Below are 55662 nucleotides of genomic sequence, written 5' to 3'. Positions count from 1 at the left end.
GGCGGCACCTCGTGGTACGGCAGGGAGCCGAGCAGGTGGGCCATCATGTTCAGCCGGGCCCGGCGCTTGTCGTCGCTCTCGACGACGAACCATGGCGCCTGCGAGACATCGGTGTGCACCAGCATCTCGTCCTTCGCCCGGGAGTACGCCTCCCAGCGTGTGATCGACTCCAGGTCCATGGGCGAGAGCTTCCAGCGCCGCGTCGGATCCTTCAGCCGGCGCCGGAACCGTTCCTGTTGCACCGCATCGCTCACCGAGAACCAGTACTTGCGCAGCAGGATGCCCTCCTCCACCAGCATCCGTTCGAAGATCGGGCACTGGCGCAGGAACAGTTGGTACTCCTCCTTGCTGCAGAAGCCCATCACGTGCTCGACACCGGCCCGGTTGTACCAGGACCGGTCGAACAGCACGATCTCTCCGGCCGCCGGCAGGTGCTCGATGTACCGCTGGAAGTACCACTGGGTGCGCTCGCGTTCCGTCGGCCTGGGCAGGGCCACGGTGCGCGCGACGCGCGGGTTCAGATGCTCCGAGACCCGTTTGATCGTGCCGCCTTTGCCCGCCGCGTCCCGGCCCTCGAACACCACGACAAGGCGGGCGCCCTCGGCCCGCACCCATTCCTGGACCTTCACCAGTTCCGTCTGCAGGCGCAGCAGCTCCCGCTCGTATGCCGCACGCGGCAACGTCGCCGACTTCTTTCCCGCCATGCCGCCCCCTCTGCTCGATGACGTGCCTCGATGACGTGCCTCGATGACTTACGGAGTCACCATGACCAAGGCCGAACACCAGGACAGCACGGTATTGACCGACAAGGAACTGCGCACCCTGGACGCCCACTGGCGAGCCGCCAACTACCTTGCCGTGGGCCAGATCTACCTCCTGGCCAATCCTCTGCTGACCGAACGTCTGACGCCCGCTCACATCAAGCCACGGCTGCTCGGCCACTGGGGGACCTCGCCCGGCCTCAACCTCGTGTACACCCACCTCAACCGGGTGATCAAAGCGCGGGGTCTGGACGCACTGTGCGTGTGGGGGCCCGGTCACGGCGGCCCCGCAGTGCTCGCGAACTCCTGGCTGGAGGGCAGCTACAGCGAGACGTACCCCGATGTCCCGCGCGACGCCGCCGGCATGGACCGGCTCTTCCGGCAGTTCTCGTTCCCCGGCGGAGTGCCCAGCCATGTCGCGCCGGAGACACCGGGTTCCATCCACGAGGGCGGTGAACTGGGCTACTCGCTCGCTCATGCCTACGGCGCCGCCTTCGACAACCCGGACCTGCTGGTCGCCTGTGTGATCGGTGACGGAGAGGCAGAGACCGGACCGCTCGCCGCTTCCTGGCACTCCAACAAGTTCCTCGACCCGGTGCACGACGGTGCGGTCCTGCCGATCCTCCATCTCAACGGCTACAAGATCGCCAACCCGACGGTGCTCTCCCGGCTCCCGGAGCCCGAACTCGATGCGCTGCTGCGCGGCTACGGCCACGAGCCCATCCACGTCACCAGCGACGACCCCAACGAGATCCACCGCGCCATGGCCGAAGCCTTCGACCAGGCCCTGGACCGAATCAAGGTGCTGCAGTCGACAGCCCGCGATGAAGGCGTGGCCGAACGGGTGCCCTGGCCCGTCATCGTGCTGCGCACCCCCAAGGGCTGGACCGGGCCCGCCGAGGTGGACGGCGTCCAGGTCGAGGGCACGTGGCGCGCCCACCAGGTCCCCTTGTCCGGTGTACGCGAAAACCCGGAACACCTGCGGCAGTTGGAGACATGGCTGCGCTCGTACCGCCCGGAGGAGCTCTTCGATGCCGCAGGGCGGCCTGCCGCCGATGTCCTGGCCTGTATCCCCGCCGGCGCCCGCCGGCTCGGTGCCACCCCGCACGCCAACGGGGGCCTGCTCGTACGGAACCTGCCCGTCCCGCCCCTCGACCGCTTTGCCGTCCCCGTCGACAAGCCCGGCGCCACCCAGCACGAACCCACCCGGGTTCTGGGCGACCTCCTCGAACAGGTCATGAAGGACACATCGGAGCGCCGCGACTTCCGTCTCGTCGGGCCGGACGAGACGGCCTCCAACCGGCTGGAAGCCGTCTTCAACGTCAGCGGCAAGGCCTGGCAGGCCCAGACCCTCCAGGTGGACGAGCACCTGGACCGCCACGGGCGGGTGCTGGAGATCCTCTCCGAACACACCTGCCAGGGCTGGCTGGAGGGCTACCTCCTCACCGGCAGGCATGGCCTGTTCTCCTGCTACGAGGCGTTCGTCCACATCGTCGACTCGATGGTCAACCAGCACATCAAGTGGCTCAAGACATCACGGGAGTTGCCCTGGCGGGCCCCCATCGCCTCTCTCAACTACCTCCTCACCTCGCACGTCTGGCGCCAGGACCACAACGGCTTCTCCCATCAGGACCCCGGCTTCGTCGACCATGTCCTGAACAAGAGTCCCGAGGTAGTCAGGGTCTATCTGCCGCCGGACGCCAACACGCTGCTGTCCGTGGCGGACCACGCCCTGCGCAGCCGCGACTACGTCAACGTGATCGTCGCCGGCAAGCAGCCGTGCTTCGACTGGCTCTCCATGGACCAGGCACGTGCCCACTGCGCCCGCGGTGCCGGAATCTGGGACTGGGCAGGCTCCGGCCACGGGGACCGCGAACCGGATGTCGTCCTCGCCTGCGCGGGCGACGTCCCCACCCTGGAGATCCTGGCCGCCACCGACCTGCTCCGCCGTCATCTGCCGGACCTGGCCGTGCGGGTCGTGAATGTCGTCGACATGACCCGGCTGCTGCCCCGCGAGGAACACCCCCACGGTATGAGCGACTTCGAGTACGACGGGCTCTTCACCACCGACAAGCCGGTGATCTTCGCGTACCACGGCTACCCGTGGCTGATCCACCGGCTCGCCTACCGCCGCGCCGGACACGCCCGCCTCCACGTCCGCGGCTACAAGGAGATGGGCACCACGACCACGCCGTTCGACATGGTCGTCCGCAATGACATGGATCGCTATCGCCTCGTCATGGACGTCATCGACCGGGTTCCCGGCCTCTCCGTGCGCGCCGCCGCCGTTCGCCAGGACATGGCCGATGCCCGCACCCGGCACCACGCCTGGATCAGGGGACACGGCACGGACATGCCCGAGGTCGCCGACTGGGCCTGGACCGCCTGAAACCCCCTACGTCGCAAAGGAGTTCACCGCCATGACCACACGTGTCGGCATCAACGGCTTCGGCCGCATCGGCCTCCGCGACCGCCAGTCCCGACTTCGCTGAGGAAGGAACGCTCATGAAGCACAACAAGGTCGGCTCCGTGATGACCACGGATGTCATACGCGCCGACTACGGCACCCCGTTCAAGGAAGTGGCGCGACTGCTCGCCGACCATCACATCAGCGGGCTGCCGGTGGTCGACGGCGACGAGAAGGTCGTCGGGGTGATCTCCGAGACCGACCTGATGGCCCGGCACGCCGCGGCCGCCCCCGACCCGTACCCGCCGAAGCGCCGCTTCCGGCTCCCCGCGCTGACCCGCAGCACCAAGGAGCAGGCGGCGAAGGCGAAGGCCCGCACCGCCGGCCAGCTCATGACCGACCCGCCCGTGACCGTGCACGCCGAAGACACCATCGTCGAAGCCGCCCGCACCATGGCGCAGCGGCACGTGGAGCGGTTGCCCGTCCTCGACGAGGAGGAGCGGCTCGTCGGCATCGTCACGCGGCACGACCTGCTGCAGGTCTTCCTGCGGCCCGACGCCGACATCCGTGCCGAGGTGATCAAGGAGGTTCTGGTGCGCACCCTGTGGCTGGCGCCTCAGATCATCGAGGTGTCCGTGGCCGAAGGTGTGGTCACACTCGCCGGACAGATGGAGCGCAAGAGCGAGACGGAGATCGCCGTCTCCATGACGCGCCAGGTCGACGGGGTCGTCGCGGTGGTCGCCAAACTCACCTACCGGCTGGACGACTCACACCTCAGGCCGGACGACCAGGCACTGCACGGCGTCACCGAAGACTGGCTGCGAAAACTGTGAGAGGAGGCGGACCGCCATGCCCAGCAGCGTGTTGGTCGCCTACGGAACGACGAACGGTTCAACTGCGCGGATCGCGCGGACCATTGCCGAGGTCCTGCGCAAGGCAGGCATGTCGGCGAAGGCGATGCCCGCCGGATCTGTGACGGATGTGGGTTCCTACGACGCAGTAGTGGTCGGAGGCGGGCTGTACGCCGGGCGCTGGCACAAGGACGCCCGGCGCTTCATCCGTCGCCATGACCGCGAACTGGCCGGTCGGCCCCTGTGGCTCTTCAGCAGTGGTCCGCTCGACGCGTCGGCCTCGGAGCGCGACATCCCGCCTGTACCCGGCGTGAAGCGGGCCATGGTCCGGCTCGACGCCAAGGAACACACCACCTTCGGAGGGTGCCTCGACGAGGGGGCGAAGGGATTCATCGCCCGGAAGATCGTCTCCTCCGGCAAGGGCGGGGATTTCCGCGACTTCGCAGAGATCGAGGCCTGGGCGGGCCGGATCGCGACCCGCCTCACGGGCGAGCCGAAAGCCGGCTGACCAGCGCAAGGAGGCAGTCATGAAGGCGCTGGGTGACGTCCCGGCCGTCGAGCCGGGCCGGGTCCTCGGCCACGAGGCCGTCGGCACCGTGCAGTAGGTCGGAGCCTCCGTCACCACGGTGCGTCCAGGAGACCTCCTGGAGGACCTCTGGATCCGCAATGTCAGGATCACCACTGGGCTCGTGGACACCTGCTCCACACCGACGCCGCTGCGCATGGTGGCAGCCAAGCAGTTGGACGTCGGCGGGTTCGTCACGCACCGCTTCGGCCTGTGGGAGATGCAGGAGGCGTACGACGTCTTCGCCAGGCCGGAGCAGAGCAGGGCACGCTAGAACAGCCGCTTCACGTTGTCGCCGAACGTCCAGCCCTTCGAGCCGTCCCAGTTGATGGACCACGTCATCAGGCCCTTCAGCGCGCCGTTGTAGTGGTTCCACGCCTGCGACACCAGGCTCGGCGCCATGTAGCCGCCGCCCGCGCCCGGTTGTGCGGGCAGGCCCGGGACCTGCTTGTCGTAGGGGACCTTGATCGTGGTGCCCTGGATGACGAGGCCCTTGTTCAGGCAGTCCGTCTGCGCCACGAAGCCCTGGACGGTTCCGGCGGAGTAGGAGTCGCCGGAGCAGCCGTACATGCTGCCGTTGTAGTACTGCATGTTCAGCCACCAGAGGCGGCCGTTGTCCGCGTACTTCTTCACGATGGGGAGGTACGCGCCCCAGATCGAGCCGTACACCACGCTCCCTCCGGTGACGTACGCCGTTTCGGGCGCCATCGTCAGGCCGAAGTTGGCAGGCATCCGGGCGAGGACACCGTCGATGATGCGGATGAGGTTGGCCTGCGAGGCGGAGAGCTGGTTGATGTTGCCGCTGCCCACTAGGCCGGTCTCGATGTCGATGTCTATGCCGTCGAAGTTGTACTTCTTCAGGATCGGCACCACGGTCTCGACGAAGCGGTCGGCGACCTTGCTCGAACTGAGGTCGATACCCGCCGTCGCGCCGCCGATCGACATCAGGATCGTGGCGCCGTTCGCCTTCGCCTGGCACATCTCGGCCGGAGTGGCGACCTTGACCGTCGAATCCATCCCGTCCTCCCACAGGACGGTACCGTCGGAACGGATGACGGGGAACGCCGCGTTGATCACGTTGTAGCCGTGGTCACGCATGCGGGTGTCGGTGATCGGGGTCCAACCGAACGGCGGGTGAACGCCGTTGGCGGCTCCGTCCCAGTTCTCCCAGTAGCCCTGGAGCACCTTCCCTGCGGGCTTCGACTTGACCGCGCACGTCTCGTCCTGGGCGCCCTTGACGCCCTGAGTTCCCTGAGTGCCCTGGGCGTTGGGGGCCGCTTGCGCGGCGGCCTGGGTGCTGTCCTGGGGGTCCTGCGACGGCGCGGCGCCCACGAGCACCGGCACGGCGAAGGCCATCGCCAGACCGATCGCCAGGAGGCGGGACGGCGCACGGCGCGGGGCGAAGGCGCGAGGAGAGGTTCGGGATGACACGCTTACCTCCTGGACTGTGGTGCCTGGAGACGTAAGTGGTGCGACGCGCCACACCGTAAAGAGGTCCAGACCTGCCGTCAATAGGTCTGGACCAGACCGATCGACGAGCAGGAGACCTCCCCCTCATGGACATCCTCGACTCCCAAGACCCACTGGCCGTCACGGTGACCGAGGCCATCCGGAAGGGCGACGTCCCCGCCCTGCGTCAGCTCCTGGCCGACCACCCCGCCCTGGCCGCCAGCGGCATCAGCCAGGACGGCCCCGCCGCGGGCCGGCGGAGCCTCCTGCACATCGCCACCGACTGGCCCGGCCACCGCCCCGACTCCGCGGCGGTCATCGGCACGCTCGCCGCGGCGGGCGCCGACCCCAACGCCCGCTTCGTCGGCGCCCACACCGAGACGCCACTGCACTGGGCGGCAAGCAACGACGACGTCACCGCACTGGACGCCCTCATCGACGCGGGCGCCGACATCGAGGCCCCCGGCGCCGTCATCGGCGGCGGCACCCCGCTCGCCGACGCGCGCGGCTTCGGCCAGTGGCGGGCGGCCCGCAGGCTCCTGGAGCACGGGGCCCGTGCGGATCTGCAGGACGCGGCCACCCTTGGCCTCCTCGACCAGGTCGAGGCCTTCCTCTCCGCCCCCGACTCCCCCACCGGGCCCGAGATCACCAGCGCCTTCTGGGGCGCCTGTCACGGCGGCCAACTCCCCACGGCACGGCGCCTCTTGAAGCAAGGCGCAGACGTGAACTGGATCGGCTACGACGACATGACGCCTCTGGACATCGCCCGCACGCAGGACGCCGCCGACGACGTAGTCCAGTGGCTGCTCACCCAGGGCGCGAAGGGACACGCGGAACTCGGGTGAGTCACCGAGCCCGGCTTCACGCGCCTGAGCCCCCGAGGGCGCCGTCGGCCGAGAAGGCGCCGTCGGCCGCGAAGGCCAGCTTGGCAAAGCGTTCGCCCATGCGGCGGTGGGTGGCCGCGTCCGGGTGGAGCTGGTCGGGCAGCGGCAGCTCGGCCGAGTCGTCGTCCCCGTACAGTTCGCGGCCGTCGAGGTAGTGCAGATTGGGATCCTCGGCCGACCGCTGCTCCACGATCCGGGCCAGCTCGTCACGGATGATCCCGAGGGTCAGCTTCCCGCTCGCCGTCTCCTCCGGTTCGCCCATGGCGACGAACCCGAGCCGCCCCTCCCCGAGGGCATTGAAGTCCGGCGCGCTGGGGCCGGGCGTGTCCTCGTGGATGGGGCACAGGATGGGCGACACGACCAACAGCGGTGCGGTGGGGTGACCTTCGCGGATGGTGTCGAGAAACCCGTGGACTGCGGGCCCGAAAGCACGCAGGCGCATGAGGTCGGCATTGACCAGATTGATGCCGATCTTGATGCTGATCAGGTCGGCAGGGGTGTCCCGCAGGGCGCGCGCGGTGAACGGGTCGAGCAGGGCGCTGCCGCCCAGACCGAGATTGATCAACTCCGTGCCACCGAGGGAGGCGGCGAGCGCGGGCCAGGTGGTGGTGGGACTCGCGGCGTCGGAGCCATGGCTGATCGAACTGCCGTGATGCAGCCACACCTTGCGGCCCCGGTCATGTGCGGGCTCGATGGGCGCGTCGGTGCGCAGCGCGACGAGTTCGGTGCTCTCGTTGTGCGGCAGCCAGATCTCGATGTCCTTGTCGCCGCCGGGCAGTTCGGTGAAGCGCAGGGTGCCGACGGGGCCCGACGTGCGCTCGGCGGATCCGGTGGTGAGGTCGATGGTCAGGGTGTTGCCGCCGTTCACGGTGGCCTGACCGGCCAGGCGGCCGTCGACGAGCAGGTCGTACAGACCCTCCGGGCGGGGCGGGGCGCCCACGTAGACACGCTTGGTGGGCAGCGCGTCCAGTTCGACGGCGGTGGCGCGGGTACGGAAGGCGAGGCGTACGCCGGAGGGCTGGGCCTCCGCCATGGCCAGTTGCCCGTCGGTGCACTGGGCGCGGGCCCGCGCGGGCAGCCGGTGCGGCAGGACGCCGTGCTCGGTGTGCTCCAGGTCGAGGGCACCGCGCAGGATGTCCGCGGTGATGGGCGTGCTGATCCAGTCGTGCTCGGTGTCCATCTCGGTGTCCGTCTCGGTGTCCATGTCTCCGCCTGCTGATCAAGGTGGTTGGGGGCGTGGGGCCCGGGTCAAGGCACGGGCCCCGATACGGGCACAAGGCCCGGGTCAGGGCGCGGGCCAGTTCCGCAACAGGGCGTCGAGGGCGTCCAGGACGCGTGACCACGTCTCCTGCGAGTCGGGCTCACTGTGGCTGAAGCCGCCCGCCAGCTCCAGGCTGACGTAGCCGTGGAAGACGCTGCCCAGCATCCTGACCGCGTGGGTCTGGTCGGGCTCCGTCAGGTCGTAGCCGCGCAGGATCGCCCGCGTCATCTGCGCGTGCCTGCCGCCGGCGCTGGCGGCGGCCGTCTCCGGGTCGAGCCTCAGCTGGGCCGCGGCGTAACGCCCGGGGTGCTCCCGGGCGTAGTCGCGGTAGACGTTGGCGAGCGCGGTCAGGGCGTCCTTCCCGGCCCGCCCGGCCAGGGCCGCCGCACCCCGGTCGGCGAGTTCCTCCAGGGAGAGGAGGGCGATCCGGGTCTTGAGGTCCTGGGAGCTCTTCAGGTGCGAGTACAGACTCGCGACCTTGACGTCGAACCGTCTGGCCAGAGCCGAGACGGTGACCTGCTCGAAGCCGACTTCGTCGGCCAGCTCCGCCCCGGCCAGGGCCAGGCGCTCCGTGGTCAGTCCTGCGCGAACCATGCCCTCACCTCTCCTTCGACTCCCCGACAGAACCGATTATGCAGCTGCCTAATACCTTTAGGCAAATCTGCTAGTCGCTTAGGGAGACGGCGGCACCATCAGACCGTCTTGACCGTGCCCCCGTCGATCACGTAGTCGGCACCGGTGACGTTGCCCGCAACGCCCGACAGCAGGAACGTGATCAGCGACGCCACCTCCTGGGGCTCGGTGATGCGCCCGCTCGTCACGCCGAACGCCTCCGGGATCTGCGCGAGGAACGCCCCGTGCTCGACCCCCGCACCGGCCGCGACCTTGCCGCCGAAGCCCTCGGGGTCCTCCCAGATGGCGGTGCGCACCACTCCGGGCGAGACGGTGTTGACCCGCACGCCCCGGGGCCCGAACTCCTCGGCGAGCGACTTGCTCAGCGAGGTGAGCGCCGACTTCGCCGCGCTGTAGGCGACGGGACCGGCCGCGGGCAGGCGGGAGTTGATGGACGAGACGTTCACGATCGCGCCGCGGCGCTCGATCAGACTGGGCAGCGCGGCACGGCTGACACGGACCGCGCTGAGCAGGTTGAGGTCGAAGACGCCCTGCCACTGCGCGTCGTCGGTGGCGAGGAAGCCGACCGGTTCCACGGCGTCACCGGCGCCGACGTTGTTGACCAGCAGGTCAATGCCGCCCAGCTCGGCGAAGGCGCCCTCCATGAGCGCGGCCACCCCCTCCGGAGTACCGAGGTCGGCCGACACGGCGAAGGCTCCCGCCTCCTTGAGCTCGGGGGTGATGGTGCGGGCCGCGCCCACGACGCGTACACCCTCGTCGATCAGGGTCCGGACGGTGGCCAGACCGATCCCCCGGCTCGCACCGGTGACGACGGCGGTCTTGCCATTGAGGTCGAGCTTCATGCTGTTCCAGCTCCTTCAAGCAACAGTTTTTGAACTACAAGTACAGAACACGGGTACACGTCAACAGCGCAGATCGACTGAAGATCGAGGACTGAACTACAGAACTACGAAACTCCGGAACCACCGAGCACCCAGCACCCAGCACCGGATGCGGCGGCACACCGAACCGACGAACTCAGCGCGGGAGAATCAGGGTCAGAGAGAGTCGACCGTCGCGTCGATCACCCGGGAAAGGCGCTCCGGCCCCTCCGCGACCCGCGCCATCAGCCGCAGGCCGACGACCGTGGTCAACAGGAGACTCCCGACGGCGCGCGCGTCCCGGCCGGAGTCGATCTCCCCCGCCCGCTGCCCCTTCTCCACCAGAGCGGAGAAGGCCTCCTCGGTGCGGTCGAACATACGCCGCACCAGGTCGGTCGCCACCTCGTCCGTCCCGGCCAGCTCCGCAGCGGTGTTCACCGCCATGCAGCCGCGCCGGTCCGGATCGGCGAGGTCCATCTCAACGAGCAGCCACAGCGCCGCGCGCAACCGCTCCTTCACGGGCCCCGACTCCTCGAGCATCTCGATGAGAGCCACGGCCTGACTGTCGCGGTAGCGGCGCAGCGCCCGCTCGAAGAGCGCGTGCTTGCTGCCGAAGGTGTTGTAGAGACTGCCCTTGCCGATACCGAGCGCGTCGACGAGGTCCTGGGGCGTGGTGGCGGCATAACCCTTGCGCCAGAACACGTCCATGGCCCGCTCGACGGCGGCGTCCGGATCGAACTGCTTCGGCCTTCCCATGATCAGGAGCCTAAGCCTTTCTTGACCCGAAGGTCAAGAACTCTGCTCAGGCTGCGCGACGCACCCGTGCGGCCTTGCGGGCCTCCGCCATCTCGCGGGATTCGGCGGTCCGGCGCGAGCCGCCGCCGGAGCGGCCGGGCTGCCCCGGACGCGTACCCATCCCCCGGAAGGGGGCGCCGCCGCGCTGCTTGGGGCGCTCCGTCGGCGTGCTGCCGGCGATCGGCACACCGGAGGGGGCCTTCGCGCCGGTGATGCGGCTCAACTCGGCCTCGCCGGAACGGACTTGGGTGATCTGCGGCCGGATACCGGCGGCGGACATCAGACGGCTCATGTCGCGACGCTGGTTGGGCGTCACCAGCGTGACGACACTGCCGGACTCACCGGCGCGGGCCGTACGCCCGCCACGGTGGAGGTAGTCCTTGTGGTCGCTGGGCGGGTCGACGTTCACGACCAGGTCGAGGTTGTCGACGTGGATCCCGCGCGCGGCGACATTCGTGGCGACCAGGACCGTCACGGCACCGGTCTTGAACTGGGCGAGGGTGCGGGTGCGCTGCGGCTGGGACTTGCCGCCGTGCAGCGCGGCGGCGCGCACACCGCTGCCCATCAGGTGCTTGGTGAACTGGTCCACGGCGTGCTTGGTGTCCAGGAACATGATGACCCGGCCCTCACGCGCCGCGATCTCCGTGGCGGTCGCCATCTTGTCGGCGCCGTGCACGTGCAGTTCGTGGTGCTCCATCGTGGTGACCGCGCCCTTGGAGGGGTCGACGGAGTGGACGACGGGGTCGTGGAGGTAACTGCGCACCAGCAGGTCGACATTGCGGTCGAGCGTGGCCGAGAACAGCATCCGCTGGCCGTCGGGGCGCACCTGGTCGAGCAGTTCGGTGACCTGGGGCATGAAGCCCATGTCGGCCATCTGGTCGGCCTCGTCCAGGACGGTGATGCTCACCCGGTCCAGACGGCAGTCCTTGCGCTCGATGAGGTCCTTGAGCCGACCGGGTGTCGCGACGAGCACCTCGGCCCCGGACCGCAGCGCACCGGCCTGCCGGCCGATGGACATGCCGCCGACCACCGTGGCGAGCTTGAGCTTCAGGGCACGGGCGTACGGCGTGAGTGCCTCGGTGACCTGCTGGGCGAGCTCCCGCGTGGGAACGAGGACCAGGGCGAGGGGCCGCTTCGACTCGGCGCGCTGTCCGGCGGTACGCACGAGGAGCGGGAGCCCGAAGGCGAGGGTCTTGCCGGAACCGGTACGGCCACGGCCCAGTACGTCCCGGCCCGCGAGGGCGTTCGGCAGCGTCGCCGCCTGGATCGGGAAGGGCTCGGTCACGCCGAGGTCGGTGAGCGTCTTCAACAGCGGGGCCGGCATGTCGAGTTCAGCGAAGGTCTCCGCCGCCGGGAGGCCCGGGGTGATGGTGACCGGGAGAGCGAACTCGCCCTGCGGGGCGGCGGGACGTCGTCCCTGGCCGCCGGAGCGATTGCCGGGTCGGAAGCCGCCCTGACGGCTGTTGGCGCCGCGGGGGCCGCCGCTGTTGCGGGGGGTGGAATAGCGGTCGTTCGTGCGAGCTGAACGGTTCATGGAGAACCTTCCTCGATATGGCACGCATCGAGGAATTCTCGGTGGATTTCAACCGAACGAATTGCAAGCACGAGCCGAATAAAAGACAAACTTCTGTAAACAGCAACGAGCTGGTGCCCGCACCGTGAGGTGCGGGCACCAGCCTCGTCTTACGCTTCAGCGTCAGGCAGGAACGATGTTCTCGGCCTGCGGGCCCTTCTGGCCCTGAGTGACATCGAAGTTCACCTTCTGGCCTTCCTGAAGCTCACGGAAGCCCTGGGTGGCGATGTTCGAGTAGTGGGCGAAGACGTCGGGGCCGCCACCCTCCTGCTCGATGAAGCCGAAGCCCTTTTCCGAGTTGAACCACTTCACGGTGCCAGTAGCCATACTAAATATCTCCTTCGGGGCAAGCCCGGGACCCGCACTGTGCGGACCCCGGCGTCGCCACGTTGATTGCCCCGTCCGGAAAACGTCTCCGGAAATACAAAAGTGCCCGGCGGAATAGATCCACCAAAGGCACTTGAAGTCTTATGGGAACCACAACTGCAACTACGATCAACAGTAGCACGAGATCGCCTTCACGGCACGGGCAACCTCTACATATTTCGCCCGACCGGCCGATGGCCCACCACACATTGCGGAAATTTGCGGACCTCTGGTCTCACCGGGGCCGAGAAATGGCCCGCTGGAGCACGGCCGCCCGCGGAGCGGTGAGCCCCAGGCTGACCGCGCGCCGGCGCAGGCGCTCCGCGCCCGCCTTCTCCCGGGCCGACTAGGCACCGAAGGTGCGGACCGCGGCGGACGGCCAGGAGGTCTTCCCTGGCGTACGGGTCCAGCTCGTCCTCGACCATCCGGGTTAGCCGGGCACCCGCACGCAGCGCAGCGGTGCGGACGTGCGCCCGGGGGTGCCGGTACGGGCGAAGGTGATCCAGGCGGTACGCAGCTTCGAGCCGAGCGTGTCCACCTCCTGCCAGGGGACGTTCCCGAGCATCGGCGACGCCCGCCAAGCCTCGCGCGAGCCGAAGAGGAGCGGGAGTTCGAGGCAGTGGGTGGCGCCGAAGGGTGATGCGGCCGGGCGCCAGTCAAGGCGGTACCGGTGCACCTGGGCGCCCGCCCGCGCCGCGCGCGTCCCGAAGAGGGACAGGGGTTCTTCGTAGACGCGGCGGGTCACGTCCGCCGTGTCGTCGCCCTCGCCGGGGAACGCGGTCATGTCGTCGAGGTTCCAGCCGTACAGGATGTCGAGGCCGCCTACGTTCTCCTCGAAGGAGTCGAAGGGCTCCGCGGAGGAGTGCGCGGAGGGGTGCGCGGCCTCGACAGGGGTGAACGCCGGTTCCATCGTGCTGCCGGAGCGGCTCACATTGGCCAGCGCGGTCTCGCGCTGGGCCGCCAGGATCGCGCGTATGTCAGCGGTGCGCGGGTCGGAGGCGACGAAGTCGGCGAAGAGGCGGCCCAGGACCTGGGCGCCATCCCGGGGGCGCGCCGCGAGTGCGAGCGGGGCGCTCTGCAGGATCGCCCGGCGGAACAGCCCCTTGGCCTCCGGCATGTCGAGGAGGATGCGGATGGACAGGCCGCCGGCCGACTGGCCCATCACCGTGACGTTGCCGGGGTCTCCCCCGTACGCGGCGATGTGCGCGTTGACCCAGCGCAGTGCTTCCAACTGGTCGTGCAGGCCGAGGTTGCCCTCGCTGATTCCGTCGAGGAAGAGGTAACCGAGCGCGCCGAGGCGGTAGTTGACACTGACGACCACCACATCGCCCTGGGCGGCCAGTGCGCCGCCGTCGTACCAGTCCATCAGCCCGGCGCCGCTGCTGAACCCGCCGCCATGCAACCACACGAGCACCGGGCGGGCCCCGGCGTCACGGGCCGGTGTCGTGATCGACAGGTTCAGGCAGTCCTCGCCCTGCGGGTGGCGGTCGAGGGGAGGGCCCATCACCGTGTCGAGCCTGGAGGGCAGCTGAGGACAGATCTCACCGCTCGACGGGCGGGTGTCCGGGTCCTGCACAGGCCTTGGACGTGCGAAGCGCTCCGCGATGGCATAGCGAATCGGTCCGGTCCTGACCATCGTCGATTCGGTCATCCTTCTACGCCCTCCGTGACGAGTACGACTGCACCGCGCGCAGTCTCCGTCACCGAATGGAACAGCGCCACCACCGGTGGAGGAGAGCCCGGAAACGCGGCCGACCGTCGAGGAGACGGGAAACCTCCACGTGGCGGGCTTGGCCGCGGCTTCTCTCGCTCGGACTGGCACGCTCCTGCATTGGCACGTGTCAATGCAGGACAGTTCAATACTGAAACGCACATTCCATTGCAATCTCGTTATGCATTGACTCCTTGACGCCGGGAACGCTCCGGGGTTGGCTTTCAGCCACCTCGGATCACAACGAAGCGGTCCGATCGAGGAAGTGGGCGAATGAGAACCCGTACGCGTGAAGCCACCGTCGCCGTATCAGTGAGCGCCTTGGCACTCTCGCTCGCCGCATGCGGCAGCCTGCTGGGCTCCGACGACGGAGAGTCGCAGACCGAGAGGAAGGGTGACGCGGTCACCATCGGTCTGCTCCTGCCCGAAGCGGAGACGGCGCGCTACGAGAAGTTCGACCACCCCATCATCGAGAAGCAGGTCAAGAAGCTCACGAACGGCAAGGGCAAGCTCGTCTACGCCAACGCCGACGAGGACGCCGCCAAGCAGAGCAGCCAGCTCGACCAGATGGTCGCCGACAAGGTCGACGCGATCCTGGTGAGCGCGGTGGACGCGAAGAAGATCGCTCCGTCGGTCAAGAAGGCGAAGGAAGCGAACATTCCCGTCATCGCCTACGACCGGCTCGCCGAGGGACCCGTCTCCGGGTACGTGGCCTTCGACAACGAACTGGTCGGCCAGGTCCAGGGCCAGGCGATCCTGAAGGCGCTCGGCAGCGGCAACCGTCAGAACAGCAAGATCGTCATGATCAACGGTTCGCCGACCGACCCGAACGCGGCCGTCTTCAAGGAAGGCGCGCTCTCCCAGCTCCAGAACCAGGTGGACATCGCCAAGTCGTACAACACCGTGGGCTGGAAGCCGAAGACGGCCGGCACCCACATGACCGAGGCGATCACCGAGCTGGGCAAGGACAACATCGCGGCCGTCTATTCCGCCAACGACGGCATGGCGGGCGGTGCCATCAAGGCCCTCAAGGCCGCGGGCCTCACGGACCTGCCGCCGGTCACCGGCCAGGACGCGGAGCTGCCTGCCGTGCAGCGCGTCGTCACGGGCGAGCAGTACATGAGCGTCTACAAGCCCTACCCCGAAGAGGCCGTCGGCGCCGCGCAGATGGCGGTCCGGATCGCCCAGGGCCGCATGGTCGAGTACGACGCGCTGGCCGGGGACAGGTCCGAGAACGCCAGCACGAAGAACATCCCCTCGCTCCTGGTCTCGGTCCGCCCCCTGACGCGGGACACCATCAAGTCCACGGTCATCAAGGACGGCATCTACACGACCAAGGAGATCTGCACGGCCGAGCTCAAGGCGGCGTGCGCGACGGTCGGCCTCAAGAGCTAGGGGCTGAGGCTGAGGGCTGGGGCTGGGAACTGGGGGCACGCGCATGAGTACGCCACCGACCCCATCGGGAGCGGGTGCGGGTGCGGGTGCGGGAACGGGAGCGGGACGAGCTGACGGTTCAGCCGTCCGGATCGGCGCTCTCGTTCCCCTGACTCGCCCTGGCTGGGTCGAGGCAGGCCGGCACTTGCTCGCAGGACTTGAGCTGGCCGTGCGTGAGGTCAACGACGCCGGCGGGATCACCGGAAGGCCGCTCGAGCTGGTGGTCCGGGACACCGCGGCTGATCCCGCGAGGGCCGCCGCGGCCGTGGAGGAATTGGCCGGTCTGGGTGTGGCTGCCGTGGCGGGCGAGTATCACAGCGTCGTCGCTCGCGCCGCTGCTGCCAGGGCCGACACCATCGGCCTGCCGTACCTCTGCTCGTCAGCGGTTCTCGACGCCCTCACCGAACAGCCGACGGAGTGGGTCGCGCGCCTCTGCCCGCCGCAGTCCCGCGGCTGGCGCGTCTACGCGGACTTTCTTCTCGACGCGGGCCACAGCCGCATCGCCGTGGCTGCCCAGCAGAGTGTCTACTGGGCAGCCGGGACCCGCGTTCTGCGGGACTGCCTCACCCCACGTGGCGGCGCCGTCGTCGAACTCGACATGAGCGCGCTCTCGCCCACGGCCCTGTGCGGCGAACTCGCCGACGAGCAGGCGACAGCCCTCCTTCTGCTGGTCGGCCACCCGGATCCCGCGGTGCCGATCGTCAAGTCCGTGCGCAGCGATCGGCGTCTCGCGGAAGTCATGATCGGTGCTCCGGCCGGGCAGCCGGAGTTCGCCGAGTGGGCGGCGCTGCTGGGCGACGACGGCGCCGCGATCCCGTTCTTGCGCTATCTGCCCGAGCGCCTCACCCCGCTCGGCGCACGCGTCGAGAAGGCCCTCAGGGAACGACTGGCCGAAACACCCTCCTTCGTCGCGTTTGAGGGCTACGACACGGTCACCGTCCTCGCCGATGTGCTGCGTTCGCACGGCGCGGACCGGGCGCGTACTGCCGCGGCCTGGCCGCGCGTCGATGTCGAAGGCACCCGCGGCCGGATCCAGTTCTCCCGCACGCCGGGCATCAGCGTGTGGCAGTGGGCTTCGACGCCCGTCCAAGTCGTCGACCGGGATCCGGCGGAACCCGATCGCATGCGGATCCTTCACTCCGGCTGAGGGTGGGGAGGAGGGGAGGCAAGGGAAGCGTCCGGAGGATCAACTGGGATTCGCCACCCCAGTCTTCGTATCAAGCTCTCAACAGCAAGGAAAATGCGGCCAGATGGGTCGCATCCACGATTCCCTTGGACAGCGGCCGGGTACGACTGGCGGCAGCCACGACTGGTGTCTGGAGGGGGAATCCGATGAGCCGAACCGGCATGCCCACGCGCACGATCCCCGTACGCACGGGTGTCCTCTCCCTGTGCGGGGACATCGACCGTCCCGTCACGCTGACCGTGGCGGACCTGCGGGAGGGTTGGGAGCAGCACAAGTCGGACGTGGTCTTCGACTGCGCCACCAACGGACCGCAGCGTCACACCTTCACCGGTCCCCTGCTCCGGGAGGTCGTCGGCGACGCACGGCCGGCGTTCGACGCACGGCGCCGCAAGGACCGTTCGCGCTTCCTCCTTGCCATCAGCAGCGGGGACGGTCACCACACCGTCCTGTCCTGGGCGGAGATCGACGCGGACTTCGGCAATACGCCCATCCTGCTGGCCACCCGTCTCGACGGTGAGGAGCTGGACGCCGTGGGGAGCCAGCTCGTGGTGCCGTCGGACCGCTGCGGCGCGCGCTACATCAGCGCGATCAGGAGCATCTGGATCGGCGCGTGCCGCGTGCCGGAGGAATCCCCGCGCCCTCAGTGCCAGTAGCCGCGCCGGGGCAGCTTGAGCCATATGTCGGGCGGGCCTGTGACGGCGCGTGCGTCGGTCAGGCGGAGACCGACATGGGCGCAGGAGTAGGCCACAGCGCTGTGACGGTAGAGGTAGGAGGCGAGGACTTCCTCCGAGGAGTCGTCCTCGGACGGCCCGCCTCCCGGGTGCAGGTCCCAGCCTTCTCCGGCGCCGTCGCGGAAGATGCTGCCTTGGTTGCCGCTCTTGGGATTGGCATAAAGGCCGTAGCACACGGTGCCCGCGGAGAGCAGGGCCTGCACTCCGGGCATCTGCGGTGCGTACCCCCAGGGCTGGGTGATGACGCAGCCGCCCGGCACATCGGTGGCGCCGATGATCTGCAGGGAATCGTCCATGTCGTACGACCAGGGGTCCTCCAGGAGTTCGTCCAGCTCGGGGTCTTCGTACGGCTCGGCCCCCAGTCGGCGCGCGGCGTCGGCCGCGCCGATCCCGGCCACACAGGCGAGGCCCAGGCCCTCGTAGTGGACGTCTCCCAGAGCCGCCGTCAGCCGTCTGCCCTCCGTCGCGGCAGCGGACTCCGCCGGGGTCAGACCGCGCTCGCCGGCCGGAACCCTGAAGAGGTCCGGGGTCGGACCCGCGAGGCTGAGCCTGCCCGGTGACCAGCCCGCCAGCATGGGCCGCCACGGGTCGGCCCCCGCGGCCGCGAGAACGCGGGCGTTGTCCGCGCGATCGGACAGGACCGCCGCCCACAGAGCGGTGCGGCCCTCGTCCTCCGCGTCGACATCGTCGACACGGCGGGCCAGTTCGGCGACCACTTCCGGTGAGCCGAACACGGCCGCCCGGTGCAGGGGGCGGCCGCCGCTCCACACATTCGGATCGGCCCCGCGCTCCAGCCGATCGCGGACCAGCGCGTGGTCCCGCCAGCCTTCCCAGCCGAGACCCGCCCAGCCGTCACTCTCGCCAACAGCCATGACTCTCCCCCTTTGTGGTGGCCGCGGCACCTGTCGTCGTGCCGTCGTCGGCCACTCACTGAACGCTACAGACGACCACTGACAATCACGTCCGACGCCTGCACCGACGTCTGCTCCGACGTCCGCTCCGACGTCTGCTGGGGGACTCGAGCCCCCGGGCAGTTGTGGCTGACCGTGTCCGCGAACGCCTTGGCCAGTGGAGACAGCGCATCCCAGCGGCGCACCGCCCAGCCGGTCCACAGGGTGGGCAGTTCCGGGATGGGGATCAGGCGCAGGTCGGGGTGGCCCGGACCGCGCCAGCCCGGCAGATCGGGGACGATCGCGTGGCCCAGGCCGAGTTCGGCGAGCAGCAGGGCGGTGTCCCAGTCCGCGACGCTGGTGTCGGAGGCCGGGCTGATGCCGCGCTCGGTGAACCAGGCGTCAAGGCGCGCCCGGGAGGTCGTACTCTCCGGGAGCCCGATGAGCTGGATGCCGGCCAGGTCACCGGTGGTGATCAACTGCTTCGTGGCGAGAGGGTCGTCCCGGTGGACGGCGAGCACCCAGGGAAGTTCGATGACGGGGCGCTGCTCGATGCCCTTCACCGGTGCGCCGATGCTGATCCAGGCCAGGTCGAGGCCGCCCGCGATGAGGGCGTCGAAGCAGCTGCGGCTGGAGTGGGCGGTCTCGAATTCGAGGCTCACCTGGGGGTGGCGTCGGCGGAACGCCACGATCGCGTCGGACATGAAGTGGCGCACCGTGGTGGCGCCGGTGGTGATCCGCACCGACCCGGCCTCACCGTGCACCAGGTCGCTCAGTCGGCGCAGCGCGTGGTCGATGTCTCCCAGGCCACCGGTCGCCGCGTTCTGCAGGAGCAGTCCGGCCGGGGTGGGCACGACTCCGCGCGGGTGGCGTTCGAGCAGGCTGAGCCCCAGCTCCCGCTCCAGGCGCTTGATGTGCTGACTCACCGCGGGCTGCGTACAGGAGAGGTCGCGGGCGACGGCGCTGAGGCTGCCCGCCCGGCAGACGGCGACGAAGACACGCAGATCATCGAGGGTCATAGAGGGTGAAGCTACAGCTTGGGGGTCTGCAAGGAAATCCGAGGATTGACTTGGAGGTTGGGTGGGCGGGACGATCATTTCGGGCCCAGGGCGGCAACCCGGCCCGGCGTACACGTCATCCGGATGAGGTGCACGCCGGGCCGGGTGCCGACCCGCAGGACCTGCAGGACCCGCAGGACCCGCAGGACCCGCACCAGACTCTTCCGTCCCGGGCTGCCCGCACTCCGGTACGCCGACCGCCCCAGGAAGGGCCATCCATGGACGCACTCGAGGCGGTGGCCATCGGGGCCGCGGCCGTCGCGGCAGGCGGCATCAACGCGGTGGTCGGCTCCGGCACCCTGATCACCTTTCCCACGCTGCTCGCCTTCGGATACCCGCCCGTGCTGGCCAACGTCTCCAACACCATCGGCCTCGTCCCGGGCGTCATCAGCGCGGTGTACGGATATCGCGCCGAGCTCAAAGGCCAGTTGCCCCGCCTCCTCAGGCTCGGCATCGCATCGCTCCTGGGCGGCGTGGCGGGAGCGGTGCTGCTCCTGAAGCTGTCCGCCGACGCGTTCCGCGCCGCGGTACCGGTGCTGATCCTGCTCGCCTGCGCCCTTGTGCTGTTGCAGCCCCGCATCCAGAAGTGGCTCGCGCGGCGCGACAGCCGTGGCCGGGAGGACGGCGGCATCCCCCTGTGGACCGGTGTGCTGGCCACCGGCGTCTACGGCGGCTACTTCGGCGCTGCCCAAGGGGTGCTGCTCATGGGCCTGTTCGGGTCGTTCCTCCGGGATGACCTGCAGCGTCTGAACGCCGTCAAGAACGTTCTCGCGGCACTCGTGAACGGCGTCGCAGCGGTCATCTTCATCGCGGTGACGACCGTCGACTGGAAGGCGGCCGGTGTGATCGCTCTCGGCTCCACCGTGGGCGGTCTGATCGGCGCGCGGGTGGGCCGCCGTCTGTCACCCGCCGTGCTGCGCGGGGTCATTGTCGCCGTCGGCGTGACGGCGGCCATCGCGGTGGCCGTGTGAGCGTGCCGAGGCCGTTCGGCGGTTCCGTGACCGCCTTCACGCCGGTCCCCGGCTAGGCCGCCCTGCTCTGACGCCGGTAGCCGCCCGGCGCCAGGCCGTACTCCCGCTTGAAGGCCTTGGCGAAGGCGAACTCCGAGCCGTATCCGGTGCGGGCGGCGACCGTCGTCAACGGGGCGTCGGACTCGCGCAGCATGCGGGCGGCGGTCGTCATGCGCCAGCGGGTCAGATAGGCCATCGGCGGTTCGCCGACCAGCGTGGCGAACCGCCGGGCGAACGCGGCACGGGAGAGTCCGGCCCGCTCCGCCAGGGACTCGACCGTCCACGAGGCCGCGGGGTCGTCGTGCATGGCCTTCAGGGCGGGCGCGACCGCCGCGTCGCCGAGGGCCGCCGCCCAGCCCTGCGCGGCGGCCGACGGCTGATCGTCCAGCCAGGCCCGCAGGATGTAGAGGAGCAGCGAGTCGATCAGGGCGGGCACGATGCCGTCCGAGCCGATGCGCGGGTTCTCCAGTTCGGAGCCGAGGAGTTGGACGGCGGCGCTCAGCTCCGGATGGCGCCCGTGCCGCGTCGGCAGGTGGATCACCTCGGGCAGCTGGCGCACCAGAGGGTGCGGCCGCCCCTGATCCAGGTGGTAGCTGCCGCACAGCAGGCTGGTCTCGGCGCCCTCGCCGCCGAGCGTGATCGAGCCGATCGGTGAACTCTCGTGGAACTCCTCGGCCTTGAGTTCCTCGGCCGGGGTGGAGGGATGGTCGGCGAGGACATGGCCCCGCCCGCCGCGCAGGAAGATCACGTCGCCGGGGTTGAGCGGGATCGGCTTCAGGTGCGGCAGGGCGTCGGGCAGCGGGACCAGCCAGCAGGTCCCGTAAAGGACCACGTGGAAGCCTGCGCCCGCGACGGGTGGCAGGTGCAGGCCCCAGGGGGCGCGGCCGTTGGTCCGTACGGACGCCGGGTGCCCGGTGCGCATGGAGGCCAGCGCCTCGGTGAGGATGTCCATCCGGCCTCGCCCTTCCTGGTTCCGTGCGCCGCCCGGCTCCTGGTGCCGTGCGCCGCCCAGCGCGGTCGGCCTGTTCAGACCGTCAGGACAATCTTGCCCTGTACGTGTCCCGTGGCGACCAGCTCGTGTGCCTTGCCCGCATCCGCCAGCGGGAACGTCTCCTCGACGTGCGGACGGATCTGGCCCGCGTCGATCAGCTCGGCGATCGTCTGAAGCCCCTCGGCGTCCGGCTCCACCAGGACACCGGCGAAGCGCCGCCCGGCGGCCTCGACGCGCTCGGCGAGCTCCCGGTCGCCGTGCTCCAGGATGCTGATGAGTACGCCGCCGGGGCGCACCACGCCGAGCGAGAGATCGCCCTGGGCGGTGGAGTCGAGGAACACGTCCACGTCCTTGACGGCCTCCGTGAAGTCGGTGGTGCGGTAGTCGATGACCTCGTCGGCGCCGAGGCCGCGCAGGAAATCGTGTCGGCCCGCGCTGGCAATCGCGATCACGTGGGCGCCGCGTGCCTTCGCGATCTGGACGGCGAAGTGGCCGACGCCGCCGGCCGCCCGCTGGATCAGCACCCGGTCGCCCTCCTTGATGTCCGCCGCCCGCACCAGGCCCTGCCAGGCGGTGAGCGCCGCGAGGGGGACGGCGGCGGCGTGCACGTGGTCGAGCGAGGCGGGCTTGCGGGCCAGCTGGCGGGACGGCGCGATGACGTACTCGGCGTACGCGGTGGCGGCGCGGGGGAAGAGCGGCATCCCGTACACCTCGTCGCCCACCGCGAACGTGGCGCCGGGGCCCGCCTCTTCGACCACCCCGGAGATGTCCCAGCCCACGCCGAACGGCGGCTCGCCGAGCAGCGGAAAGGCGCCGGACCTGACGGCCACGTCCGCCGGGTTGACGGCGCTGGCACGGACCTTGACGAGTACTTCGCCGACCAGCGGCTTCGGTCGTTCGGTCTCCACGACTTCGAGGACCTCGGGGCCGCCGAAGGACTTCTGGATCACTGCGCGCACGGTAATTCTCCCTGGGTTACGTGTCCTGCTCGGCTGCCGGGACGGGCCGCTTCGCCTGATGTCCTCAACCCTAGGGAGATCGAATGAGCCGCAGAATAGCCTTCTGTCTCGTCTACATGTCTCATCGTCTTGTTGCGCGACACCCTCGGTCATGCGTGTCCCAGGTCACACCACGAGTTCCGTTCGCCGGTCACATTCCCGCGCCGCGGTCCGTCAGAGCAGTGACGCACTCAAGACGCCCGGCCGGAGCAGGTCCGTCCAGGCATCCGCCCGATGGGAGCATTTCTGATGTCCACCGCCTACGTTGTCGTCACCGTCCTGGCCGCCGTCATGGTGGGTTTCTCGGCCGCCTCCGTCTTCCTCCGCGCCAAGTGGGTCGTGGAGCCCATGGCCGACTACGGCGTCCCCCTCTCGTGGCTGCCCTGGCTCGGCGCGGCGAAGGCCGCGGGGGCGGCGGGCCTGCTGGTCGGACTGCTCGTGCCGGCCGTCGGCGTCGCGGCCGGTATCGGCCTCGCGCTGTACTTCGCCGGCGCCGTCGTCACCGTGATCCGGGCCCGCTGGTACGCGCACATCCCGTTCCCGCTGCTGTACGCGGCGCCGGTGGTCGGCGCCCTGGCCCTGGGTTTCGCCGCCTAGCCCTCAGCCGTACCCTCCCCACCTTCCGCACCACGGAGACCGCCCCAATCGCAACTTCCGCACCACGCGCATTACTTGAAGGGTTGACTGAGCCACGACAAGGCGTATGGTCTAGGCCAATGAGTCGACCGAGGCGCCCGGTTGTCTCTCGCCCCTCCTCCCCCCATACAGAGGGAACAGAGATGAACAAGAAGCAGAAGCTGGCAGCCGCCCTGGGTGCGGGAATCGCCCCCATGCTCGTCCTGGCCTCCGTCACCCCGGCCAGCGCGCACGGCTATGTCTCCTCACCCCCGAGCCGTCAGGCACAGTGCGCGGCCGGGACCGTGTCCTGCGGCGAGATCACCAACGAACCGCAGAGCGTCGAAGGCCCCAAGGGGCAGACGACGTGCAGCGGAGGCAACGCCCGGTTCTCCGATCTGGACGACGACAGCAAGGGCTGGAAGGTCACCGATGTCGGCTCGTCACAGGAGTTCAGCTGGAAGCTGACGGCCCGTCACAGCACCAGTACCTGGCAGTACTTCGTCGGCGGCAACAAGATCGCCGAAGTTGACGACGGAGGCGCCCAGCCGGGCGAGACCGTCACGCACAAGGTCGACTTCGGTGGCCTCAGCGGCAAGCAGAAGGTGCTCGCGGTGTGGAACATCGCCGACACCGCCAACGCCTTCTACGCCTGCATCGATGTGAACATCGCGGGCTGATCCCCCGCACCGGGGCGGCTCCCCCACACCACCCCACCCGGCCTGCCGGGCCGCGGCGCCATCGCGCCGACGGTCCGGCAGGCCGGGCTTTTGCGTGCCATGACGCTCAAGTCCAGGTCCGGCTGAGATGGTGGTCGCATGGCCGATCTGCGCAGAACTCTGGAGACACACGTCAACAACGGCTCGGTGGCGGGAGCGGTGGGCCTGGTGGCCCGCGGTGACCGCGTCCAGGAGGTCGCGGCCGTCGGGTCCGTCGACGCCGAGGGCACCGCCCCGATGGCCAGGGACTCCATCTTCCGCATCGCGTCGCTGACCAAGCCCGTCACCGCCGCGGCCGTCATGATGCTGGTCGACGAGGGCCGGATCGCGCTTGACGACCCCGTCGGCGAGTGGCTGCCCGAACTGGCGGCGCCGAGCGTCGTCCGCGCTCCCGACTCACCGGTGGACGACGTGGTCCCGGCGGTCAGGCCCATCACCGTGTTCCACCTTCTCGCCTCCCGTACCGGATACGGGTTCCCCTCCGACTTCTCACTGCCCGCGCTCGCGCCGCTCTTCAGCGAACTGAAGCAGGGTCCCCCGCAGCCGCAGGCAGTCCCTGCTCCGGACGCCTGGATGGCCGCGCTGTCCCACATCCCGCTCCTTCACCAGCCCGGCGACGGCTGGCTGTACAACCTCAGCTCGGACCTTCAGGGCGTGCTGATCTCGCGGGTCACGGGAGTGCCGCTGCCCGACTTCCTCGCGGAGCGGATCTTCGAGCCCCTCGGCATGGCCGACACCGCCTTCTCGGTGCCGCCGGGGAAACTCGACCGGTTCACCAGCTACTACGCGGCCGGAGCCGAGGCCGGCCCCGAGCGCGACCCCGAGACCGGACTCGAACTGCTCGACGCCGCCGACGGACAGTGGAGCACTCCCCCCGCGTTCCCGTCCGGCGCAGGCGGTCTGGTCGCAACCGTGGACGACTGGCTCGCCTTCGGGCGCATGCTGCTCGCCGAGGGGACGGCGCCGGACGGGCGACGGCTGCTCACTGCCGATGCGGTGCGGCAGATGACCACCAATCAACTCACCACGCCCGAGCGGGAGTCCGCCGGCCTGTTCCTCGAAGGGATGGGCTGGGGGTTCGGCGGGGCGGTGGACGTCGAGGCCGCCGAACCGTGGAGCGTGCCGGGACGCTATGGGTGGGTCGGCGGCACGGGCACGACGGCACACATCACACCGTCCACCGGCGCGGTCACCGTCATGTACAGCCAGTTGCAGATGGGCGGACCCAGCTTCCCCGAGCTGATGCGGGACTTCTGGCGGTACGCGGCCGGGGCCTGAGGCAGCCTGGCCCATGCCGCGAGAAGCCGGCGGGCCCGGGAGGCCTGTCCAAGAGCATGGCCGAACGGCCGAGCACGCCACGGTCATGTCATGCGCACCGTGGCGCCCGGCTTCCGGGCGAGGATCTGGATGCCCGTCGACTCGTGTCCGTTCATGGTGGCGACCGTGATGTGCCGGGTGCCGACCGTGTCGAACCCGGCAAGCAGGTCGGGGAACCAGTCGTCGGCGTGGTGGCGGCAGACCGCTCCGTCGCTCGTCTCGAACACGCCGTACCTGCCGTGGTGTTCGGCGAAGCGCGCGTAACGGCTGAGGTTGCGTTCGTCGTCCTGCAACAGAAGATCGCTCAGGTAGAGCAGCCCACCGGGCTTCAGGACACGGTTCAGTTCGGCGATCAGGCGGTGTTGCGCCTCGTCACCGGGGATGCAGGTCAGCACGGCGAAGAGGATGACCACGTCGATGCTCGCGTCCGCCTCGGCCAGGGTCGGCGGGTCGTCCAGCACGGCGAAGCGCATGGCCGGGTGCTCCCGACGGGCCCGGGTGATCATCCTTGGTGAGGTGTCGACGCCCGAGAGACGGGTGAACCCCTGCGCGTCGAGCGTCCGCATCGTCCGGGCGTATCCGCAGCCGTAGTCGAGGATGGCGGCATCCGGGGCGACTCCGTCGAGCCAGGGGCGGTGCACGGGGTGGGTGAACGTCTTCGTCGTCGCGGCGGCGTCCCAATAGGCCACTTGGCTGTCGAGCTCGGACATGGCTGGTTGCTCCTCCTCGCTTCGGCGGTGGCGCTCATGCTGCCACGCCCCTGCGAGGGGCGGTCCCAGGACGGTGCAACCCGACGGCTCAGCTCAGCTGTCGGCGCACCAGTTCGTGCAACCGCCCGCCCGTGTCCGCCAACAGCTGTGCGGGCGGCCCCTGTTGGACGACTTGGCCCTCCGACATGACGATGACGCGGTCCGCGTCCAACACCGTGGAGAGGCGGTGGGCGATGACGATGCGGGTGGCGTTCAGGGCGCGGGTGCTGTCGATGACCGTGCGTTGCGTCTCGTTGTCCAGGGCGCTCGTCGCCTCGTCTAAGAACAGGACGCGCGGGCGGCGGATCAGGGCCTGGGCGATCATCAGGCGTTGGCGCTGGCCGCCGGAGACCGCTCCGCCGCCGGAGATCATCGTGTGCAGGCCCATCGGCATGCGCTTGATGTCCTCGGCGAGGCCCGCCATCGCCGCGGCCTCCCACGCCTCCTCCTGCGTGAACGTCTCGGCGCCGCAGATGCAGTCCAGGATCGAGCCGGTGAGCGGCTGCGCGTTCTGCAGGACCACTCCGCACTGGCGGCGGACGGCTGCTTGGTCCAGGGCCGACAGGTCCTGGCCGTCGTACAGGACGTTGCCCGAGACCGGCTTGTCGAAGCCGATCAGGAGACGAAGGAGCGTCGACTTGCCGCAGCCGCTGGGGCCGACGACCGCGACGAACTCCCCCGGGCGGATGGCCAGGGACACGTCGTCCAGGACCAGGGGGCCGTCGTCCGCGTAGCGGAAGGACAGGCCGCGGGCCTCGATCTCGCCCTGCAGCTCACCCGGCTGCGTGCTCGCGCCGCGCACCTCCGGCGCCTCGTCGAGCACCGGCTTGATCTGCTCGAACATGGGCAGCACCGCGGCCGCCGAGATCAGTGCGCCGGTGAGCTGCGTGACGGATGTCAGCAGCATCGTCACCGCCGTGCTGAAGGTGAGGAACTCCCCTGCCGTGAGGCTGCCGCGGGCCGGGCCCGCGAGGAGGATGAACATGATGAGCGTGCAGAGCGGGAGGTAGACCGAGTTGAGGACCGTCGTCACGTTCTTGATGCGGCCCGCACGCTGCTGGAGCTCGCGGCTTCGTGCGAACTCCCCCGCCCACGCCGCGTACGCGAAGCTCTCCGCTCCCGCGACGCGCAGCTTGGGCAGGCCGCGCAGCGTCTGGAAGGCCTGGTTGTTGAGCTTGTTGCTCAGCTCGATCAGGCGGCGCTGCCAGCGCAGTTCCCACAGGCCCAGGGTCAGGAACACCGCCGCGATCACGAGCAGCATCGCCAGCGCGGCCAGGGCCAGGGGGACGCTGTAGAGCAGCAGCAGGACCAGGTTCATCGCCCCGATCGTGCCCGCCTGCAGTGCGACGGGGCCGATGCCCGAGAGCACCCGGCGGATCGCGCTGACGCCCATCGCCGCGCTCGCCAGTTCACCCGTCGAGCGGGAGGCGAAGAAGCGTGTGGGCAGGCGCAACAGGCGGTCCCAGACCGCTGGTTGGAGGGCGCTCTCCATGCGGCCCTCCATCCGCAGGATGGTGAGGTTCTGCAGCAGCATGAAGGCCGCCGAGACGATGCTCGTGATCATCACCGCCAGGGACACCTGGACGATGAGGCTCTTCTCGCCGTTCGGGACGAACACACCGAGGACCTGGCCTGTCGCGATCGGCACGAGCGCCCCGATCGCGACCGTCACCAGACCGGCGATCGCCAGATTGCGTACGTCGCCTCCGGTGCCTCGCAGGCTGAAGCGGAACAGCCGCCAGGGCGTCAGCGTCCGCTCCGGCAGCGGGCGGTAGAACATGACCCCCTGCGGCTCGAATTCGTCCGCGTTGGTCTTGTCGATGCGCATGCGGCGCCCGGAGGTGGGGTGCACCGACTCATAGCCGCCGCGCCGCCACAGCAGCGCGACCGGCTGCCCGCTGGCCGCGCGGTGTCCCACCAGCGGCCCTGTGTTCTCTCGCCACCAGCGCCCGTCGAGCCGGACGGCACGGGTGCGGATCCGCGAGGCCACCGCGACCTGCTCCACCGGGTCGATGCGGTCGCTGACCGCACCTCCCTCCGCGGCGCCGGACAGGGTGATGCCCGCCGCTTCGGCGACAAGACGGCAGGCCGCGTACGTCGCGTCGTCACCGCCCCGGGATTCACTGCGGCGTGAACTGCCCCTGCCCGAGCGGCCGATCGAGGCGATCAGGGTGCGGTCGGCCTGCTCGCGGACCGTCTCGCCCGCCTTGATGCCTGCCGCCGTACGGTCCTCGTGGGCCCGCTCCAGGCGTTCGATCCAGCGGTCCAGCGTCGACAGGAGCCGGTACTGCTGGTTGACCATGCGCTGCCACATGGCGGCGTCGACGAGCAGGTCGCCCGTGGCCTCCGCGCTGTAGGCGGAGCCGTACTGCACGCTGCCCGGCGCGACCGGCATCCAGAGGATGTCGTCGTCGGTCACCACGTCGTCGCCCGTGGTGCGCCCGTCGAGCGGCGCCTCGAACAGGACCCGGTGGCTGCGTCCGATGCCGAGCGCGAAGGCGTGCTCCAGCAGGCTCAGGGACGCGTCCTGGGTGTCGTACTGACTGGGGTACTGCTGCTCGTAGGCCCAGGTGTCGCCGTAGTCGGGGCGGTACAGCTCGCGCAGCGGGATGCGGCGCAGTTCGCAGCCCTGGAGGGGGCGGCCGACGAGGGTGTGCTGCGGGCCTTCGACGGGGCCGAGCAGCAGGGTGCCCGGTTCGAGACGGCCGAGGAAGTGCCAGTGGCCCTGCTGCACGGCGTCGACCGCGAACAGGTCGAGCGCGCCGGCCACGACGAGCCAAAGCACCTGCGGACCTTCGAGGTGCACGCTGCGCAGGCCCGTGCAGTCGGCCGGTGTGCCGAGCGCGCCGAAGGCCGCGGCCACCGCATCATCGGTGTACGGGGTGTACTGCTCCGGTACCGAGGTCACCTCAGTGCTCCTTGACCAGGTCGGCGTAGGCTCCGCCGGCGGCGACGAGGTGTTCGTGGCGTCCGCGTTCCACGACCTGGCCGTGGTCGAGGACGACGATCTCGTCGCTGTCGCGCACGGTGCTCAGGCGGTGCGCGATGACGACGCAGGCGCAGCCGCGGCGGCGCAGGTTGTCGATGATGACCTGCTCGGTCTCGGCGTCCAGGGCGCTTGTCACCTCGTCGAGGACGAGGATGCTGGGACGGCGGACCAGGGCGCGCGCGATCTCCAGGCGCTGGCGCTGCCCGCCGGAGAAGTTCCGGCCGTCCTGCTCGACGCGGCCGTGGATTCCGCCGGGCCTGCGGGCCACGACCTCGTACAGACAGGCGTCCTTGAGGGCGGCGACGACGGCGTCGTCCGGGATGGAGGGGTCCCACAGCGCGACGTTGTCGCGGATGGTGCCCTCGAAGAGGAAGACGTCCTGGTCGACGAAGGAGACGGAGGCGGCGAGCGCTCCGCGCGGGATGTCCTCCAGGCGCTGTCCGTCGATGCGGATCGTGCCCTCCCAGGGGCTGTAGAGCCCCGAGATCAGCCGCGAGACGGTCGACTTGCCGCTGCCCGAGCCGCCGACGAGTGCGACCTGCTGGCCGGGGCCGACCGAGAGCGAGAAGCCGGTCAGGAGCGGCTTGTCGAGGGGGCTGTAGCCGAAGGTGATGTCGTCGAGGGTGACGTGCCCCTTGAGGCGGCGGGTGCTCGCGGCCGGTTCGGGGCGCGAGTAGAGGGTGTCCACGGGGAAGTTCTCGACGTCCTTGAGGCGGGCGACGTCGGCGCCGAAGTCCTGGATGCGCCCGGCGACGCCGTTGAGGCGGGTGATCGGCGCGGTGAAGCGGGTCACGAGCGCCTGGAACGCGACGAGCAGACCGATCGACAGATGCCCCTCGACCGCGCGCAGGCCGCCGATCCACAGGATCAGCGCGCTGTTGAGCGTCGCGAGGGTCGGCGCGACGACGCCGAGCCAGGCGCTGGGCACGCCGAGGCGCTGCTGTTCCTCCAGGGTGGTGGCGTGCTGGCCCGCCCACCGCCGGAAGTAGCCGTTCTCGCCTCCGGTGGCCTTCATGGTCTCGATCAACTGCAGGCCGGTGTACGAGGTGTTGGTGAGCTTGGCGCTGTCGGCGCGCAGCTTCTGGGTGCCGGTGGCCCGCAGCCGGATGACGATGCGCATCGCGACGATGTTCAGCAGGGCGATGCCGACGCCGACGAGGGTGAGCTGGGGATCGTACGTCCACAGCAGAGCCGCGTAGAGGAGTACGACGATGCCGTCGACGCCCGCGGCCGTGAGGTCGCGGGCCAGGGTCTCGGCGACCGCGTCGTTCGACGCGAGCCGCTGGACGAGGTCGGCGGGGCTGCGCTGGGCGTAGAACGTGACGGGCAGGCGCAGCAGATGGCGCAGGAAGCGTGCGCTGCTGAGCGTGGAGGAGATGATGCGCCCGCGCAGCAGGTTCGCCTGTTGCAGCCAGGTCAGGACCACGGTGAGTGCGACCATCGCGCCCATCGACGCGAACAGCGCGCCGAGCAGCGAGGTCTGATCACCGATCAGGAACAGGTCGATGTACGTGCGGCTGAGCGCGGGCAGCGCCGCGCCGACCGCGACGAGCAGCAGACTGGCGAAGAGCGCGGCGAGCATGGTGCCCGTGGTGCCGCGAAGGCGTGCGGGCAGGGCCCGCATGACGCCGGGCCTGCGCCCTCCGGTGCGGAAGTTCTCGCCGGGTTCCAGGACCAGGACGACTCCGGTGAAGCTGGTGTCGAAGCCCTCCGAGGGGACGAAGCGCCGCCCCTTGTCCGGGTCGTTGATGTGCACGCCGCGGCGGCCAAGGCGGCGCCCCATGCCGTCGTGGACGACGTAGTGGTTGAACTCCCAGAAGAGGATCGCGGGCGCCTTCACCTCGGCGAGCGCGGCCGGTTCCATCTGCATGCCCTTGGCCGTGAGGCCGTAACTGCGCGCCGCTTTCAGGAGGTTGCTGGCCCGCGAGCCGTCGCGGGAGACGCCGCACGCGATGCGCAGCTCCTCCAGCGGAACGTGCCGTCCGTAGTGGGCGAGGACCATGGCGAGCGCGGCGGCGCCGCATTCCACGGCTTCCATCTGCAGGACGGTGGGGGTCCGTACGGTCTTCTGCCGCTTGCCCTTCGACGCGGGGCGCGGCGCTGCGCGGCGGCGGCCGCGCTGCGGAGGCTCGGGGCGGTGCCTGCGTCGGCCGCCGGGGGGCGGCAGTTGCTGCTGGTGCGCCGGGGAGGGGTGCGGTGCGGTCACGGAAGCAGCCAATCGATCGGGCGCTGCTCGGCGAGGTGGAAGGCGCCGGTGGCCAGGGTCATGGAGTCGAGCGCGAAGGGCGGGCCGCCGTCGGACGACCACTTGTAGCCGGACTTGGCGGACGAGGAGCGTTCGAGCTGCACCAGGACGCCCACGGGCGGCCCGTCCTTGGTGAACTGCCCGGCCAGTTCCTTGTCGCCGAGGAATCCGCCGATCTTCTGTTCGCTCTGTGCGGCCCGTCCGATCGCCTTCACGCGGCCTCGCAGCGTGCCGTACTCCTGTGCGGGCACGGACTGGACCGTGAGATCCACCGAGGCGCCGACGGGCACGGTGGCCGCGCTGTCCGCGGGTACGTAGATCATCGCGAGGAGGGGGTCGTTGCTGCCCGAGACCCGCTCGACGTTCGCGACGTCGGCGCCGGTGGTGACGACGGTGCCGATCCTGGCGACCAGCGTGGTCACGCGGCCGGCGGCGATGGAGCGTACGACCTTGTCGCCCTGGTCCGTACGGACCTTGAGCACGGGAGCGCCCGCGGCGATCCGTTTGCCCTCTTCGGCAAGGACGCGGGTCACCTGTCCGGTGACGGGGCTCTGCAGGACGTAACTGCCCTGGCCGTGGGTGAGGATGCCGGGCGCCTTGAGCGTGGAGGAGATCGATCCTGTCACGGCCCAGACGCTCGCGGCGGTCATGACGACGACCGTCACGGCGAGCACGAGCAGGCCCTGAGGTCGGGCGTAGCGCACCGGCAGGTCGAGTTCCTCGGGCGACTGCAGTTTGGACAGGGCCTGTTGGCGGAACTGCACGGAACGCTTCCCTTACTTGGCCTGTGGCGTCAGCTTTGCCTGTGGCGTCCGTGAGCCCCGGAACCAAGGGTTCCGGGGCTCACGAATCAAGGCGTCTCAGTGAGCTGGAGGCTCAGAGACCAGCGGTCAGGCCCGAGGCCAGGCCCGTGACGGCGCCGGTGTTGAGACCGGTGACACCCTCGACCGTGCCGACGACGCCGCCGACGACGCCCGAGACCGGGGCGATGGAGTCAACGGTGCTCGTGACGTTGCCCGCGACACCGGCGACGAGGCCACCGGAGACGTTGTCGAGGTCGGCGTCGGAAATCTCGAGGGTCTCGACCTGGGGGGTGTAGTTCATGGTGTGAGCTGCCCTTCTCATGAATGTTGCAAAGGTGTTTCCAACACTGCGGAACTTGATGTGCGAATTCCGCGGTGGCCAGGATCAAAGCACGTTCGCACGTCGTACATCCAATCGACGAGGCGACAGATGACGGCGCCCACGGCATCGAATCACCGCTGCGTGCAGGCATGTTCACCGCGTGGGAGCAGCTCCTTCACAAGATTCACAGAAGGAAATCCCGTGAGCGGAAGGACTCCCTCCACCAAAGCGGACACTCTCGCATCAAAGCGCGAGTTCTGTGGTCAATACACAAGGGCCGCACGTGGAGTGTTCGCCGAATAGCGTGACTGGGCTGCGTATTCGATGTGCAGGTTTATTGAAGGCGTGCCGAATCATCGCCGAAGGGGACACCGCCCTACGGACTTCGGCGGCTCAGGCCTCCGCCACCGCGCCGTCGGTGGAGGCACCGGAGGCGATTCCGTGGCCGGGCACCGGCACCGACTCCGGGGCGAGCAGCACCGAGCGGCGGCCGTCGACGCCGACCGGCACGTCGCCGTCGATGGTGACGCGGCGCAGGGTGCGCTCGTGGTCGTCGGAGTCGTCGACTCCGTAGTGCTGCGTCGCGCGGTTGTCCCAGATGGCGACGTCACCCGCGCGCCACTGCCACCGGACCGTGTTCTCCGGCCGCTCCACGTGTGACTGCAGTACGCCGATCAGGGCGCGGGAGTCGGCGGCCCGGAACCCGCTGAGCTTCTGCAGGAAGTTGCCCAGGATCAGGGTGCGTTCACCGGTCTCCGGGTGCACGCGGACCACGGGGTGCTCGGTCTGGAACTTGACGGCGGTGAACACCTTCCGGTGCTGTTCGAGCGCCGCGGACGAGGCGCCGGGGCGGGTGGCCGCGTAGTCGTAGTCGTTGGTGTGCACGCCGCGCACGCTGTCGGCGAGGGTCCGCAGCGGCTCGGGCAGGTCCCGGTACGCGGCGGCGGTGTTGGACCACAGAGTGTTGCCGCCGTACGGCGGGATGACCTCGGCGCGCAGGATGGAGAACGCCGGGTAGGCGGGCACGAACGTGACGTCGGTGTGCCACTGGTTGGCGCGGCCGCCGCGTTCGTTGTCGATGCCGAGGGCGTAACGGCCGTCCACGGAGGGCACGGTGGGGTGGGCGACGGGCGTGCCGAGCAGCCGGGCGAAGGCCTCGTGACTCTCTCCGTCGAGGTGCTGTTGGTCGCGGAAGAAGACGACCTTGTGCTCCAGGAGCGCGGCGCGTACGGCGGCCACGGTCGCCTCGTCCAGGTCACCGCCGAGGCGGACTCCGGATATCACCGCGCCGATGCGGCCGCCGACTTTCTGGACGGTGAGGGTGGACGACGTGCGGGTGGGGGTGGGGGCGGGGGTCTGCACTACGGGTGCGGACGTCATGGGGTGAAATCCCTTCGGTGAGGCGGGCGTTAGTGCTCTTCGGTGGGCGGGCGTTAGATGCTCTCGGAGCGGAACGAAATCAGCGCAGGTCAGACGGCATCGCTGTCCGACCGCGGTGGGGCGTGAAAACGCGAGGGGCGCGAGGGGCGCGAGGACGCACAGCTGAGCGGCTGAACGGCTGCGGGGCAGCCGGGGCAGCCGGGGCAGCGGCAGTAGACGAAAAGCGGCGGTCAGGCCACGCGCAGACGACACGCCGCGGATACGCGGCGGCCCAGGTCTACGTGGAGCCGCGGGACGAGAGGGGTCATCGCGGTCATGTCCAGGAGCATGGCTGCCCGCCGGAAGCGTGGTCAAGGCCTCCCCCGCCCGCTTCACGACCCTGCAACGCGCCCGTCACCGCACGCGTGACGCGGACCACTGCACCTCGCCAAACCCCCTGCGCACAAGGCAAGTTGGACCGCCTGGCCCGCGAACTCCCGCACTCCCCCCTCTCCCTCCCTCCCGCTCCCCTCCCCCGGAAGGCGCAGTCATGCCGCACACCTCCGCCCCGCCCACCACCGGTGACGGCCGTCGCGAGGCAAACGTCGCGGCCGTCCTGCGCACCGTCCTCGACCACGGCCCGGTGTCCCGCAGCGCGATCGCCCGGCGCGCCGGGCTCAGTCCGGCCGCGGTCTCCCGGCAGTGCACCGACCTGGCCCGCATCGGCCTGATCCGGGAGGTCCCGGAGCTCGCGGCCTCCGGCGGCGTGGGCAGGCCGCAGATCCCGGTGGACCTGACCACGGGAGACGGCGGTGGCCCGGTCGCCGCCGGGATCCACATCGGCGTACCGCGCTCCACCTTCTGCGTGGCGGACCTGCGCGGCCGGGTCCTGTCCCGCGGCGCCTTCCACCACGACGGCATCCCCGCAGGGGAACTGCCGGACGCGGTGGGGCGCGCCCTGGCCGCGTTCCTCGCCGGGCGCGCGGCGGGCGGCCCGCTCCTGGGGGTGGGCGCGGCCGTCGGCGGCTGGGTGGATCCCGCCACCGGCACGGTCGTACGGCACGACGCGCTCGGCTGGCATCAGCACCCGCTCGGCGCCGGACTGCGGCGGCACACCGGGCTTCCGGTCCGCGTCGACAACCATGCGCGCGCGGTGGCGCAGTCCGAGCTGCTCTTCGGGCGGCCCGCCGCGCGGCGCTCCCTGCTGCATCTCTTCGTGGGCAATGTGGTGGACGCGGCGCTGGCGATCGCGGGTGTGGTGCACCGTGGGCCTCGTTCCGGCGCGGGCGACGTGGCCCATCTCCCGGTGCCGGACAGCTCGGTCGCGTGCCCGTGCGGGCGCACCGGCTGCCTGGAGGCGACGGCATCGGACACAGCGCTCGCGCACAAGGCCTTCACGCGCGGCATCGTCCCCGAGCCCAGCGCGTCCCTGGTGGTGGACGCGGCGGCGGCCGGTGACCGGCGCGCGGACGCGCTGCTGCGGGAACGGTCCCGCGCGGTGGGCCGGGCCGCGGGTCTCCTGCTGGACGTACTCAATCCCGACCTCGCCGTGATCACCGAACAGTCGAGTCTGCTCAACCCGGAGTATCTGGAGGAGATCCGTGCTGCCGCGACCGGCCACTCGCTGGTCTGCGACGATCCAGAGCGGATCGTCGGCCCGCACGCCGGACCGGCCGCGCTTCCGGTGGCCGCCGCGACCGTGCTGCTGAATCCGCTGTTCAGAAGCCCACTGCAGGCGCTCGCCGACGTCACCTCATGACCAGGGGCGATACGTTCCGTTCGGGGCGGTGCAGCATAATGCGGCCATGCGGATCTCAGCCAGGGCGGACTACGCGGTACGTGCCGCGCTGCAACTCGCCGCGTGCCATGACGACGGGCCGCTGAAGGCCGAGGCCATCGCGGACGCCCAGGAGATCCCGCACAAGTTCCTCGAGGGCATCCTCAACGACATGCGGCGCGGCGGTCTCGTCCTCAGCCAGCGCGGCGGCAACGGCGGCTACCGCCTGGCCCGGCCCGCCGACAGCATCAGCATCGCGGACGTCATCCGCGTCGTGGAGGGCCCCCTGGTATCGGTGCGCGGGGTACGCCCTCCGGAGCTGGCCTACAGCGGCCCCGCGGAATCACTCCTTCCGCTGTGGATCGCGCTGCGGGCCAACGTCCGCCAGATCCTCGAGGGTGTATCGCTGGCCGACGTCGCGGGCGCCGAACTGCCCACCACGGTCACGGCACTCGCAGCGGACCCCGCGGCCTGGACGAACCCCTAGCGACAAAGCCTTGGCGACGGACCTTCAGCGACGATTGCGCGGGTGGTTGCGTGCCGTGCGTTCATTGCCGTGCTTGTACGCGCCTGTCCAGCGGGCCATCACCAACTGGGCGTCGCCCGACTCGACCTCGGCGAGGAACTTCTCGGCGCGCGCACCGCGCAGCGTGCCGGCGGCGCGGCCGTGGTGCGTGATCGTCACGCTGGCATCGGCGTGCTGCTCGTAGGTGAAACCAGAAGGTCTTGGCATGGTCGGATGCTAGGCACCCGGGCCGTGGTTCCGTAACCGAATTTCGGTGCGGCCGCGCGGTGGTCCACACCAAGGGCCCTGGCCGGAACACCTCCTTCGCCATCCCGCATCCCGAGACGCCACCGTCCACCCCTTGAACGCCCCCTTGTCGCAGCAGGAGTTCGCGCCCACTATTCCTATCAATCAGGTAGGGAAACTAGGAATCTGTGAGGCGTCCCCGTGACAACGCTGATCCCCTCCGCCTCGCCGCGCGTCGTCCGGGAACTCGCCGACGACCTCGCCGTCGACGCGGACCTGCGCGACCGGGCGGGCAAGCCCCCGTTCGACGAGGTCTCGCGGCTGCGCGAGGCGGGGCTGCCCGCGCTCCTGACGCCGACCGGCCAGGACGGTGCGGACGGCCGGGGCAGCGACTGGCGCACGGCGTGTACGGCGGTCAGGGACATCGCGGCGGCGGACAGTTCCATCGCGGAGCTCCTCGCGCACCACCACGCCCTGTCGTGGAGTCCGCGCCTGTTCGGTACGCCCGAGAACGCCGCCGCGCTCGAACTGCGCGCCGTACAGGAGCAGTGGCTCTGGGGCGGCGACATCGAGCTGCCGGACGCGCAGACGGGCACCGACCTCGCACTCACCCCGGCCGCCGACGGGTACGTCCTGCACGGCCGGCGGCCCCTGACCGCCGGCGTCGCCGTCGCGGACCGGCTCGTCCACACGGTGCGGTGCACGGACAGCGGCGAATGGGTCGTCGTCCATGTCGACCCGGCGCACCCCGGCGTCTCCACCGAGCCCGCGCACGACCTGCTCGGCCAGCGCCTCAGCGGTGCGGGCGGCGTCAGCTACGACGACGTACCGCTGTCCGGGCACCAGGTCCTCGGCACGGTCCCCGTCGACGAGCACGAGATCTCGCCGTTCACCGCGCTCGCGCCGCTCACCCGCCGCCTCCTGCTCGTCCAGGTCGGCCTCGGCAACGCGGAGGGCGCCCTGGCCGAGGCACGTGACATCAGCCGCGCCCTGCCGCGCCCCGGCCCGCTGTCCGCTCTCGACGCCGCGGGGGACTGCGGGCCACCGCCCACGGACCCCTATCTGCTGCTTGCCTACGGCGAGTTGGCGACGGCCGCGCACAGCGCCGCGGCGGTGGTGGAACGTGCGACGGAGGCGTTGGCCCGGGGCCTGGAGACGGGACCCGCGCTCGGCGCCGACGAGCGTGCCGACATCGCGTTCCTCGTGGGCGCGGCCGAGGCGGTCACCGCCCAGTCCGCCCTGCACATCACCACGCGTGTCCTCGAACTCACCGCCGACGCGCCCTCCCTCTCGACCGACCCCGGCCTGGACAGGTTCTGGCGCAACGCCCGCGCCCTGACGGCCCACAGCTCCGCCGCGCACCGCCTGCGCGACATCGGGGAGCACTACCTCAACGGGCTGCAGTAACGGTCCGCCCTGCCCCCTTTCTCCGGTCGGTACGATCTTCGGACACTGGAACCCCGGCCGAGAGAGAAGCACCCGTTGAACACCGGCAGCTACTACGAGCCCACCGACGAGCGCCGCTACAAGCCCACGCCGCACGCGGGCGGTGCCTGGGCCACCGACGAGCAGCACTTCAGCCCGCTCGGCGGCCTCATCGTGCACGCCATCGACCGGTACCTGGCCGCCAGGCCGGACAACGGCCTCGTCCTGTCGCGGATCAGCTTCGACATCCTCGGGCGCCTCGCCCTCGACGAGTGCGAGATCCGGGTGGAGACCATCCGGCCGGGCCGCACCATCGAACTGCTCGAAGCCGTGGTGCTCATGGCGGACCGCCCGGTGGTGCGGGCGCGGGCGTGGCTCCTCGGCTCCGGCGACACCAGTGCCGTCGCCGGCGGGGGCGCCGACAGGCTCACCCCGCCCGAGGCACTCACACCCTGGCCGATGGCCTCCCTGTGGCCCGGCGGGTACATCGCCTCCCTGGACGTCCGCCCCCTCGCACCCCCGCAGCCGGGCCGCACGACGGCGTGGATCTCCAGCGGCCTCGACCTCGTCGCCGGGCAGCCCGCGAGCCCGCTCGCGTCGTACATCGCGCTCGTCGACACGGCCAACGGCATCGCCGTGCGCGAGCAGCCCACCGAGTGGATGTTCCCCAACGTCGACCTCACCGTCCACCTGCACCGTCAGCCCGAGGGGAACTGGACCGGGCTCGACACCACGGTGACCTTCGGACCCACCGGCCAGGGCATCACCAGCACCGTGCTGCACGACACCACGGGCCCCGTCGGACACGCACAGCAGATCCTCACCGTCCGTCCCCTGTAGACCACTTGGCCGTACGCGCACCGCCGGGTCGTCACATGAAGCGGCGGATCAGCCGCTCCTTGGCCGCCGTGAAGGGCGGGTAGACGGCTCGTACGGTGTCGGGGAGCAGCGGCTTGTCGAGGACGGCCTTCGTGTGGCTGAAGGTCTCGACCGAGTACTGCCCGTGGTAGCTGCCGAAGCCGCTCTCCCCCACGCCGCCGAAGGGCAGTCCCGGCAGGGTGAGATGGGCGTTGGGGAGCCCGAAGCCGACCGCGCCCGACGACGTCTGACCGAGCAGCCGCCGTCGTGTCTCCCGGTGGGGCGTGAAGGCGTAGAGGGCGAGCGGCTTGGCACGGGCGTTGACGTAAGCGATGGCCGCGTCCAGGTCGGGCAGGTGCAGGACCGGCAGGACAGGGCCGAAGATCTCCTCGGTCATCACAGGTGCGTCCGGGTCGACGTCAGCGAGCACGGTGGGCGCGAGGTAGCGGGCGGCCCGGTCGTGCGTCCCGCCGGTCACCACGCGGCCGTGTCCGAGGAGTGCGGTGAGCCGGTCGAAGTGTCGGTCGTTGATGATGCGGCCGTAGTCGGGGCTGCGGGCGGGGTCATCGCCGTACATCGAGGTGATCGCCGCTGCGAGGTGGCCGGCCAGCGGTCCCGCCGTGCCGCCGATGGCGAGGACGTGGTCGGGGGCGGTGCAACTCTGCCCCGCGTTGAGGAACTTGCCCCAGACGATCCGTCGCGCGGCGGCGGCCAGATCGGCGCCCGGCTCGACAAGCACCGGGCATTTTCCGCCCAGTTCCAGGGTGACCGGGGTGAGGTGGCGGGCGGCGGCCGTCATGACGACGCGGCCCACCGCGCCGTTGCCGGTGTAAAGGATGTGGTCGAAGCGCTGCTCCAGGAGGCGCGTGGTCTGCTCGGCGGCGCCCTCGACGACCGCGACGGCGTCCACGTCCACGTACCGCGGCAGGAGGCGGGCCAGGGCGGCCGAGGTCGCCGGTGCCAGTTCGCTCGGCTTGAGCACGGCGCAGTTCCCCGCGGCCAAGGCGCCCACCAGCGGTGCGAGCCCGAGCATCACCGGGTAGTTCCACGGGCTGATGACGAGGACCACGCCCAGCGGTTCACGTACCGTCCCCGCACGGGCCGGGAGCATCATCACGGGGACCCGTACGCGGCGCGGGCGCAGCCAGCGGTCCAGGTGGCGCAGCGTGTGGTCGATCTCGTTGACGACGAAGCCCAGCTCCGAAGTGTGCGTCTCCACCGGGCTCTTGCCGAGGTCGGCGGCGAGAGCTTCGGTGAGCGCGGGCGCCTGCTCGGTCAGCAGCACACGCAGCGCGCGCAGTTGGCGGCGGCGCCAGGCCGTCGGCCGTGTCCGGCCCGCGTCGAAGGTCGCGCGCAGCCGGGCGACCGTCGCGGCGGCGTCCTGGGTCTCGCCGAACGGAGCGGCGGCGTCCTCGACCGCCACTCCGGCCTCGGTGAACGCTTCTCGGGCCTCGACCGAGCCCAACTCCCCTGTTCCGTCAGCGAGTAGCTCCTGCTTCACGGCTTCCCCTCCCCGTAAATGCAACGGTGCGTTGCTTTTTGACGACCGTAGCCTCCCAACCCCTCATATGCAACGCACCGTTGCGTTGCACTAGACTGCGACACCATGACGACGAAGCACCGCCCGCACTCCACCCCTGGCGGTGGTCCGCGCCGCAAGCAGCAGATCTTCGACGCCACCCTGCGGGCCCTGGCGCGCGACGGCTTCGAGTCCATGACGATCGAGGGCATCGCCGAGGAATCCGGCGTCAACAAGACGACGATCTACCGCTGGTGGCCGTCCAAGTCCGCGCTCCTCGGGGCGGCCCTGATCGACGCACCCCTCCTGGAACTGCCGATACCGGACACCGGACACCTCCGCGGCGACCTGGAGCACCTCGTCGACAGCCTCGTCCGGCTGCTGACCACGCAGCCCTCGGGCTCCGTCGCCCAGGCGGTCCTGGGAGCGGCCGTCGGCGATCCGGGGCTCGCCACCTACATCCAGGACTTCTTCGCCGATCGCCTCGCACGCGAGCAGTCACTGATCGACCGCGCCATCACACGCGGCGAACTACCGCCCGGCACCGACACGATGCTCCTGATGGACCTGCTCGCCGGCGCGGTCTGGCTGCGCGTGGCCTTCCGCCGTCTGCCGCTGGACGAGGACTTCGCCCGCCGCACGGTCGCGGTCGTGCTCGACGGCGTACCCACGGCCTGAGTTCGCCCCCTTCACACCCGATTCATGCCGCATGTCGCGTCCATGACATCGTCACACAGTCGACCCACAACGTTCATACAGTGATGCGCTCACCCGTGCCACTCTCCCGTTGGCCCACTTGTCAACTCGCGTAGACCGCAGGCCCCGTTGGTGGGACCCGTGGCGCGCGAGCCTCCGGGAGAGGACACCCCCACATGCCCGTCCCTCACATACGCCGCTGGAAACCGCTCGCCATGACGGCCGCCGCGGTCCTCGTCGGGATCACCGTCCCGGCCGCCGCCGACGCCGCGACCACGGCCCCCACGCCGACCGCGGCACCCGTCAGCGCCTATGACGACACGTACTACAAGGACGCGCTCGGCAAGACCGGTCCGGAGCTGAAGAGCGCCCTGCACACGATCATCAGCGACCAGACCAAGCTCTCGTACGACCAGGTCTGGGACGCCCTGAAGGTCACCGACGAGGACCCGGCCAACAGCAGCAACGTGATCCTCCTCTACACCGGCCGCTCGCAGAGCAAGGACAGCAACGGCGGCGACCCGGACCAGTGGAACCGTGAGCACGTGTGGGCCAAGTCCCACGGCGACTTCGGCACCGCGACCGGGCCCGGGACCGACATCCACCACCTCCGCCCGGAGGACGTGTCGGTCAACAGCACCCGCGGCAACAAGGACTTCGACAACGGTGGCAGCGCGGTCGGCGAGGCGCCGGGCAACAACACCGACTCCGACTCCTTCGAGCCCCGTGACGCCGTCAAGGGCGACGTGGCCCGCATGATCCTCTACATGGCCGTGCGCTACGACGGCGAGGACGGCTTCGCCGACCTGGAGCCCAACGACAAGGTCGACAACGGCAGCGCCCCCGCCATCGGGCGCCTTTCCGTGCTGAAGCAGTGGAGCGACGAGGACCCGCCGGACACGTTCGAGAAGAACCGCAACCAGGCGATCTACGACCAGTTCCAGCACAACCGCAACCCGTTCGTCGACCACCCCGAGTGGGTCGGGGCGATCTGGTAGATCGCCGTCCGCTGTTGTGGCAGCGGCCTCTGGGGCGCTGCCACAACAGGTTGTTGACGAGACGTCAGGAGACGACGTCCCCCAACGGCTTGCCCTCCAGGTGCCCTGCGACGTTCTGGATCGCGGCGAGGCCGATGCGGACAAGGGTCTCGCGCGTGACGCCCGCGACGTGCGGGGACAGCACCACGTTCGGTGCCTTCAGGAGGCGCAGCGCGGCCGTCGGCGGTTCGGGGTCGAAGACGTCGATGCCCGCCCCGGCCAGCGTGCCGGCCGTGAGCGCGTCGGCGAGGGCGTCCTGGTCGATGAGCGCGCCCCGCGACGTATTGATGACGAAGGCCGTCGGCTTCAGGAGGGCGAGGCGCTCGGCGTCCAGGAGGTGGCGGGTGTCCTGGGTGAGCGGGGCGTGCAGGGTGACGTAGTCGGACGTACGGAGCAGTTCGTCGAGTTCGACGTGGCGCGCTCCGCCGAGACGGGCCTCCATCTCCGCCGGCACCCGCCTCGGACCGGCGTAGACGATGCTCATGTCGAACACGACCGCGCGGCGGGCGACTTCCTCACCGATGTGGCCGAGTCCGACGATGCCGAGCGTCTTGCCCGAGAGCTCCGTGATGGACTGCTGGAGCCGGGGCAGCGCCCAGTCGGCCTCGACGAGAGCGGTGTGCGCCGGGATCAGCTGCTTGGCGAGGGCGAGCATGAGGGCGAAGGTCTGCTCGGCGACGTTCTGCTTCTCGGCGCCGCTGGAGCCGATCGAGCAGACGGATACGGAGCGCGCACGGGCCGCGTCCACGTCGACGTAGTCGAAGCCGTGGCTCGCGCACTGGACGACTTCCAGGTCCGGGGCAGCGGCGATGTGCTCGGCGGTGACGGGCGCGAGGCCGGTGATGATGACGTGCGCCTCGCGCAGGGCGACCGGGTCCTCGTCGGCCGACTCCACGACGGTCACATGCGCCGTCCCGGGGAGCAGCCCGGCGAGTGCGCCTCCCGCGGCACGGCCGCCCACGTGGGGAGAGACGATGGCGAGGACGTTCTTCACGGTGGTCATGCGGTCTCCTCGATCAGGTCGTCGGGGGTGAGCGTGGCCGGTCCGGCGTGTCCGGACAGGGCCAGGGTGAGGTCGAGTTCGGCGAGCAGACAGCGGATCACGTGGTCGACGCCCGCCTGGCCGTCCAGGCCCAGCCCATAGGCGTACGGCCGCCCCACGAGGACGGCCTCGGCGCCGAGCGCGAGCGCCTTGAAGATGTCGTCACCGGTGCGGATCCCGCTGTCGAACAGGACGGTGAGCCGGTCGCCGACCGCCTCCACGACGCGGGGCAGGGCGTCGGCCGCCGCGACGGAGCCCGCGACCTGGCGGCCGCCGTGGTTGGAGACGACCACGCCGTCCATGCCCGCGTCGGCGGCGCGGCGCGCGTCGTCCGGGTGCAGCACGCCCTTGAGCACGATGGGACCGTCCCAGTTCTCGCGCAGGAACGCCAGGTCCGGCCAGGTCTTCGCGGGGTCGGCGAACATGCCGACGAAGTGCATCACGGCGGCGTTCGGGTCCTCGTGCACCGGCTTGGCGAGGCCTGCCTGGAACGCGGGGTCGCTGAAGTAGTTGGCGGTGCCCACGCCGTGCAGGAAGGGAAGGTACGCCTGGTCGAGGTCGCGGGGCCGCCAGGCCAGGAGCGGCGTGTCGAGCGTGACGACCAGGGCCGTGAAGCCCGAGGCCTTCGCCCGGTCCAGGAAGCTCTTGGTGACGTCACGGTCCTTGGCCCAGTACAGCTGGAACCACCGCTGGGCGTCTCCCATCTCCTTGGCGACCTGCTCCATGGGGGTGCTGGACGCCGAGGAGAGGATGAAGGGGACGCCGCGGGCCGCTGCCGCGCGGGCGGCGGCGGACTCGCCGTCCGGGTGCATGATCGACAGGACGCCGACGGGTGCGAGGGCGAGCGGTGCGGGCAGCCGGTGGCCGAGCACCTCCACGGACAGATCGCGTTCGTGTACGTCGCGCAGCATGCGCGGCACGATCCGGCGCCGCTCCAGTGCCGCGCGGTTGGCGCGGGCCGTGCTGCCGTTGCCCGCGCTTCCCGAGACATAGCCGACCGGGCCGGGCCCGAGCCGCTGCTCGGTCAGCTCCTCGAGTCGGGTCAGGTCGGTGGGCAGGCGCGGTACGGCGCCGGTCATGCCGTTGAGATAGATCTCGTACTGGAAGTCCGCCCAGTTCGGCTGTGTCATGTGGTGGGTCCCGTCCGGTGGCCTTGAGACTGCGTGGGGCTGCGTGCGACTGCGTGCGAGGGCACTGTCTACCCGACGATCCTTGCCACAGTGACAAGTCCCGTCCATGGCCGTACGCACTTCGTACGCACCTTTTTCCGATGGCACTATCACTCTGTGACAAACAAGCGGGAAAGCGTCCGGCAGGAGCTCCTGGCCGATCCCCGCCTCGTAGAGGCGGTCGTCGACGCGGTGCACGAACAGGTTCCGGCGTACACGGCGCTCGACGGCAGCAGGTTTCCCGAGGTGCGGGCCATCGCGGCGTGGGCGACGGACCGCCTCCTCGACCACTGGGTCACGGACGGCGCGATCGGCGACGCCGATCTGCGGCGCTTCCGCGGGATCGCGGCGGCGCGGGCAGCGGACGGCCGCCCCTTGCAGGCCGTCCTTCGCGCCTACCGGGTCGCGGCAGCGGTGCTCGCGGACGAGGTCGCGGCCCGAGCGCCGCAGCTGTCCGCGAAGGACGCCTTCGCGCTCGCGCAGCTGCTGCTCACCGCCATGGACACCATCTCCGAGGAGATGACGACGGCGTACGCGGCCACCAGTGAACGCCTCACGGGTGACCGCGACAGGTCGCTGCAGCTGCTGCTCGACGACCTGATCGCGGGCCGCCACGCATCGCTGGGCGCGCTCGGCGCGCGGGCGTCACGCCTGGGTGTCCAACTCCCGGAGCGCTACTGCCTGTTGGTGGCGGAACCGGCGGACGCCGGAGCCCCGGACGGCGGCTCGTCCGACATCTCCCTCGCCACGTCGACCGCGCTGCTCACGGCCCTCGACGGCGGCGGAACCCGCGGCGCGTCCCTCGCGACCACCCACGGCTCGCGTGCCGTCCTGCTCCTTCCTGCCGCGTCCGCCGACGCCGTGCCGGACGTCCTGCGCGGGCAGTCCTGGCGCGGCTGCGCGATCTCGGGCGAGAGCCTGGACCGCGTCGCGGTCGCCCACCGCCTCGCCGCGGGCGCCCTGGACACCGCTCCCCCGCACGCCCACCACGCCGACCGGGTCCTCACCGACGCCGACGCGCACGTCCTGGCCCTGCTCGCGGGCCACCCCGTGGTGAGCCCCGACCAGATCGGCCGCATCGTCCTCGGCCCCCTCGTCGACCGCGCCCAGCGCCACCTCCTGGAAGCCCTCACCGCGTACGTCGACACGGGCTCCGCCAATGCCGCGGCCCGCGAACTCCACCTCCACCCGCAGTCCGTGCGCTACCGCCTGCGCCGCGTCCGCGACCTCACGTCCCGCGACCCCCAGGACCCGTGGCAGCGCCTCACCCTGGACATCGCGCGCACGATCGTGCTCGGGGGACGGAACGGATGAACGTCGGGGGGACGGAACGGATGAACGGATGACTCCCTCCGTCAGACCGCCGCCGCGTCACGGGTGGCGGCCGCCAGTTCGGCGCGCAGGGCCGCGAACCGGGGCGCGCCGCGCAAGGCGGCCACGTCCGTCGTCGCCGCGCGCGGCAGGGGGACCGCCACTTCGTCGATGACGCGCCCCGGGCCCGCGGCCATCACCAGGACCCGGGAGCCGAGCAGGACGGCTTCCTCGGCGGAGTGCGTGACGAACAGGACGGTTGTTCCCGTGACGGCCGCCAGTGTCCTGACCTCCTCCTGGAGGCGTTCACGGGTGAGCGCGTCCAGTGCGGCGAACGGCTCGTCCATGAGCAGGATCTGCGGTTCGGTGGCCAGGGCACGCGCGATGGCCACGCGTTGCTGTTGTCCGCCCGAGAGCTCCCAGGTGCGGCGTCCTGCCATGCCCGGAAGCCCGACCAAGGACAGCAACTCCTGGACGCGGGCGGCACGTTCGGCCCGTACGACACCGTGCCGTGCCAGCGCGAAGGAGAGGTTGCCGCCCACCGTGCGCCAGGGGAACAGGCGCGGCTGCTGGAAGACGACACCTACCTTCCGGCGCACCTCCACCGACCCGGTGGCGGGCCGCTCGAAGCCGGCCACCAGTCGCAGCAGCGTCGTCTTGCCGCACCCGGACGGCCCGACGAGCACCACGAACTCGCCGGGCTGCACGGCCAGGGACACGTCGGAGACCGCCGTCACCGGTGCCTTGGCCGTGCCGTAGCGGACGCTGACGCCCGACAGTTCGATGTCGGACGCGGTCGAGTCGGTCTCAGCCTGCGACACGGGCCAGCTCCTTCACCGCGAGGTCCTTCTCGAAGGCCGACCGGTCCGGAACCGCGTCGATGGCCTTCTGCGCCTTGAGGAAACCGGCCGCGTCGTGCAGGTTTCCGGCGAGCGCTCCCGGAGCGCCGGGCCTGCCGATGTGGTCGGCTCCCCGCTGCTGCTCCGCGGTGAGCAGCACCAGTTGGGCGAGCTGCTTCCGGGCGGCCTTGGGGCTGAGGTTCAGCTCGGCGCCGATGGCCTCTGCGGCCTTGTCCGGGTCGCTCTTGGCCAGCTTGACGGCCTGGTCCTCCGCCGTGAGCCAGGCATCGACGATCTTCGGGTGCTTGGCCGCGAACGCGTCGGTGACCACACCGAGGTCGGCGGTGGGCTTGCCCTGCTCGGCGAGCTGACGGCTGGTGACCAGGACCTTCCCGTCCTTCTTGAGGTCGGTGAGCGTGGGCGTCCACACGTAGGCGGCGTCGATGTCACCGCGCTGCCATGCGGCGAGCGCGTCCTGCGGCTGCAGGTCGACGAGCGACACGTCGGAGGCCTTGAGACCGGCCGAGTCCAGTGCCGCGAGGAGCGAGTAGTGGGCGGTCGACCCGAAGGGCGTGGCGATCTTCTTGCCCTTGAGCGCCTTGACGGACGCGATGCCCTTCTTGGCGACGAGTGCCTCGTTGTCGCCGATCACGTCATGGATCCACAGCACCTTGTACGGAATGTTCAGCGGCGCCGAGAGACCCTTCGTGACCGGGCTCGACCCGGCCAGCGCGAAGTCCACCGACCCGGCGATCACCGCGGTGTTGACGTCCGCCCCCGAGTCGAACTTCACCCACTTCACCTCGGCATCGGGCAGCGCCTTCTCCAGGAGCCGGTGGTTCTTGACCACCAGATCGGCGTTGGGTATCGCCTGGTAGGCGATGCGGACCTGGGTCTTTCCGCTGCCGGACGCGGCGTCGGCGCCGTCGCCGCAGGCGGTCGCGGTCAGGGCGACCAGAGCGGTGGCCGAGGCGAGGAGAGTGGTGCGGCTCAGGTGTGAGGGCATGACGGTTCCTTCGTACGTTGACGTGGAGCGGGAGGGCCGGAAAGCGAGGGGAGGCAGGGAAGAAGGGGTGGGAACGGGGCAGCAGGCGGCCGGGGCGTCAGACGCGGCCCCGCCACGGCACCGCCACCCGCTCCAGCCCCTTGAACAGCGCGTCCAGGACGATCCCGGAGAGGCCGATGGCGATGATCCCGGCGATCACGACGTCGGTCTGGTTGTAGCGCTGGGCGTCACGGATCATGCCGCCGATGCCGGGCACGCCGTTGACCGTCTCGGCGGCGACGACCGAGGTGTACGCGATGCCGACCGCGATCCGCACACCGGTGAGGATCTCCGGCAGTGCGGCGGGCAGCCGTACGGAGAGCAGCAGCACCACGGGCCCTGCGCCCAGCGCACGCGCGGCCTCCACCAGGTCGCCCGGCACCCCGCGTACGGCGGCCGCGGTGGCCGCAGCGATGGGCGGCAGCGCTGCGACGACGAGCAGCCAGATCTTCGGGGTCTCGTCGATGCCGAACCAGATGACGAGCAGGGAGAGGTACGCCAGCGGAGGCAGCGTACGCAGGAAGGTGACCGCTGGTTCCAGGACCACCGCGAGCGGTTTCACCACGCCGATGAGCAGCCCCAGCGGGATCCCGGCGAGAGCCGCGTACGCGGTGCCGATGCCGATCCGGCGCAGCGAGACGGCCAGGTGCTCGCCGAGCAGGTGGCCGCTGAACCCGCGCACCCCGTCGTGGACGGTCGACGCCTGCACGAAGGCGTGCCACACGTCTCCGGGCGACGGCACGAGGACGCGCGGCCAGAGGTCGGCCACAACTACCGCCTGCCAGGCGGCGAGGAGCACGGCGAGCGCCAGGAGCCGCAGCGCCGTCCAGCGCAGGGGCGCTGCCGCGGCCCACGTACGCCGTGCGGGCCGTGGTGCTGCCGCCGATACGGGCCGGGTGCTCTCTTCCGTGTTCTTGAGCAGGTCCGAGTTCTTCAGCAGGGTCACGCCGTCGCCTCCGTGAGTGCGCGCAGCCGGGGAGCGACTTCTTCGCCGACCCGGTAGGCCTCTTCGAGGTGCGGATAGCCGGAGAGGACGAACTCGTCGATGCCGAGCGCGCGGTACTCGAAGAGCCGCTGGGCGACCTCGTCGTGCGAGCCGACCAGAGCGGTGCCCGCACCTTCGCGGACGAGGCCGATGCCCGCCCACAGGTTGGGTGCGACGGTCAGGTTCCCGGCCGAGCCGCCGTGCAGGGCGGTCATCCGGGCCTGCCCGGTGGAGTCCATGCGGGCGAACCGCTCCTGGGAGGCGCGGACCGCCTCCGGGTCGAACCCGGCGAGGATGCGGTCGGCCTCCGCCCACGCCTCGGCGGCGGTGTCGCGGGTGATGACGTGCAGCCGGAGGCCGAAGCGCGGGGTGCGGCCCAGGAGCGCGGCCTTGCCGCGCACCCTGGCGATGCGTTCGGCGAGCGCGGCCGGGGGTTCGCCCCACAGGAGCTGCACCTCGGCATGGCGCGCCGCGACCTCCTCGGCGGCCGGGGAGGCACCGCCGAAGTAGAGGGGCACGTGCGACGCCGATGCGGGCGTATCCAGCCGGGCACCCTCCACCCGCACATGACGGCCTTCGAGGTCGACCGGCTTGCCGTCGAGCAACTCGCGTACGACCTGCATGAGTTCGCCGGTCCTGACGTACCGCTCGCTCTTGGGAAGGTGGTCGCCGTACGCCCGCTGCTCGGCCGGGTCACCGCCGGTGACGACGTTCAGCGCGATGCGGTCACCGAACAGGCGGCGGAAGGTGTCGGCCTGCTGGGCGAGCAGCGTCGGACGGGCAAGGCCCGCGCGGAAGGCGACGAGGAAGCCGATCCGCTCGGTGACGGCGGCGAGGGCCGAGGTCAGCACCCAGGGGTCCACACAGCCGAGGCCCACGGGAGTCAGGAGCTTGGCGAAGCCCGACTGCTCGGCAGCGCGGGCGACTTGGGCGAGATACCCGAGGTCGGCGCCGCGCCGGGTCGCGGCGGCGGTGCGGCCCTGGACGGCGGTGACACCGCCGGGGTCGCGGCCGTCGCCGCCGGTGGGCAGGAACCAGTGCAGCACGGGGGCAGCGGGGGAGGACATGCTGGGGCACCTCGGGAGAGAGCGGACGCGGGCGGGCCGCCCCGCGTCATGCGCAGGGGCGTGCCGGGCTGCCCGGGTGTCCGGGGCTGAGGAAGGAGTCAGGTGCGGCGGCGGCCGACGACCGGTCGTATGCGGTCGTCAGCGGAGCGAAGGGGTGCGGAGGCTCGGTGGAGCGCTCAGCAACAGGCCGCGCGACAACAGGAGATGGCCCGACACAGCATCCCCGAGACACGCAGAAGGTCCACGTGGCGACGGGAGACGAGGGCGGGGTTCATGCGTGCATCCTGACCGGGTCCTCGTCCCACCGACAACCCGGTTCCGCCATGTGGACAGGGAGATCCCGAATCGCGATACCGCCAGGTGCCGCCCCCGCTGCCCCTCCCCCGGGAACGACCGTGCGCCTGCCGCGAACGGTCGGCAGGCGCACAGGTGTTGGCGGGCGACGGCAGTTGGCCTCAGGCCGCGTGCGGCTCCGCCGACTCCACTCCGATGACCTTCCGGTACGCACGGGCGCCGTCGCCGTAGTCGTCCACGGCGTAGTGCCAGGTCGCCCGGTTGTCCCAGAGCACGAAGTCACCGGGATTCCAGCCGAAGCGGATCGTGTAGTCGGGAGACGACGCGTGCCGGAGCAGGTGATCGAGCAGCGCCTTCCCCTCCTGCGCCGTGACACCCGTCAGGCCGATCGCCGACGTGCTGATGAACAGCCCCTTCCGGCCGGTCTCGGGGTGTTCAAGGACGACCGGATGCTCGACGGTCTCCTCGACAGCGGCACGCTTGCTGCCCTGCGCGTAGTTCTCCGCGTTGGCGTCGTAGACCGCACCGACCGATGCGAGCAGGGCCTTGAACGGCTCGGACAGGTCGTCGTACGCCGCCTGGAGATCGGCCCACAGGGTGTGGCCGCCGAGGCCGGGCACGACCTCGTAGCTCAGCGACTCGATCGCGAAGACGGGCCGCCGCCACAGCCCGCCGATGTGCCAGGTGCTCGCCTTGCCCGTCTGCTGCACGTTGTAGGGGTAGACCAGCGGATTGCCTGGGTCCTTGACCGCGGTCGGGTGGTCGAAGGGCTCCGCGAAGATGCTTACGGCCGACACGTGCTGATCAGGCGTCAGGTGCTGGTCGCGGAAGACCAGCACCTTGTGTTCGTGGAACGCCCTGCGCAGGTCCTCGGCGGTTCGGTCGTCGACACCGGCCGTCAGGTCGATGCCGGTGATCTCCGCGCCGAACCGGGGACCTGCTCGCCGTACGTCGAAGCTCGCGACAGTGGTCATGGATGCTCCTCCATGTGTTGCCGTACAGGAATGACGTGTTCGCTGTTCGCCCTCACCCGGACAGGGGCGAGGGCGAGGTCAGGAACGTCGACACGCGGACGCGTGGACGCGCGCCAGATCCACGTACAACCTGCGGTACAGCACTGGAGTGCTCACCCTTCATGTCTAGCAGGCCGGTGGGGAGGAGATCGTTGCGGCTGCGTGAATTCATGACGCTCGGATCGCCTCCGCCCGGATCACCTGCGCCGCCACTCCTCGGCGAGCAGTTCGTAGGAGCGCACCCGGTCGGCGTGGCCGTGGGTGATCGTGGTGATGAGCAACTCGTCCGCGCCGGTGGCTTCCTGGAGCTGTTCCAGCTGGTCGGCGACGCGCCCCGGGGACCCGGTGAACTGGGTTTCGGTGCGGTCCTCCACCAGCGCCCGGTCCGCGTCGGTCCAGACGTGCCCGCGCGCCTCCTCCGGCGTCGGGTACTGGATGGCACCCTCGGCCGTGCGGATGCTGCGGACCCACGGGCCGTAGCCCGCGGCGAGTTCGCGGGCGGTCGCGTCATCCTCGGCGACGACCACGTCCGCGGAGACGCTGACGTAGGGCTTGTCGAGTACGTCGGATGGCTTGAACGCGGCACGGTAGCCGTCCGCGGCCTCCAGCACCGTCCCCGGGCTGACGTGGTAGTTCGCCGCGAAGGGCAGGCCGTTGCGGCCCGCGACGTCCGCGCTCTGGCCGCCGCTGCTGCCCAGGATCCACACCTCGATGTCGGCGCCCTCACCGGGCACGACATGCGCTTCGATGCCGTCCTCGGAGCGGTACGTCCCCGCGAGCAGCGCGAGGATGTCGTCGATCTGCTCTCCGTAGTCCTGCGACTGGGCGTGCGGCAGCTGGAGCAGCTTGCGCTGCAGGGCGACGCGGGGCGAGCCCAGCAGATGCTCGTAGGAGAACCGTGGCGGGATCCGCAGCCCGTTGGGTGCGTGGCCGTCGACGACGGGGGTCGCGGTCGGCGGCGCGGCAGCGGGCGTTCCGGGCGGCTTGCCGCCGGACCGGCCGAGGCCCAGGTCGAGGCGCCCGGGGTGCAGCGCGTCGATCAGGCCGAACTCCTCGACCGTGGAGAGAGCGGTGCGGTGACCGAGCTGTACGGCTCCCGCACCGAGCCGGATCGTCGAGGTCGCCGCGGCGGTCAGGGCGAGGACGACCGCCGGTGAGGTGCCGGCCACGCCCGGGTTGAGGTGGTGCTCGGCGAACCAGTAGCGGGCGTAGCCGAATCGCTCGGTCTGCCGGGCCAGGTCGATGGAGTTGTGCAGTGCGGCGGCCGCGGTGGAGCCGGACGAGACCGGGACCAGGTCGAGGACGCCGAGTGGGATGGCTGACATGGGGGTGGTCCTCCTCAGTGGTCGGCCGACGCGGGCACGGGTGTGGGTTCGGGTGTGGGTACGGGCTCGGGGTAAGGCTCGGGCAGGCGCGCCTCGGCGTCGGGGTGGGCCAGGCCGAGGTGGTCGCGCAGGGTGGTTCCCTCGTACTCCGTGCGGAACACGCCGCGCTCCTGGAGCAGCGGGACCACGGTGTCGGCGAAGGCGTCCAGTCCGCCCGGGGTGATGTGCGGGACGAGGATGAAGCCGTCGGACGCGTCGGCCTGGACGAAGGAGTTGATCGTCTCGGCGACGGTGGCCGGGGAGCCGACGAAGGACTGGCGGTTGCCGGTCTCGATGACGAGGTCGCGGATGGACCACTTGTTCGCGGCAGCGAGCTCGCGCCACTCGCGCGCGGTGGCCAGCGGGTCGCGGTACATCCGCACCTGGGCACGTCCGCGGGCGATGGTGTGCTCACCGACGTCCGGATCGATGTCGGGCAGCGGGCCTTCCGGGTCGTACGCGGAGAGGTCGCGGTTCCAGACGAACTCCAGGTGCTTGATGGCCGTGGCACCGCTGACCTGCTTGCGCCGCACCTCACGCGAGAGCTCCTCCGCGTCGGCGTCCGTGTCGCCGAGGACGAAGGTCGCGGCGGGCAGGATGAGGAGCTGGTCGTGGGTGCGGCCGTGGCGGGCCAGGCGGCCCTTGACGTCCGTGTAGAACTCCTGGCCTTCCTTGAGCGTGCTGTACCGGCTGAAGATGGCATCGGCGCCCTCGGCCGCGAACTCGCGCCCCTCGTCCGAGTCACCGGCCTGGAAGACGACCGGTCGCCCCTGGGGGCTGCGCGGGACGTTGAACTGCCCCTGGATGTCGAAGTGTTGACCCTGGTGGACGAAGGCTCCTGCCCGCGCGTCGCGCAGGAAGGTGCCGGTCTCCTGGTCGGCGACGATCTCGTCCCCGCGCCAGGAGTCGAACAGCTCGCCTGCCGTGGCGAGGAATTCCTTCGCCCTGGAGTACCGCTCATCCTGCGGGAGGAATCCGCCGCGGCGGAAGTTCTCGCCGGTGAAGGCGTCCCAGGAGGTCACGACGTTCCACGCGGCGCGCCCGCCCGAGAGGTGGTCGAGGCTGGCGAACTGGCGGGCCACCTCGTAGGGCTCGTTGAAGGTGGAGTTGATGGTGCCGGTCAGGCCGAGGTGTTCGGTGACGGCGGCGAGCGCGGTGAGAACGGCGAAGGTGTCGGGCCGTCCCACGACGTCCAAGTCGTAGATCTTTCCGCCCTGTTCACGCAGCCGCAGCCCCTCGGCGAGGAACAGGAAGTCGAACTTGGCGCGCTCGGCGGTCCGCGCGAAATGCGCGAAGGAGCTGAACTCGATGTGGCTCCCGGCCTCGGGGTCGCTCCATACGGTGGTGTTGTTGACGCCGGGGAAGTGTGCCGCGAGGTGGATCTGCTTGAGCGGCTTGTCCGGTGACTTGCTCATGACGGGGTCCCTTCCGGTCCGGCTCAGGCGGTGGCGGCGTAGCGGCTCGCGGGGCGGGTCAGGCCCAGCAGGCCGCGCAAGGTGTCGGCTTCGTACGCGCGCCGGAAGGCGCCGCGGCGCTGGAGTTCGGGCACCAGGCCCTGAGTGATCGCCGGGAGGTCGTGCCCGACGACGGCGGGACGCAGCCGGAATCCGGTCAGCCCGGCCTGCCCCCACTCCTGCAGCAGGTCCGCCAGTTGGGCGGGCGTGCCGGTGAACACCCGCGCGTCACTGGTGTACGGCTGACCCGCGAGGGCGTCCAGACGCTCCCGCCGGGCCACGGCGGCGGCCGGGTCGTCGTCGAGGAACACCACCAGGTCGCCGAAGAGGTGCAGGGGCTCATCGGTCCGCCCGGCCGCGTCCTGTTCGGCACGGACGGCCGTGACGACGGCGCGTGCGTGCCCGGCGTCGCGCGGGGTGACATATCCGATGTCGGCGGAGCGGCCGAGGAACTGGAACGGATCGTCACTGGCGCTGTCGTGGGCGAGCGCGCTGACGACGGGGCGGCCCTGGGGCGGCCGGGGCGTGATCGAGGGACCCTTGACGCTGAAGTGCTTGCCCTCGAAGTCGATGTAGTGCAGCTTGTCGCGGTCGATGAAGCGGCCGGTGGCGACGTCCCTGATCTCCGCGTCGTCCTCCCAGCTGTCCCAGAGCCTGCGCACGGCTTCGATGTAGTCGGCCGCCTCGTCGAAGAGGTCGGCGGTCAACTCCCGTACGGCCGGTGTTCCGAGGTCCTCGATGCGGAAGGCGGGGAAGGTGCGGCGGCCGAAGTGCGCGGCCTCGTTCCGGCGTGCGGACACCTGCACGCGGACGCCGGCGCGGCCTTCGCTGACGTAGTCGAGCGTGGCGATCGCCTTGGATATGTGGAAGGGCTCCGTGTGCGTGGCCACCACGGTCGGCACAAGCCCGATGTGACGGGTCAGGGGCGCGACACGGGCGGCGATGAGGACGGCGTCGAGCCGCCCTCGTACCTGATCGGTGCGTCCGTCGGGTTCGGTGAAGTGCGAGGACTGGAGGCCGAGTCCGTCCTCGATCGTCACGAAGTCCAACAGGCCGCGTTCGGCCTCGGTGACCAGATCGGCCCAGTACTGAGCGGTGAGCAACTCCCTTGGGCGGGCGTCGGGTTCGCGCCAGGCGGCGGGGTGCCAGCCCGCGCCGTCCAGCGCGACGGCGAGGTGCAGCGAGGCAGCGGAGGGAGCGGAAGAGGGCAACGCGGACGAGGGTGAGGGTGATGACGACACGAAGGAGTGCCTTCCTGATCGACCGTACGAGAACACCGGCCCCTCGGTTCCGAGGGTGCGGCGGCGGGGTGACGGGTCAGGAACGACAGAGCGCGCCGGCGACGCGCTGGAGGTCGATGTGCGGCCGGGAGTACAGATGCACCTGGCGGCTCGGGGCGATCGTGACGACACGCAGGTCGGACACGGGCGGCAGCACGGACGACGTGGACGGCACAGCGGAGACCGCCGACATGTCCGCCACCTCCGCTCGGCAAGCCAGGGCTTGACGCCGATACTCGTAACCTGCTCGGGACGTTACGTGAGGTCCCAGCGGTGCGCAATGCCCGTCGATCATGGGCGTCCTCACATCGCCGTACGCGCCTCGTCGTCCGTCTCCGTCAAGGACAACCGCCGGGCCACTCCTTCTGTTCCGCCTCCGGGCAGGGAGTCGCACGGCCTTCTTGACGGGGCCCTGTGCCCGGACCCAGACTTCCGGGGACGGTCACGATTGTCAGCGCCCGCCCGGCAGGCTCCCTGCCCGAGCGGTTCATCGGCCCCGGCCCGCTGACAGGCAACCCTTCCGCCGCGACGGGGTGCCCCGGGTGACGACCGGGTCCCGCCGTGGCGGCGGGGCAAGCGCGGCCCGGTGGCAACGGGCCTCGACGGCAGGGCTGGTGGACATGTCCAGGGCGGTCGGTGAGAGGAACAGCACCCAGCGGCCTCTCCTGTCCGCGCCCCGGCCCCGCCCCCGCGTGTTGACCAGACGGCTGCACATCGACCTGCTGCGCGTGTGCAGCGCATCGGCTCCAGCCGTCTGACGTCCACGCGTCACCCCTCTCCCTCCGCTGTGCCACCGCCGCCGTGCGCGCGGTCGGCGCGCCCCCTCACCTGTCTGGAGAGCCATGCCCGAGACCACGTCGCACCCGTCCCACCCGGCTTCCCTCGCGGATCCGTGTCCCCCGCACGAAACCGTCCCGGGCGGCAGCTGTCGCGCGCCGATCCGCAGCCGCATCGGCGCCGACCTGGCCGGCGGCTTCTACCCGGCGCCGCACCGCTACCACCTGTACCTCTCTGCCGGATGTCCGCGCTCCTTGCGCGTCTCGATCACCCTCGACCTGCTCGGGCTCCGGGAGTCGGTCACCACCACGCTCCTGACACCGCACACCACCGCGGCGGAACTCGACGCGCTGCACCGCTGCTACGAGGCCACCGAGCACCACTTCGACGGCCCCTTGACCGTTCCCGCCCTGTGCGACCGCTGGAG

General features: G+C 70.5%; 51 protein-coding genes, 1 pseudogene and 1 riboswitch (2 of these 53 cut by a window edge). Of the genes and pseudogenes, 20 read left to right on the top strand and 32 right to left on the bottom strand.

What is annotated here, in order from left to right:
- A protein-coding gene (ppk2, locus tag AC07AG_RS01845; protein WP_478750815.1) for a polyphosphate kinase 2 crosses the window boundary here: on the bottom strand, nt 1-704 show its 5' portion. It extends 100 nt beyond the left edge of the window; only the first 704 of its 804 coding nucleotides appear in the window; its start codon is at nt 702-704; its stop codon lies beyond the left edge, outside the window.
- A 61-nt stretch (nt 705-765) separates the two neighbouring features.
- Here ppk2 and AC07AG_RS01840 point away from each other — a divergent pair, with 61 nt between their 5' ends.
- The 4 genes and pseudogenes from AC07AG_RS01840 to AC07AG_RS01825 all read left to right on the top strand — a co-directional run.
- Nucleotides 766-3150: a phosphoketolase family protein gene (locus AC07AG_RS01840; protein ID WP_478750814.1), complete on the top strand. Its 2385-nt coding sequence runs from the start codon at nt 766-768 to the stop codon at nt 3148-3150.
- Nucleotides 3151-3266: 116 nt separating this feature from the next.
- Complete coding sequence (locus AC07AG_RS01835; protein ID WP_478750812.1) at nt 3267-4001, top strand: CBS domain-containing protein; 735 nt, start codon at nt 3267-3269, stop codon at nt 3999-4001.
- Between the two features lie 16 nt (nt 4002-4017).
- Nucleotides 4018-4527 carry a flavodoxin domain-containing protein gene (locus tag AC07AG_RS01830; RefSeq protein ID WP_478750810.1) on the top strand — a complete coding sequence of 170 codons (510 nt, stop codon included), beginning with the start codon at nt 4018-4020 and terminating at the stop codon, nt 4525-4527.
- Between the two features lie 136 nt (nt 4528-4663).
- A pseudogene (locus AC07AG_RS01825) lies at nt 4664-4858 on the top strand (alcohol dehydrogenase); the annotation flags it as partial.
- Here the strand turns inward: AC07AG_RS01825 and AC07AG_RS01820 are convergent.
- Entirely contained in the window at nt 4855-5940 is a 1086-nt protein-coding gene (locus AC07AG_RS01820) for a chitinase (RefSeq protein WP_478752179.1), read from the bottom strand. The pseudogene AC07AG_RS01825 and the gene AC07AG_RS01820 overlap by 4 nt on opposite strands.
- Before the next feature lie 200 nt (nt 5941-6140).
- Here AC07AG_RS01820 and AC07AG_RS01815 point away from each other — a divergent pair, with 200 nt between their 5' ends.
- Complete coding sequence (locus tag AC07AG_RS01815) at nt 6141-6878, top strand: ankyrin repeat domain-containing protein (protein WP_478750808.1); 738 nt, start codon at nt 6141-6143, stop codon at nt 6876-6878.
- 16 nt (nt 6879-6894) lie between these two features.
- On the opposite strand, the gene AC07AG_RS01810 is transcribed toward AC07AG_RS01815, so the two are convergent.
- The 7 genes from AC07AG_RS01810 to AC07AG_RS01780 form a co-directional block, all read right to left on the bottom strand.
- Nucleotides 6895-8097 carry a GDSL-type esterase/lipase family protein gene (locus AC07AG_RS01810; protein ID WP_478752177.1) on the bottom strand — a complete coding sequence of 401 codons (1203 nt, stop codon included), beginning with the start codon at nt 8095-8097 and terminating at the stop codon, nt 6895-6897.
- A gap of 105 nt (nt 8098-8202) precedes the next feature.
- Nucleotides 8203-8772: a TetR/AcrR family transcriptional regulator gene (locus AC07AG_RS01805; protein WP_478750806.1), complete on the bottom strand. Its 570-nt coding sequence runs from the start codon at nt 8770-8772 to the stop codon at nt 8203-8205.
- Between the two features lie 98 nt (nt 8773-8870).
- The gene (locus AC07AG_RS01800; RefSeq protein ID WP_478750804.1) at nt 8871-9653 is read right to left on the bottom strand and encodes an oxidoreductase; all 783 of its coding nucleotides are present in this window, start codon (nt 9651-9653) and stop codon (nt 8871-8873) included.
- Between the two features lie 195 nt (nt 9654-9848).
- Nucleotides 9849-10427: a TetR/AcrR family transcriptional regulator gene (locus AC07AG_RS01795; protein ID WP_478750803.1), complete on the bottom strand. Its 579-nt coding sequence runs from the start codon at nt 10425-10427 to the stop codon at nt 9849-9851.
- Between the two features lie 46 nt (nt 10428-10473).
- Nucleotides 10474-12000, bottom strand: coding sequence for a DEAD/DEAH box helicase (locus tag AC07AG_RS01790; RefSeq protein ID WP_478750801.1), 1527 nt, complete (start codon nt 11998-12000; stop codon nt 10474-10476).
- Between the two features lie 162 nt (nt 12001-12162).
- Nucleotides 12163-12366: a cold-shock protein gene (locus tag AC07AG_RS01785; protein ID WP_100598391.1), complete on the bottom strand. Its 204-nt coding sequence runs from the start codon at nt 12364-12366 to the stop codon at nt 12163-12165.
- A gap of 469 nt (nt 12367-12835) precedes the next feature.
- The gene (locus AC07AG_RS01780) at nt 12836-14056 is read right to left on the bottom strand and encodes a carboxylesterase family protein (RefSeq protein WP_478750799.1); all 1221 of its coding nucleotides are present in this window, start codon (nt 14054-14056) and stop codon (nt 12836-12838) included.
- A gap of 333 nt (nt 14057-14389) precedes the next feature.
- On the opposite strand from AC07AG_RS01780, the gene AC07AG_RS01775 reads away from it, so the two are divergent.
- From AC07AG_RS01775 to AC07AG_RS01765, 3 genes are all read left to right on the top strand, one after another.
- Nucleotides 14390-15511, top strand: a complete 1122-nt coding sequence (locus AC07AG_RS01775) for a sugar ABC transporter substrate-binding protein (protein ID WP_478750797.1) — start codon at nt 14390-14392, stop codon at nt 15509-15511.
- A 43-nt stretch (nt 15512-15554) separates the two neighbouring features.
- Nucleotides 15555-16697 carry an ABC transporter substrate-binding protein gene (locus AC07AG_RS01770; protein ID WP_478750795.1) on the top strand — a complete coding sequence of 381 codons (1143 nt, stop codon included), beginning with the start codon at nt 15555-15557 and terminating at the stop codon, nt 16695-16697.
- A 185-nt stretch (nt 16698-16882) separates the two neighbouring features.
- Nucleotides 16883-17389, top strand: coding sequence for a molybdopterin-dependent oxidoreductase (locus AC07AG_RS01765; RefSeq protein ID WP_478750793.1), 507 nt, complete (start codon nt 16883-16885; stop codon nt 17387-17389).
- On the opposite strand, the gene AC07AG_RS01760 is transcribed toward AC07AG_RS01765, so the two are convergent.
- Together AC07AG_RS01760 and AC07AG_RS01755 are read right to left on the bottom strand one after the other, a co-directional pair.
- A complete protein-coding gene (locus AC07AG_RS01760) occupies nt 17377-18339 on the bottom strand; it encodes an ankyrin repeat domain-containing protein (protein ID WP_478750791.1) in 963 nt (320 codons plus the stop codon). The genes AC07AG_RS01765 and AC07AG_RS01760 overlap by 13 nt on opposite strands.
- Nucleotides 18340-18404: 65 nt before the next feature.
- Entirely contained in the window at nt 18405-19376 is a 972-nt protein-coding gene (locus AC07AG_RS01755; RefSeq protein WP_478750790.1) for a LysR family transcriptional regulator, read from the bottom strand.
- A gap of 257 nt (nt 19377-19633) precedes the next feature.
- On the opposite strand from AC07AG_RS01755, the gene AC07AG_RS01750 reads away from it, so the two are divergent.
- Nucleotides 19634-20386: a sulfite exporter TauE/SafE family protein gene (locus tag AC07AG_RS01750; protein WP_478750788.1), complete on the top strand. Its 753-nt coding sequence runs from the start codon at nt 19634-19636 to the stop codon at nt 20384-20386.
- 52 nt (nt 20387-20438) lie between these two features.
- On the opposite strand, the gene AC07AG_RS01745 is transcribed toward AC07AG_RS01750, so the two are convergent.
- Nucleotides 20439-21377, bottom strand: a complete 939-nt coding sequence (locus AC07AG_RS01745) for an AraC family transcriptional regulator (RefSeq protein ID WP_478750786.1) — start codon at nt 21375-21377, stop codon at nt 20439-20441.
- Nucleotides 21378-21451: 74 nt separating this feature from the next.
- Complete coding sequence (locus AC07AG_RS01740) at nt 21452-22375, bottom strand: NADP-dependent oxidoreductase (protein ID WP_478750784.1); 924 nt, start codon at nt 22373-22375, stop codon at nt 21452-21454.
- A 288-nt stretch (nt 22376-22663) separates the two neighbouring features.
- Between AC07AG_RS01740 and AC07AG_RS01735 the strand changes: the two genes are divergently transcribed.
- From AC07AG_RS01735 to AC07AG_RS01725, 3 genes are all read left to right on the top strand, one after another.
- On the top strand, nt 22664-23011 hold the full coding sequence (locus AC07AG_RS01735) for a DoxX family protein (RefSeq protein ID WP_478750782.1): 348 nt from the start codon (nt 22664-22666) through the stop codon (nt 23009-23011).
- Between the two features lie 182 nt (nt 23012-23193).
- The gene (locus tag AC07AG_RS01730) at nt 23194-23709 is read left to right on the top strand and encodes a lytic polysaccharide monooxygenase auxiliary activity family 9 protein (protein WP_478750780.1); all 516 of its coding nucleotides are present in this window, start codon (nt 23194-23196) and stop codon (nt 23707-23709) included.
- A 138-nt stretch (nt 23710-23847) separates the two neighbouring features.
- Complete coding sequence (locus AC07AG_RS01725; protein WP_478750778.1) at nt 23848-25026, top strand: serine hydrolase domain-containing protein; 1179 nt, start codon at nt 23848-23850, stop codon at nt 25024-25026.
- 83 nt (nt 25027-25109) lie between these two features.
- On the opposite strand, the gene AC07AG_RS01720 is transcribed toward AC07AG_RS01725, so the two are convergent.
- From AC07AG_RS01720 to AC07AG_RS01695, 6 genes are all read right to left on the bottom strand, one after another.
- On the bottom strand, nt 25110-25775 hold the full coding sequence (locus AC07AG_RS01720) for a class I SAM-dependent methyltransferase (RefSeq protein WP_478750776.1): 666 nt from the start codon (nt 25773-25775) through the stop codon (nt 25110-25112).
- A gap of 88 nt (nt 25776-25863) precedes the next feature.
- On the bottom strand, nt 25864-28722 hold the full coding sequence (locus AC07AG_RS01715; protein ID WP_478750774.1) for an NHLP bacteriocin export ABC transporter permease/ATPase subunit: 2859 nt from the start codon (nt 28720-28722) through the stop codon (nt 25864-25866).
- 1 nt (nt 28723) lies between these two features.
- Nucleotides 28724-31009 (bottom strand): NHLP family bacteriocin export ABC transporter peptidase/permease/ATPase subunit, encoded by a 2286-nt coding sequence (locus AC07AG_RS01710; RefSeq protein ID WP_478750772.1) that lies wholly within the window; start codon nt 31007-31009, stop codon nt 28724-28726.
- Entirely contained in the window at nt 31006-31812 is an 807-nt protein-coding gene (locus AC07AG_RS01705; protein ID WP_478750770.1) for a biotin/lipoyl-containing protein, read from the bottom strand. The genes AC07AG_RS01710 and AC07AG_RS01705 overlap by 4 nt, the downstream gene beginning before the upstream one ends.
- Nucleotides 31813-31924: 112 nt before the next feature.
- Nucleotides 31925-32152: a type A2 lantipeptide gene (locus tag AC07AG_RS01700; RefSeq protein WP_249585724.1), complete on the bottom strand. Its 228-nt coding sequence runs from the start codon at nt 32150-32152 to the stop codon at nt 31925-31927.
- A gap of 414 nt (nt 32153-32566) precedes the next feature.
- Nucleotides 32567-33553 carry a TauD/TfdA dioxygenase family protein gene (locus AC07AG_RS01695; RefSeq protein WP_478750768.1) on the bottom strand — a complete coding sequence of 329 codons (987 nt, stop codon included), beginning with the start codon at nt 33551-33553 and terminating at the stop codon, nt 32567-32569.
- A gap of 529 nt (nt 33554-34082) precedes the next feature.
- Here AC07AG_RS01695 and AC07AG_RS01690 point away from each other — a divergent pair.
- Together AC07AG_RS01690 and AC07AG_RS01685 are read left to right on the top strand one after the other, a co-directional pair.
- Nucleotides 34083-35291 carry an ROK family protein gene (locus AC07AG_RS01690; RefSeq protein ID WP_478750766.1) on the top strand — a complete coding sequence of 403 codons (1209 nt, stop codon included), beginning with the start codon at nt 34083-34085 and terminating at the stop codon, nt 35289-35291.
- A gap of 46 nt (nt 35292-35337) precedes the next feature.
- Nucleotides 35338-35796: an RrF2 family transcriptional regulator gene (locus tag AC07AG_RS01685; RefSeq protein ID WP_478750764.1), complete on the top strand. Its 459-nt coding sequence runs from the start codon at nt 35338-35340 to the stop codon at nt 35794-35796.
- A 24-nt stretch (nt 35797-35820) separates the two neighbouring features.
- Here AC07AG_RS01685 and AC07AG_RS01680 read toward each other — a convergent pair whose 3' ends face one another.
- Nucleotides 35821-36042: a hypothetical protein gene (locus tag AC07AG_RS01680; RefSeq protein WP_361040197.1), complete on the bottom strand. Its 222-nt coding sequence runs from the start codon at nt 36040-36042 to the stop codon at nt 35821-35823.
- 219 nt (nt 36043-36261) lie between these two features.
- Here AC07AG_RS01680 and AC07AG_RS01675 point away from each other — a divergent pair, with 219 nt between their 5' ends.
- Nucleotides 36262-37467, top strand: coding sequence for an acyl-CoA dehydrogenase family protein (locus AC07AG_RS01675; protein WP_478750763.1), 1206 nt, complete (start codon nt 36262-36264; stop codon nt 37465-37467).
- Between the two features lie 75 nt (nt 37468-37542).
- Complete coding sequence (locus tag AC07AG_RS01670) at nt 37543-38325, top strand: thioesterase family protein (RefSeq protein WP_478750761.1); 783 nt, start codon at nt 37543-37545, stop codon at nt 38323-38325.
- Between the two features lie 31 nt (nt 38326-38356).
- Here the strand turns inward: AC07AG_RS01670 and AC07AG_RS01665 are convergent, their stop codons facing one another.
- Entirely contained in the window at nt 38357-39766 is a 1410-nt protein-coding gene (locus AC07AG_RS01665; protein ID WP_478752175.1) for an aldehyde dehydrogenase family protein, read from the bottom strand.
- 183 nt (nt 39767-39949) lie between these two features.
- Here AC07AG_RS01665 and AC07AG_RS01660 point away from each other — a divergent pair, with 183 nt between their 5' ends.
- Nucleotides 39950-40540 carry a TetR/AcrR family transcriptional regulator gene (locus AC07AG_RS01660; protein WP_478750759.1) on the top strand — a complete coding sequence of 197 codons (591 nt, stop codon included), beginning with the start codon at nt 39950-39952 and terminating at the stop codon, nt 40538-40540.
- 194 nt (nt 40541-40734) lie between these two features.
- Nucleotides 40735-41556, top strand: a complete 822-nt coding sequence (locus tag AC07AG_RS01655) for an endonuclease I family protein (protein WP_478750757.1) — start codon at nt 40735-40737, stop codon at nt 41554-41556.
- A 64-nt stretch (nt 41557-41620) separates the two neighbouring features.
- Here AC07AG_RS01655 and AC07AG_RS01650 read toward each other — a convergent pair whose 3' ends face one another.
- Together AC07AG_RS01650 and AC07AG_RS01645 are read right to left on the bottom strand one after the other, a co-directional pair.
- Nucleotides 41621-42598, bottom strand: coding sequence for a 2-hydroxyacid dehydrogenase (locus tag AC07AG_RS01650; RefSeq protein ID WP_478750755.1), 978 nt, complete (start codon nt 42596-42598; stop codon nt 41621-41623).
- Complete coding sequence (locus tag AC07AG_RS01645) at nt 42595-43767, bottom strand: lactate 2-monooxygenase (protein WP_478750753.1); 1173 nt, start codon at nt 43765-43767, stop codon at nt 42595-42597. Before AC07AG_RS01645 ends, AC07AG_RS01650 begins: the two co-directional genes overlap by 4 nt.
- Nucleotides 43768-43923: 156 nt before the next feature.
- Here AC07AG_RS01645 and AC07AG_RS01640 point away from each other — a divergent pair, with 156 nt between their 5' ends.
- Nucleotides 43924-45120 carry a PucR family transcriptional regulator gene (locus tag AC07AG_RS01640; RefSeq protein WP_478750751.1) on the top strand — a complete coding sequence of 399 codons (1197 nt, stop codon included), beginning with the start codon at nt 43924-43926 and terminating at the stop codon, nt 45118-45120.
- A 41-nt stretch (nt 45121-45161) separates the two neighbouring features.
- Here the strand turns inward: AC07AG_RS01640 and AC07AG_RS01635 are convergent, their stop codons facing one another.
- The 9 genes from AC07AG_RS01635 to AC07AG_RS01595 form a co-directional block, all read right to left on the bottom strand.
- Nucleotides 45162-45938: an ABC transporter ATP-binding protein gene (locus AC07AG_RS01635; protein WP_478750749.1), complete on the bottom strand. Its 777-nt coding sequence runs from the start codon at nt 45936-45938 to the stop codon at nt 45162-45164.
- Nucleotides 45925-46962 carry a taurine ABC transporter substrate-binding protein gene (locus AC07AG_RS01630; protein WP_478750747.1) on the bottom strand — a complete coding sequence of 346 codons (1038 nt, stop codon included), beginning with the start codon at nt 46960-46962 and terminating at the stop codon, nt 45925-45927. Before AC07AG_RS01630 ends, AC07AG_RS01635 begins: the two co-directional genes overlap by 14 nt.
- 97 nt (nt 46963-47059) lie before the next feature.
- Nucleotides 47060-47941 (bottom strand): ABC transporter permease, encoded by an 882-nt coding sequence (locus tag AC07AG_RS01625; protein ID WP_478752173.1) that lies wholly within the window; start codon nt 47939-47941, stop codon nt 47060-47062.
- 2 nt (nt 47942-47943) lie between these two features.
- Nucleotides 47944-49053, bottom strand: coding sequence for an LLM class flavin-dependent oxidoreductase (locus tag AC07AG_RS01620; protein WP_478750746.1), 1110 nt, complete (start codon nt 49051-49053; stop codon nt 47944-47946).
- Between the two features lie 455 nt (nt 49054-49508).
- Complete coding sequence (locus AC07AG_RS01615; protein WP_478750744.1) at nt 49509-50321, bottom strand: TauD/TfdA dioxygenase family protein; 813 nt, start codon at nt 50319-50321, stop codon at nt 49509-49511.
- 236 nt (nt 50322-50557) lie between these two features.
- Nucleotides 50558-51685, bottom strand: coding sequence for an LLM class flavin-dependent oxidoreductase (locus AC07AG_RS01610; protein WP_478750742.1), 1128 nt, complete (start codon nt 51683-51685; stop codon nt 50558-50560).
- A gap of 14 nt (nt 51686-51699) precedes the next feature.
- Nucleotides 51700-53139 carry an NtaA/DmoA family FMN-dependent monooxygenase gene (locus AC07AG_RS01605; RefSeq protein WP_478750740.1) on the bottom strand — a complete coding sequence of 480 codons (1440 nt, stop codon included), beginning with the start codon at nt 53137-53139 and terminating at the stop codon, nt 51700-51702.
- A gap of 23 nt (nt 53140-53162) precedes the next feature.
- The gene (locus AC07AG_RS01600) at nt 53163-54389 is read right to left on the bottom strand and encodes an LLM class flavin-dependent oxidoreductase (protein ID WP_478750738.1); all 1227 of its coding nucleotides are present in this window, start codon (nt 54387-54389) and stop codon (nt 53163-53165) included.
- A 106-nt stretch (nt 54390-54495) separates the two neighbouring features.
- A complete protein-coding gene (locus AC07AG_RS01595) occupies nt 54496-54651 on the bottom strand; it encodes a putative leader peptide (protein ID WP_478750736.1) in 156 nt (51 codons plus the stop codon).
- Between the two features lie 247 nt (nt 54652-54898).
- A riboswitch (SAM riboswitch) is annotated at nt 54899-55043 on the top strand.
- 257 nt (nt 55044-55300) lie between these two features.
- Here AC07AG_RS01595 and AC07AG_RS01590 point away from each other — a divergent pair.
- Nucleotides 55301-55662 carry the 5' end (the start) of a glutathione S-transferase C-terminal domain-containing protein gene (locus AC07AG_RS01590; protein WP_478750734.1) on the top strand. It continues 418 nt past the right edge of the window, so 362 of the gene's 780 nt are visible here — the first part of the coding sequence; it begins with the start codon at nt 55301-55303; the stop codon falls past the right edge of the window.

It is taken from the genome of Streptomyces sp. NPDC044044, from assembly GCF_056434405.1.
Note: the sequence above shows the minus strand (reverse complement) of the source record. Positions and strands in the feature narration are given on the sequence as shown.

Excerpts from the sequence above, each read along its gene's own strand:
- AC07AG_RS01840 (WP_478750814.1), top strand. The coding sequence starts at position 766 with ATGACCAAGGCCGAACACCAGGACAGCACGGTATTGACCGACAAGGAA.
- AC07AG_RS01835 (WP_478750812.1), top strand. The coding sequence starts at position 3,267 with ATGAAGCACAACAAGGTCGGCTCCGTGATGACCACGGATGTCATACGC.
- AC07AG_RS01830 (WP_478750810.1), top strand. The coding sequence starts at position 4,018 with ATGCCCAGCAGCGTGTTGGTCGCCTACGGAACGACGAACGGTTCAACT.
- AC07AG_RS01820 (WP_478752179.1), bottom strand. The coding sequence starts at position 5,940 with ATGGCCTTCGCCGTGCCGGTGCTCGTGGGCGCCGCGCCGTCGCAGGAC.
- AC07AG_RS01815 (WP_478750808.1), top strand. The coding sequence starts at position 6,141 with ATGGACATCCTCGACTCCCAAGACCCACTGGCCGTCACGGTGACCGAG.
- AC07AG_RS01810 (WP_478752177.1), bottom strand. The coding sequence starts at position 8,097 with ATGGACACCGAGCACGACTGGATCAGCACGCCCATCACCGCGGACATC.
- AC07AG_RS01805 (WP_478750806.1), bottom strand. The coding sequence starts at position 8,772 with ATGGTTCGCGCAGGACTGACCACGGAGCGCCTGGCCCTGGCCGGGGCG.
- AC07AG_RS01800 (WP_478750804.1), bottom strand. The coding sequence starts at position 9,653 with ATGAAGCTCGACCTCAATGGCAAGACCGCCGTCGTCACCGGTGCGAGC.
- AC07AG_RS01795 (WP_478750803.1), bottom strand. The coding sequence starts at position 10,427 with ATGGGAAGGCCGAAGCAGTTCGATCCGGACGCCGCCGTCGAGCGGGCC.
- AC07AG_RS01790 (WP_478750801.1), bottom strand. The coding sequence starts at position 12,000 with ATGAACCGTTCAGCTCGCACGAACGACCGCTATTCCACCCCCCGCAAC.
- AC07AG_RS01785 (WP_100598391.1), bottom strand. The coding sequence starts at position 12,366 with ATGGCTACTGGCACCGTGAAGTGGTTCAACTCGGAAAAGGGCTTCGGC.
- AC07AG_RS01780 (WP_478750799.1), bottom strand. The coding sequence starts at position 14,056 with ATGACCGAATCGACGATGGTCAGGACCGGACCGATTCGCTATGCCATC.
- AC07AG_RS01775 (WP_478750797.1), top strand. The coding sequence starts at position 14,390 with ATGAGAACCCGTACGCGTGAAGCCACCGTCGCCGTATCAGTGAGCGCC.
- AC07AG_RS01770 (WP_478750795.1), top strand. The coding sequence starts at position 15,555 with ATGAGTACGCCACCGACCCCATCGGGAGCGGGTGCGGGTGCGGGTGCG.
- AC07AG_RS01765 (WP_478750793.1), top strand. The coding sequence starts at position 16,883 with ATGAGCCGAACCGGCATGCCCACGCGCACGATCCCCGTACGCACGGGT.
- AC07AG_RS01760 (WP_478750791.1), bottom strand. The coding sequence starts at position 18,339 with ATGGCTGTTGGCGAGAGTGACGGCTGGGCGGGTCTCGGCTGGGAAGGC.
- AC07AG_RS01755 (WP_478750790.1), bottom strand. The coding sequence starts at position 19,376 with ATGACCCTCGATGATCTGCGTGTCTTCGTCGCCGTCTGCCGGGCGGGC.
- AC07AG_RS01750 (WP_478750788.1), top strand. The coding sequence starts at position 19,634 with ATGGACGCACTCGAGGCGGTGGCCATCGGGGCCGCGGCCGTCGCGGCA.
- AC07AG_RS01745 (WP_478750786.1), bottom strand. The coding sequence starts at position 21,377 with ATGGACATCCTCACCGAGGCGCTGGCCTCCATGCGCACCGGGCACCCG.
- AC07AG_RS01735 (WP_478750782.1), top strand. The coding sequence starts at position 22,664 with ATGTCCACCGCCTACGTTGTCGTCACCGTCCTGGCCGCCGTCATGGTG.
- AC07AG_RS01730 (WP_478750780.1), top strand. The coding sequence starts at position 23,194 with ATGAACAAGAAGCAGAAGCTGGCAGCCGCCCTGGGTGCGGGAATCGCC.
- AC07AG_RS01725 (WP_478750778.1), top strand. The coding sequence starts at position 23,848 with ATGGCCGATCTGCGCAGAACTCTGGAGACACACGTCAACAACGGCTCG.
- AC07AG_RS01720 (WP_478750776.1), bottom strand. The coding sequence starts at position 25,775 with ATGTCCGAGCTCGACAGCCAAGTGGCCTATTGGGACGCCGCCGCGACG.
- AC07AG_RS01700 (WP_249585724.1), bottom strand. The coding sequence starts at position 32,152 with ATGAACTACACCCCCCAGGTCGAGACCCTCGAGATTTCCGACGCCGAC.
- AC07AG_RS01695 (WP_478750768.1), bottom strand. The coding sequence starts at position 33,553 with ATGACGTCCGCACCCGTAGTGCAGACCCCCGCCCCCACCCCCACCCGC.
- AC07AG_RS01690 (WP_478750766.1), top strand. The coding sequence starts at position 34,083 with ATGCCGCACACCTCCGCCCCGCCCACCACCGGTGACGGCCGTCGCGAG.
- AC07AG_RS01685 (WP_478750764.1), top strand. The coding sequence starts at position 35,338 with ATGCGGATCTCAGCCAGGGCGGACTACGCGGTACGTGCCGCGCTGCAA.
- AC07AG_RS01680 (WP_361040197.1), bottom strand. The coding sequence starts at position 36,042 with ATGCCAAGACCTTCTGGTTTCACCTACGAGCAGCACGCCGATGCCAGC.
- AC07AG_RS01660 (WP_478750759.1), top strand. The coding sequence starts at position 39,950 with ATGACGACGAAGCACCGCCCGCACTCCACCCCTGGCGGTGGTCCGCGC.
- AC07AG_RS01655 (WP_478750757.1), top strand. The coding sequence starts at position 40,735 with ATGCCCGTCCCTCACATACGCCGCTGGAAACCGCTCGCCATGACGGCC.
- AC07AG_RS01650 (WP_478750755.1), bottom strand. The coding sequence starts at position 42,598 with ATGACCACCGTGAAGAACGTCCTCGCCATCGTCTCTCCCCACGTGGGC.
- AC07AG_RS01645 (WP_478750753.1), bottom strand. The coding sequence starts at position 43,767 with ATGACACAGCCGAACTGGGCGGACTTCCAGTACGAGATCTATCTCAAC.
- AC07AG_RS01630 (WP_478750747.1), bottom strand. The coding sequence starts at position 46,962 with ATGCCCTCACACCTGAGCCGCACCACTCTCCTCGCCTCGGCCACCGCT.
- AC07AG_RS01620 (WP_478750746.1), bottom strand. The coding sequence starts at position 49,053 with ATGTCCTCCCCCGCTGCCCCCGTGCTGCACTGGTTCCTGCCCACCGGC.
- AC07AG_RS01615 (WP_478750744.1), bottom strand. The coding sequence starts at position 50,321 with ATGACCACTGTCGCGAGCTTCGACGTACGGCGAGCAGGTCCCCGGTTC.
- AC07AG_RS01610 (WP_478750742.1), bottom strand. The coding sequence starts at position 51,685 with ATGTCAGCCATCCCACTCGGCGTCCTCGACCTGGTCCCGGTCTCGTCC.
- AC07AG_RS01605 (WP_478750740.1), bottom strand. The coding sequence starts at position 53,139 with ATGAGCAAGTCACCGGACAAGCCGCTCAAGCAGATCCACCTCGCGGCA.
- AC07AG_RS01595 (WP_478750736.1), bottom strand. The coding sequence starts at position 54,651 with ATGTCGGCGGTCTCCGCTGTGCCGTCCACGTCGTCCGTGCTGCCGCCC.